The organism is Streptomyces sp. NA04227, from assembly GCF_013364195.1.
GTDB lineage: Bacteria > Actinomycetota > Actinomycetes > Streptomycetales > Streptomycetaceae > Streptomyces.
On record NZ_CP054918.1, the window covers coordinates 5,977,366 to 6,035,036 of the forward strand.

At 70.6% G+C, this 57,671-nt stretch carries 42 protein-coding genes and 1 pseudogene (2 of these 43 only partly in view); 20 read left to right on the plus strand and 23 right to left on the minus strand.

Features of this window, described 5'->3' with window-relative positions; translation table 11 throughout:
- Both HUT18_RS25520 and HUT18_RS25525 read left to right on the plus strand, forming a co-directional pair.
- Window positions 1-1,046 carry the 3' portion of a methylmalonyl-CoA mutase gene (locus HUT18_RS25520; protein WP_176102881.1) on the plus strand. The gene continues 655 nt to the left of window position 1, outside the view, so the window shows 1,046 of its 1,701 coding nt (coding positions 656-1,701); its start codon lies off the left edge, out of view; its stop codon occupies window positions 1,044-1,046.
- Window positions 1,013-1,303 (plus strand): FAD-dependent oxidoreductase, encoded by a 291-nt coding sequence (locus tag HUT18_RS25525; protein WP_217710520.1) that lies wholly within the window; start codon window positions 1,013-1,015, stop codon window positions 1,301-1,303. Before HUT18_RS25520 ends, HUT18_RS25525 begins: the two co-directional genes overlap by 34 nt.
- Window positions 1,304-1,420: 117 nt before the next feature.
- On the opposite strand, the gene HUT18_RS25530 is transcribed toward HUT18_RS25525, so the two are convergent.
- Window positions 1,421-2,080: a TetR/AcrR family transcriptional regulator gene (locus tag HUT18_RS25530; protein WP_176102882.1), complete on the minus strand. Its 660-nt coding sequence runs from the start codon at window positions 2,078-2,080 to the stop codon at window positions 1,421-1,423.
- 446 nt (window positions 2,081-2,526) lie between these two features.
- Between HUT18_RS25530 and HUT18_RS25535 the strand changes: the two genes are divergently transcribed.
- From HUT18_RS25535 to HUT18_RS25560, 6 genes are all read left to right on the plus strand, one after another.
- Window positions 2,527-3,498 (plus strand): tetratricopeptide repeat protein, encoded by a 972-nt coding sequence (locus HUT18_RS25535; protein WP_176102883.1) that lies wholly within the window; start codon window positions 2,527-2,529, stop codon window positions 3,496-3,498.
- Between the two features lie 637 nt (window positions 3,499-4,135).
- A complete protein-coding gene (locus tag HUT18_RS25540; RefSeq protein ID WP_176102884.1) occupies window positions 4,136-4,753 on the plus strand; it encodes a DUF6230 family protein in 618 nt (205 codons plus the stop codon).
- 127 nt (window positions 4,754-4,880) lie between these two features.
- Complete coding sequence (locus tag HUT18_RS25545; protein WP_176102885.1) at window positions 4,881-5,417, plus strand: DUF6114 domain-containing protein; 537 nt, start codon at window positions 4,881-4,883, stop codon at window positions 5,415-5,417.
- Window positions 5,418-5,508: 91 nt separating this feature from the next.
- Complete coding sequence (locus HUT18_RS25550) at window positions 5,509-6,852, plus strand: hypothetical protein (RefSeq protein ID WP_254878803.1); 1,344 nt, start codon at window positions 5,509-5,511, stop codon at window positions 6,850-6,852.
- A 150-nt stretch (window positions 6,853-7,002) separates the two neighbouring features.
- On the plus strand, window positions 7,003-7,965 hold the full coding sequence (gene pip / locus HUT18_RS25555) for a prolyl aminopeptidase (protein WP_176102887.1): 963 nt from the start codon (window positions 7,003-7,005) through the stop codon (window positions 7,963-7,965).
- Between the two features lie 411 nt (window positions 7,966-8,376).
- A complete protein-coding gene (locus tag HUT18_RS25560) occupies window positions 8,377-8,904 on the plus strand; it encodes a hypothetical protein (protein WP_176102888.1) in 528 nt (175 codons plus the stop codon).
- Window positions 8,905-9,076: 172 nt separating this feature from the next.
- Here the strand turns inward: HUT18_RS25560 and pyk are convergent, their stop codons facing one another.
- From pyk to pta, 3 genes are all read right to left on the minus strand, one after another.
- A complete protein-coding gene (pyk, locus tag HUT18_RS25565; protein ID WP_176102889.1) occupies window positions 9,077-10,507 on the minus strand; it encodes a pyruvate kinase in 1,431 nt (476 codons plus the stop codon).
- Between the two features lie 102 nt (window positions 10,508-10,609).
- Window positions 10,610-11,818, minus strand: a complete 1,209-nt coding sequence (locus tag HUT18_RS25570; RefSeq protein WP_176104801.1) for an acetate kinase — start codon at window positions 11,816-11,818, stop codon at window positions 10,610-10,612.
- A 62-nt stretch (window positions 11,819-11,880) separates the two neighbouring features.
- The gene (pta, locus tag HUT18_RS25575; protein ID WP_176102890.1) at window positions 11,881-14,004 is read right to left on the minus strand and encodes a phosphate acetyltransferase; all 2,124 of its coding nucleotides are present in this window, start codon (window positions 14,002-14,004) and stop codon (window positions 11,881-11,883) included.
- A 459-nt stretch (window positions 14,005-14,463) separates the two neighbouring features.
- Between pta and HUT18_RS25580 the strand changes: the two genes are divergently transcribed.
- Window positions 14,464-15,489 carry an ATP-dependent 6-phosphofructokinase gene (locus tag HUT18_RS25580; protein WP_176102891.1) on the plus strand — a complete coding sequence of 342 codons (1,026 nt, stop codon included), beginning with the start codon at window positions 14,464-14,466 and terminating at the stop codon, window positions 15,487-15,489.
- A 75-nt stretch (window positions 15,490-15,564) separates the two neighbouring features.
- Here the strand turns inward: HUT18_RS25580 and HUT18_RS25585 are convergent, their stop codons facing one another.
- On the minus strand, window positions 15,565-16,359 hold the full coding sequence (locus HUT18_RS25585) for an NIPSNAP family protein (RefSeq protein ID WP_176104802.1): 795 nt from the start codon (window positions 16,357-16,359) through the stop codon (window positions 15,565-15,567).
- 292 nt (window positions 16,360-16,651) lie between these two features.
- Here HUT18_RS25585 and HUT18_RS25590 point away from each other — a divergent pair, with 292 nt between their 5' ends.
- Window positions 16,652-17,683: a YafY family protein gene (locus HUT18_RS25590; RefSeq protein ID WP_176102892.1), complete on the plus strand. Its 1,032-nt coding sequence runs from the start codon at window positions 16,652-16,654 to the stop codon at window positions 17,681-17,683.
- Window positions 17,684-17,795: 112 nt separating this feature from the next.
- On the opposite strand, the gene HUT18_RS25595 is transcribed toward HUT18_RS25590, so the two are convergent.
- From HUT18_RS25595 to HUT18_RS25620, 6 genes are all read right to left on the minus strand, one after another.
- Window positions 17,796-18,392 (minus strand): hypothetical protein, encoded by a 597-nt coding sequence (locus tag HUT18_RS25595; RefSeq protein WP_176102893.1) that lies wholly within the window; start codon window positions 18,390-18,392, stop codon window positions 17,796-17,798.
- Window positions 18,389-19,069, minus strand: coding sequence for a hypothetical protein (locus HUT18_RS25600; RefSeq protein ID WP_176102894.1), 681 nt, complete (start codon window positions 19,067-19,069; stop codon window positions 18,389-18,391). The genes HUT18_RS25595 and HUT18_RS25600 overlap by 4 nt, the downstream gene beginning before the upstream one ends.
- On the minus strand, window positions 19,069-20,430 hold the full coding sequence (locus HUT18_RS25605; protein ID WP_176102895.1) for a hypothetical protein: 1,362 nt from the start codon (window positions 20,428-20,430) through the stop codon (window positions 19,069-19,071). The genes HUT18_RS25600 and HUT18_RS25605 overlap by 1 nt, the downstream gene beginning before the upstream one ends.
- Window positions 20,430-20,756 carry a hypothetical protein gene (locus tag HUT18_RS25610; protein ID WP_176102896.1) on the minus strand — a complete coding sequence of 109 codons (327 nt, stop codon included), beginning with the start codon at window positions 20,754-20,756 and terminating at the stop codon, window positions 20,430-20,432. The genes HUT18_RS25605 and HUT18_RS25610 overlap by 1 nt, the downstream gene beginning before the upstream one ends.
- A 156-nt stretch (window positions 20,757-20,912) precedes the next feature.
- Window positions 20,913-22,211 carry a hypothetical protein gene (locus HUT18_RS25615; protein ID WP_254878804.1) on the minus strand — a complete coding sequence of 433 codons (1,299 nt, stop codon included), beginning with the start codon at window positions 22,209-22,211 and terminating at the stop codon, window positions 20,913-20,915.
- An 836-nt stretch (window positions 22,212-23,047) separates the two neighbouring features.
- Window positions 23,048-23,485 carry a hypothetical protein gene (locus tag HUT18_RS25620; RefSeq protein ID WP_176102898.1) on the minus strand — a complete coding sequence of 146 codons (438 nt, stop codon included), beginning with the start codon at window positions 23,483-23,485 and terminating at the stop codon, window positions 23,048-23,050.
- Window positions 23,486-23,983: 498 nt separating this feature from the next.
- Here HUT18_RS25620 and HUT18_RS25625 point away from each other — a divergent pair, with 498 nt between their 5' ends.
- The 3 genes from HUT18_RS25625 (at window position 23,984) to HUT18_RS25635 (ending at window position 27,276) form a co-directional block, all read left to right on the plus strand.
- Window positions 23,984-24,535, plus strand: a complete 552-nt coding sequence (locus HUT18_RS25625; RefSeq protein ID WP_176102899.1) for a hypothetical protein — start codon at window positions 23,984-23,986, stop codon at window positions 24,533-24,535.
- Window positions 24,536-24,632: 97 nt separating this feature from the next.
- Window positions 24,633-25,547, plus strand: a complete 915-nt coding sequence (locus HUT18_RS25630) for a diiron oxygenase (RefSeq protein WP_176102900.1) — start codon at window positions 24,633-24,635, stop codon at window positions 25,545-25,547.
- 52 nt (window positions 25,548-25,599) lie between these two features.
- Window positions 25,600-27,276 carry an FAD-dependent oxidoreductase gene (locus tag HUT18_RS25635; RefSeq protein WP_176102901.1) on the plus strand — a complete coding sequence of 559 codons (1,677 nt, stop codon included), beginning with the start codon at window positions 25,600-25,602 and terminating at the stop codon, window positions 27,274-27,276.
- A 104-nt stretch (window positions 27,277-27,380) separates the two neighbouring features.
- Here HUT18_RS25635 and HUT18_RS25640 read toward each other — a convergent pair whose 3' ends face one another.
- The 5 genes from HUT18_RS25640 to HUT18_RS25660 form a co-directional block, all read right to left on the minus strand.
- A complete protein-coding gene (locus HUT18_RS25640) occupies window positions 27,381-28,205 on the minus strand; it encodes a carbohydrate ABC transporter permease (RefSeq protein WP_176104803.1) in 825 nt (274 codons plus the stop codon).
- A gap of 92 nt (window positions 28,206-28,297) precedes the next feature.
- Window positions 28,298-29,104, minus strand: a complete 807-nt coding sequence (locus tag HUT18_RS25645; protein WP_254879090.1) for a carbohydrate ABC transporter permease — start codon at window positions 29,102-29,104, stop codon at window positions 28,298-28,300.
- 162 nt (window positions 29,105-29,266) lie between these two features.
- Window positions 29,267-30,622, minus strand: coding sequence for an extracellular solute-binding protein (locus tag HUT18_RS25650; protein WP_176102903.1), 1,356 nt, complete (start codon window positions 30,620-30,622; stop codon window positions 29,267-29,269).
- Between the two features lie 170 nt (window positions 30,623-30,792).
- Entirely contained in the window at window positions 30,793-31,482 is a 690-nt protein-coding gene (locus HUT18_RS25655; protein WP_176102904.1) for a response regulator, read from the minus strand.
- Complete coding sequence (locus tag HUT18_RS25660; protein WP_176102905.1) at window positions 31,479-33,131, minus strand: sensor histidine kinase; 1,653 nt, start codon at window positions 33,129-33,131, stop codon at window positions 31,479-31,481. Before HUT18_RS25660 ends, HUT18_RS25655 begins: the two co-directional genes overlap by 4 nt.
- A gap of 283 nt (window positions 33,132-33,414) precedes the next feature.
- Between HUT18_RS25660 and HUT18_RS25665 the strand changes: the two genes are divergently transcribed.
- The 4 genes from HUT18_RS25665 (at window position 33,415) to HUT18_RS25680 (ending at window position 39,334) form a co-directional block, all read left to right on the plus strand.
- Window positions 33,415-34,839 carry a cation:dicarboxylase symporter family transporter gene (locus HUT18_RS25665; RefSeq protein ID WP_176102906.1) on the plus strand — a complete coding sequence of 475 codons (1,425 nt, stop codon included), beginning with the start codon at window positions 33,415-33,417 and terminating at the stop codon, window positions 34,837-34,839.
- 271 nt (window positions 34,840-35,110) lie between these two features.
- Window positions 35,111-35,851, plus strand: a complete 741-nt coding sequence (locus tag HUT18_RS25670) for a hypothetical protein (protein ID WP_176102907.1) — start codon at window positions 35,111-35,113, stop codon at window positions 35,849-35,851.
- A gap of 189 nt (window positions 35,852-36,040) precedes the next feature.
- Entirely contained in the window at window positions 36,041-36,826 is a 786-nt protein-coding gene (locus HUT18_RS25675; RefSeq protein ID WP_176102908.1) for a VOC family protein, read from the plus strand.
- Window positions 36,827-37,045: 219 nt separating this feature from the next.
- On the plus strand, window positions 37,046-39,334 hold the full coding sequence (locus HUT18_RS25680; protein ID WP_176102909.1) for a UvrD-helicase domain-containing protein: 2,289 nt from the start codon (window positions 37,046-37,048) through the stop codon (window positions 39,332-39,334).
- 43 nt (window positions 39,335-39,377) lie between these two features.
- On the opposite strand, the gene glgB is transcribed toward HUT18_RS25680, so the two are convergent.
- From glgB to HUT18_RS25700, 4 genes and pseudogenes are all read right to left on the minus strand, one after another.
- Window positions 39,378-41,963, minus strand: a complete 2,586-nt coding sequence (glgB, locus tag HUT18_RS25685; RefSeq protein ID WP_254878805.1) for a 1,4-alpha-glucan branching enzyme — start codon at window positions 41,961-41,963, stop codon at window positions 39,378-39,380.
- Window positions 41,960-43,465: a maltokinase gene (locus HUT18_RS33965; protein WP_254878806.1), complete on the minus strand. Its 1,506-nt coding sequence runs from the start codon at window positions 43,463-43,465 to the stop codon at window positions 41,960-41,962. The genes glgB and HUT18_RS33965 overlap by 4 nt, the downstream gene beginning before the upstream one ends.
- Window positions 43,466-43,686: 221 nt before the next feature.
- Window positions 43,687-45,411: a maltose alpha-D-glucosyltransferase gene (gene treS / locus HUT18_RS25695; protein WP_176102910.1), complete on the minus strand. Its 1,725-nt coding sequence runs from the start codon at window positions 45,409-45,411 to the stop codon at window positions 43,687-43,689.
- 104 nt (window positions 45,412-45,515) lie between these two features.
- Window positions 45,516-47,477, minus strand: a pseudogene (locus HUT18_RS25700) (alpha-1,4-glucan--maltose-1-phosphate maltosyltransferase); the annotation flags it as partial.
- Between the two features lie 655 nt (window positions 47,478-48,132).
- Here HUT18_RS25700 and glgP point away from each other — a divergent pair.
- Window positions 48,133-50,742 carry an alpha-glucan family phosphorylase gene (glgP, locus tag HUT18_RS25705; RefSeq protein ID WP_176102912.1) on the plus strand — a complete coding sequence of 870 codons (2,610 nt, stop codon included), beginning with the start codon at window positions 48,133-48,135 and terminating at the stop codon, window positions 50,740-50,742.
- 174 nt (window positions 50,743-50,916) lie between these two features.
- On the opposite strand, the gene HUT18_RS25710 is transcribed toward glgP, so the two are convergent.
- Both HUT18_RS25710 and HUT18_RS25715 read right to left on the minus strand, forming a co-directional pair.
- Complete coding sequence (locus tag HUT18_RS25710; RefSeq protein ID WP_176104804.1) at window positions 50,917-52,491, minus strand: M4 family metallopeptidase; 1,575 nt, start codon at window positions 52,489-52,491, stop codon at window positions 50,917-50,919.
- 320 nt (window positions 52,492-52,811) lie between these two features.
- A complete protein-coding gene (locus HUT18_RS25715; protein ID WP_254878807.1) occupies window positions 52,812-54,854 on the minus strand; it encodes a M4 family metallopeptidase in 2,043 nt (680 codons plus the stop codon).
- 696 nt (window positions 54,855-55,550) lie between these two features.
- On the opposite strand from HUT18_RS25715, the gene HUT18_RS25720 reads away from it, so the two are divergent.
- The gene (locus tag HUT18_RS25720) at window positions 55,551-56,012 is read left to right on the plus strand and encodes a VOC family protein (RefSeq protein WP_176102914.1); all 462 of its coding nucleotides are present in this window, start codon (window positions 55,551-55,553) and stop codon (window positions 56,010-56,012) included.
- Window positions 56,013-56,384: 372 nt separating this feature from the next.
- Here the strand turns inward: HUT18_RS25720 and HUT18_RS25725 are convergent, their stop codons facing one another.
- Window positions 56,385-57,356, minus strand: coding sequence for a GlxA family transcriptional regulator (locus HUT18_RS25725; RefSeq protein WP_176102915.1), 972 nt, complete (start codon window positions 57,354-57,356; stop codon window positions 56,385-56,387).
- 113 nt (window positions 57,357-57,469) lie between these two features.
- On the opposite strand from HUT18_RS25725, the gene HUT18_RS25730 reads away from it, so the two are divergent.
- A protein-coding gene (locus HUT18_RS25730; RefSeq protein WP_176102916.1) for a dienelactone hydrolase family protein crosses the window boundary here: on the plus strand, window positions 57,470-57,671 show its 5' portion. The gene runs 746 nt beyond the window's last position; the window shows 202 of its 948 coding nt (coding positions 1-202); its start codon is at window positions 57,470-57,472; the stop codon falls past the right edge of the window.

Here is a 57,671-nt window from a genome sequence, read left to right on the forward strand (position 1 = left end):
GCGCCGCGCGGATCCCCGCCTACAAGCCGCTGTCCGTCTCCGGCTACCACATCCGCGAGGCCGGTGCGACGGCCGCGCAGGAACTTGCGTACACCCTCGCCGACGGCTTCGGCTACGTGGAGCTCGGCCGCTCCCGGGGCCTGGACGTCGACGCCTTCGCACCCGGCCTGTCGTTCTTCTTCGACGCCCATCTGGACTTCTTCGAGGAGATCGCCAAGTTCCGCGCCGCGCGCCGCATTTGGGCCCGCCGGCTGAAGGAGGTCTACGGGGCACGGACCGACAAGGCCCAGTGGCTGCGCTTCCACACCCAGACCGCCGGTGTCTCGCTGACCGCGCAGCAGCCGTACAACAACGTCGTACGTACCGCCGTGGAGGCACTCGCGGCGGTCCTCGGCGGCACCAACTCGCTGCACACCAACGCCCTGGACGAGACCCTCGCGCTGCCGAGCGAACGGGCCGCCGAGATCGCCCTGCGCACCCAGCAGGTCCTCATGGAGGAGACCGGGGTGGCGAACGTGGCGGACCCGCTGGGCGGTTCCTGGTACGTGGAGCAGCTCACCGACCGTATCGAGGCCGACGCCGAGAGGATCTTCGAGCGGATCGAGGAACGGGGCCTGCGCGCCCATCCGGACGGCGTGCACCCGATCGGCCCGGTCACCTCCGGCATCCTGCGCGGCATCGAGGACGGCTGGTTCACCGACGAGATCGCCGAGTCCGCGTTCCGCTACCAACAGGCCCTGGAGAAAGGCGAGAAGCGGGTCGTGGGCGTCAACGTCGCCACCGGCTCGGTCACGGGTGACCTGGAGATCCTGCGCGTGGGCCACGAGGTCGAGCACGAGCAGGTGCGCCTGCTCGCCGACCGCAGGTCCGCCCGCGACGCCGCCGCGGTGCGCACCGCCCTCGACGCCCTGCGCACCGCCGCACGCGACGGCTCCGGCATGATCGAGCCCATGCTGGACGCGGTACGCGCCGAGGCCACGCTCGGCGAGATCTGCGGCGTCCTGCGCGAGGAGTGGGGCGTGTACACGGAGCCCGCGGGGTTCTGACCGGTCACGACTGGACCGCGGATCCGTACGCCCGCGGTACCTGGACCGCGGATCCGTACGCCCGCGGTACCTGGGCCGTGTTCCGCCCCGGTCAACTCGCGGCGTCCTGGGCCGACTTCCAGGTCCCGGAGGGCCGCGTGCACTTCGCCGGCGGCGACTTCGCGACCGGCTACCCGGGCACGATCGACGGCGCGATCGAGGGCGGCCTGACCGCGGCGCGCAAGGTGCTGGCGGCACTGGGTTCCGCCGTGCGGTGAGCGGGTGAGCGGTAGCGGGGCAGGGCGGGGCGAGTGGGATCGGTGGCGGTTAGAGCGGAATCAGGGCCGAGTTGGACTCCGTCTCCGTCTCTGTCTCTGCCTCCGTCTCGTCTCCGTTTACCTCTCGGGCCCGGCGTCCCGAGTGGCCGCACGCTCCTCGCCGAGGCCGACGAGGCCGCCCAGGAGCAGTTCGGTGAGCTGTCGCGCCCACTCCACGTCCACCGGCTCGGCGCTCACCAGTGAGCGGTGCACGACGGCTCCGGCCACCACGTCGAAGATGAGGCTCGCGGTCGCCTCGGCGGTCTCGGTGTCGTCCTCCACGGGCAGTTCGCCGCGCTCCTGGGCCTTGGCCCGCCCCTCCAGGACCAGACGCTTCTGCCGGTCGACGATCGAGACGCGGATGTGCTCGCGCAGCGGCTCGTCCCGGGTCGACTCGGCGATCACGGCCATCAGGGCGGTCCTGGTCTCGGGCCGGTTCAGGATCTCGGCGAACTGCAGCACCACGCCCTCGATGTCCCCGGCGAGGCTGCCCGAGTCGGGCAGTTCGAGTTCGTCGAAGAGCGCGGCCACGGTGTCCACGACCAGTGCGCTCTTGCTGGGCCAGCGCCGGTACAGCGTCGTCTTGGCCACGCCCGCGCGGGTGGCCACATCGCCCATGGTCAGCTTCGACCAGCCGAGTTCGACGAGGGCGACCCTGGCGGCGGCCAGGATCGCGGCGTCGGCCGCGGCGCTGCGCGGGCGTCCCGTACGGGTGGGACCTGACGTGCGGCTGTGCATGGGGGGACCATACCGGCCGGATCCAGACCTGCCGTGAGGGAGATCACCCGGATTCGGGGTACGCGCCGAGGCCCGGACAGTTACGCTACGACTCGTAGCGTTAGAAGGGTGAGGTCCTCCCTCCCGGACGGCGCCAGCGACAACCACACAGGCCCGGGTGGGGACCCGGCGCCAGGAACTCCGGCCCGCGCCGGACCGCCGAGAGGCCTCGCGAACCGGCGAGCTGCCCCGACAAGCGACACAGCGGGCCGCGCACGACGACGCATTGAAGAAGTGTCGAAGACGCCTTGACGGCGTACTGCGGGGCGTGACCCGTGCAGAGGGCGGGTCGGCGGGCGTGGACCCGACCGACCCCGACGCTCCGCATACGGCTGGAAACCCAGGGTTCGTACGGCCGAAATCCAGCGCTTTTCCTACGGCGCGCGCGGAGGGGGGAGGATGTACCCATGCAGCCACGCAACATGTCCATGAGTGGAGTCGTCGACCTCGCCGCGGTGAAGGCGGCCCAGGAGGCCAAGACCAAGGCCGAGCAGGCCCGCGCCGAGTCGGCACGACAGGGCGGCGGCGGTGCGGTGCCGCCCGCGAGCCTGGTCACCGACGTCAACGAGGCCGGATTCGAACGCGACGTACTGCAGCGCTCCACCGAGGTTCCCGTCGTCATCGACTTCTGGGCCGAGTGGTGTGAGCCCTGCAAGCAGCTCAGCCCGCTGCTCGAACGGCTCGCCGTCGAGTACAACGGCCGCTTCGTCCTCGCCAAGGTCGATGTCGACGCGAACCAGATGCTGATGCAGCAGTTCGGCGTCCAGGGCATCCCCGCCGTCTTCGCGGTGGTCGCGGGCCAGGCGCTGCCGCTGTTCCAGGGCGCCGCCCCGGAGGCGCAGATCCGCCAGACCCTCGACCAGCTCGTCCAGGTCGCCGAGGAGCGCTTCGGGCTCACCGGCCTCGTCGTCGACACCGACGCGGACGAGGCCGAGCGGGGCCCCGTCGAGGAGCCGGCCGGACCGTACGACGCCGCGCTCGGTGCGGCCGTACAGGCCCTGGACGCGGGCGACTTCGCGGGCGCGGTGCAGGCGTACAAGAGCGTCCTGGCCGAGGACCCGGGCAACACCGAGGCCAAGCTGGGTCTCGCGCAGGCCGAACTCCTCAGCCGCGTCCAGGGAGTTGACGCGCAGCAGGTGCGCCGGGCGGCCGCCGAGGACCCGGCCGACGTCCAGGCGCAGATCGCCGCAGCCGACCTCGATCTCGTCGGCGGTCATGTCGACGACGCCTTCGGCAGGCTCATCGAGACCGTCCGCAGGACCGCGGGCGAGGACCGGGATGCCGTACGCCTGAGGCTCCTTGAGCTTTTCGAGGTCGTCGGGGCGGATGATCCGCGTGTGATGTCGGCCCGCACCAAGCTGGCCCGGGTGCTGTTCTGACCGAACTGCCGCCCGACGGCTGACCAGTGGCTAAACACGGCCCCTTGTGGGGCGCACGTGAAGGTTTGTCGACGGAGAGTTACGGTGGCCGCGCTTTGCCAAAACTTGGCAATCGCGGCCGCTGTTACTTCTGGTAAACAATCCCGGGCGACAAGGTAGTTGATGTCCCATTTTGAGTTGATGTCAGCGACCGGTGGGTAACACCCTGCGTTGCGATCATGTGCCAAGGAGTCGCGCCCCGGTTATCCAGCCGTTACCAGTGGGTAACGAGACCCCTTGTGCCTGCGCCGAAGATGCACCACGATCGGCCAAGCTCGGTCCATTTCCACGATGCCCGCACGCCAGTTGGGAATCGAGGGTCACGATGGGTCCCCACCGAGTGGCCGGCGGCAGTGGCGTCGGTCAGGACAGGGGGGTCTCTGCCGTTCGGCAGGGCCTGTCCGAGAAAGGCCGCGCAGACACGTGGCCGGTGGTTGTCGCTCGGGGGTGATCGCCGTGGTTCGGAACGCTCCAGCGCCTCCGAAGCGGGCGCTCTCCTTCCCGAGGACGTAGCACTTCTCCCATCCCTGCCCGGCTTGAGCCGCCCTTCGGGGAGCAAGTCAGGGCCGGAGATGTACGTCCGAGAAGGAGGAAAGTCATGGAGTCCCTGGCTCGTGGCGGAACCAGATGGAAGCGGTTCGCCGTAGTCATGGTGCCGAGCGTCGCGGCGACCGCCGCGATAGGCGTCGCCCTCTCGCAGGGTGCGCTCGCGGCATCGTTCAGTGTGTCCGGTCAGCAGTTCAAGGTCACTGCTGACACGCTTGACGGCAAGGGCTTCGTTCAGTACGGAGCCCTGGACAGCGGTAAGTCGGGCAAGCACCCGGTCGCCGTTGTCGGTCTGGACTCGGCAGAGATCACCAACCTGTGCCAGTCCGTCGTCATCCCCGTCCCGGTGTTCGGCGACGTGTCGATGAAGCTGACCGCGGGCAAGCCCGGCGGTCCCAAGGTTGAGGCGAAGAAGCTTTACATCGACGCCGATGACCTGCAGACGAACGCCACGTTCAACAACATCGACATCGGCGTCGACGTCGACAGCACCACCAAGGGCCCGGGTCCGAGCAAGGGCGACAAGTACGTCCCCGGCTCGTTCGCGCAGCAGGCCGAATCGGTGCACTTCGAGGACGTCAAGCAGCGTGCGTGGGCGACCACCGCGGGCACCTTCAAGCTCTCCGGCCTTGGCATGAAGGTCCAGAAGGGCAAGCACGAGTGCTACTAGGCCTCACCGCCTAGCAGTGCTTGATGCGTCAACGGCCGGGCGCGGGGACGCGAGGGTTCTCCGAGCCGTCCCCGTGCCCGTCACCGCATCCATCTGAGTATCAGACGCCATACCCGAGGAGTACGACATGAGCGCCGAAGCGCAGGCAGGGTTGGGCGGGGGCAGCAGCAGGATCGGCGAATGGCGCCGGTCGTTCCGGAACTGGCGCGGACAGCGTCCGTTCTGGGCGGGCATTCTGACCATTCTCGGCGGCGTGCCCATCATGTACTTGCCGTACGCCAACCTCACGCTCGGCACCCTGACCATCCGCATGGCGACCACCGCCGGCGCCGGATCCCTGATCATCGGTGTGCTGCTCGTCGTGCTCGGTCTGACCATGTGGTTCCAGAAGCAGTCGCGCGTGTTCGCGGGTGTCGCGACGATCCTGCTCGCCCTGGTCTCGCTGGTCGTCTCCAACTTCGGTGGTCTCGTCATCGGCTTCCTGCTCTCCCTCGTGGGCGGCGCCCTCGGCATTTCCTGGGCGGAAGGCAAGCCGGTGAGTCGGGCCGCGGAGCGCACCGAGAAGGGTGCCGACGCGGCCACCGGGGACGGTTCGGGCGAGGCGAGTGACCTGTCAGGAACGAGCCCGACTAACGGGACGAACGGGAGGCACCGTGCCGGCTGACGAGGTGCGCGAGGACCCGGCGGGAGGGTCCCGTGCAAGATCAGGGCCGCGGCATGCAGCGCCCAAGAAGCCGCTCTTCACCAGGTTTCATGTGCCTGCGGGCAAGGCGATGGCCATCGCCGCGATGCCGACCGCCGTCCTCATGGGCATGGGTCTGACACCGACCCTCGCCCAGGCCAAGCCGCAGCCCAAGAACCCTTTCCAGGACGGTCCCTGCGTCACGCAGCCGGACGAGGCCGGCAAGGAAGCCGAGGACGAGAAGGCCAAGGACAGCAAGACCGAGGACGGCAAGGCCGAGGACGGGAAGCAGACCGGCGGCGAGACCGAGCCGGGTGACAAGCCCGGTACGGACGAGCCCGGTACGGACAAGCCCGCGGACGACGGCGCGGACTCCGGCGAGAACCCCCTCAAGCGTCTCCAGGAGGCGTACGACAAGGCCAAGTCGGAGGCCGAGACGGCTGCCGACAAGGCCAAGGAACTCGTCGAGAAGGCCAACGAGGCGGCCAAGGGTGAAGGCGGCGGCGACAGCGCCGAGCCGGAGCCGAGCCCCTCACCGTCCGAGTCCGAGGACGACTTCAACCCGCTCGACCCGCTGGGTCTCGGCAAGGCGCTGAAGGACCTCTTCACGCCCGACGAGCCCGCCGAGCAGGAGCCCGCTCCGTCCGAGCCGCCCGCCGGTGAGGAGCCCGACAGCGGTGACTCCGCGGCCGTCCAGGCCGCGAAGAAGGCCCTCGCGGACGCCAAGGCCAAGAAGGCCGACGCGACCGAGGCGAAGAAGGCGCTCGACGAGGCCAAGGCGAAGCTCGCCGAGGACGCGAAGGACGCCGCCGACAAGGCCGAGGACGCCGCGGACAAGGCGAAGGACGAGGCGACCGAGGCCGCGGACAAGGCGAAGGACGCCGCGAAGCCCGGTGCCGAGGACCCGATGGCCCCGGACGAGAACGGCAAGAAGCCGTTCCCGTGCCCGGTGGAGAAGAAGGTCGCGGGCAGCGACGAGCAGACGCCGGCCCAGCTGCCGAACCAGCCGTGGTTCCTGGAGGCCAGCTCGCTGACGTTGAAGGGTGCCGACTACAAGGGCATCGTCAACGTCACCACGGCCAACGGCGAGACCAAACAGGTCATGAAGTACATCATCAACGACGGTGTCGACATCGGTGATCTGCACCAGACCATCGACATCCCCGACGGCGGCAACGTGACGCACGTCGCCGCGGGCAAGGGCACCACCTCCACCATCCGTGGCGGTGCGGTGACGATGTACACGGAGAGGCTGTCCGGCAACCTCTTCGGACTGATCCCGATGACCTTCGACGCCGAGCACCCGCCGCCGCTCAACCTGCCCTTCCTCTACTTCACCAACGTGAAGGTGACCCAGGCAGGACAGTTCGGCGGCAACCTCACCGTCCCGGGACTGCACTCGTACATCACGAACTAGTCCCGCCAAGTACCCGTCCGGGAGCCGCAGTTGGGCCGTGGCCCGTACCCTTTCGAGGGTGCGGGCCACGGTCGCGTCCGGCGGACCGCGCGGCTGCGCCCCCGCCGCGAACGGTTTGACGCCGCCCACGCCGTCGGCTGGACTGCCCCGATGAGCTCCGACTTGCACCCGCCCCTGGAACCCTACGAGCACGGCCTGCTGCCCACCGGCGACGGCAACCTCCTCTACTGGGAGGCCTGCGGGAACCCGCACGGCAAGCCCGCCCTGGTGGTGCACGGCGGCCCGGGATCCGGCTGCAACACCACCGTGCGGCGGCTCTTCGACCCCGAGCGCTACCGGACGATCCTCTTCGACCAGCGCGGCAGCGGCCGCAGCCGCCCGCACGCGAGCGAGCCGGACACCTCCCTGGAGCACAACACCACCGGCCACCTGATCGCCGACATGGAACTCCTGCGCGTCCATCTCGGCATCGACAACTGGCTTCTGTACGGCGGGTCTTGGGGCTCCACCCTGATCCTCGCCTACGCACAGGCGCATCCCGAACGGGTCACCGAGATCATCCTGGACGCCGTGACCACCACCCGGCGCTCCGAGACCGACTGGCTCTACCGCGGCGTCGGACGCTTCTTCCCCCGCGAGTGGGAACGCTTCCTCGCCGGAGCCCCCGGCACGGCCCCCGACGGCGACCTCGTCGGTGCCTACGCCCGGCTGGTCAACGACCCCGACCCCGAGGTACGCCTCAAGGCCACCGCCGACTGGTGCGCCTGGGAGGACGCCGTACTCTCCGGCGAGACCGGCGGCGACTCCGCCCCGTTCGGCGACCGCCCGCCGGCCGCGAAACTCGCCCTGGTCCGCATCTGCTCCCACTACTTCGCCCACGGCGCCTGGCTGGAGGAGGGCCAACTCCTGCGCGAGGCCCACCGTTTGGCGGACATCCCGGGCGTACTCGTACACGGACGCCTGGATCTCAGCAGCCCGCTGGACACCGCCTGGGAGCTCCACAAGGCCTGGCCCGGCAGCGAGTTGCACGTGGTGGAGAACGGGGGGCATCTCGCTACGTCTGCGAGTAGGAAGCATGTCCTGGCGGCGCTGGAGCGGTTCGCGGGGCGGTGAGCCCACTGCGCCCCCCGGGGCCATGGCGCCAACTCCTGTGCAGGGGTGGCTCATTGAGGCCGAAGGGCAGTCGCGGGCGGGCCGTACCGCCGCCTTCTTCCGCCGCGCGAACTGGTACTGAGCGTGCCATCGTCGCTGTCGCTGTCGCTGTCGCTGTCCCTGTCGCAGGTGCTGGTGCAGATGGCGGCGGAACGGCACCTTCTCCGTACTTGATCGGTAACAAGCTCCCGGAGAACGTGAGTTGGCGCGATTCCCGTTGCAGACTGTGATTGCGATCGAGAAGCGAGAAGTGAGAAGCAATAGGCAAGAAGCAGTAAGCAATAAGCGAGAAGTGACAAGCGAGAGCGGCCTCGTGCCGCGTCAACGGGGGAACACCATGGATACCGATGTCTACTGCCCGGCGCGTCCGTCATGAGCGTCTATGAACACCTGATCCGCGCCGCGGGTGCCGCGGGCGCCGCAGGCGGTGCCGGTGGCCGGGGCGGCTCGGGCGGTCGCGGTGGGTCCGGTGGCCGAGGCGGCGGCTACGTCGGGGGTGGTCATCTGGGCGGCTCCTACGGTGGTTCGTACGACGGGGGAGGCTCCTACGGTGGCGGGGGCTCGTACGGGGGTGGCTCCTCGGACAACATGGAGACCTTGCTGTACGTGCTGCTGATCATGATCGTGGTCGGTTTCGCGGTAGGCGCCCTGGTGGCGTCCCAGAACCGGGCGCGCCAGGCGGCCTTGGCGCTGCACGTCCCGCCCCCGCTGCCCTTTCAGCCGCCCCCGCCACCGGCTCACGGGCCCCGGCCCGGCGCCGCCTCGTCCCCGCGCTCGCCGTTCGCCCCACCGGCACCGCCCCCGGCGTACGATCCCGCGTACCAGTCCTCCGGGCGTGCGCCCTCTGCTTCCCCCTATGGGCCGCCGCCACCGCCGCCGCCCGCCTTCCCGGCCTCGTAGCCGCCGCCGTAGGCGAGGACACCGGCCGCTCCCGGCGTGCTCACGCGAAACGGGCCGGTGTCGCACGGTCAACTCCCGTGCGGCACCGGCCCGTTCACGTCCGCGCCACCCCCGCGCGCGGCGGCAGCCCCAGGATGTCGTCAGGACAGCCCCTGGATATTGCCGGACCCCGTCAGGACTTCTTCTCGCCGCCCAAGTGGTGGACCAGAACCATGTTGGTGGTGCCGGGAACTCCGGGCGGGGAGCCCGCCGTCATGATCACGGTGTCGCCGTCGTTGAAGCGGTTGAGCTTGACCAGTTCGGCGTCGACCAACTGCACCATGGCGTCGGTGGTTTCGACGTGCGGTACGACGAACGACTCCACGCCCCAGCTGAGCGTGAGCTGGTTGCGGGTGCTCTCCTCGGTGGTGAAGGCGAGGATCGGCTGGGCGGCGCGGTAGCGGGACAGGCGGCGGGCCGTGTCGCCGGACTTGGTGAAGCCGACCAGGCCCCGGCCGCCGAGGAAGTCGGCGATCTCGCAGGCCGCGCGGGCGACCGAACCGCCTTGCGTACGCGGCTTCTTGCCGGGCACCAAGGGCTGGAGACCCTTGGAGAGGAGCTCCTCCTCGGCCGCCGCGACGATCTTCGACATCGTCTTGACGGTCTCGATCGGATAGGCGCCGACGCTGGACTCCGCGGAGAGCATGACCGCGTCCGCGCCGTCCAGGATGGCGTTGGCGACATCGCTCGCCTCGGCGCGCGTGGGACGGGAGTTGGTGATCATCGACTCCATCATCTGGGTCGCGACGATCACCGGCTTGGCGTTGCGGCGGCACAGTTCGACCAGGCGCTTCTGCACCATCGGGACCTTCTCCAGCGGGTACTCGACGGCCAGGTCGCCGCGCGCGACCATCACCCCGTCGAAGGCCCGCACCACGTCCTCCATGTTCGCCACCGCCTGGGGCTTCTCCACCTTGGCGATGACGGGGACGCGGTGGCCCTCCTCGTCCATGATCTTGTGGACGTCCTTGACGTCGTCCGCGTCGCGAACGAACGACAGCGCCACCAGGTCACAGCCCATCCGCAGGGCGAAGCGCAGATCCTCGATGTCCTTGCCGGACAGCGCGGGCACGTTCACCGCGGCGCCGGGCAGGTTGATGCCCTTGTGGTCGGAGATGACCCCGCCCTCGATGACGATCGTGGTCACCCGCGGGCCCTCGACACCGGTCACCTTGAGCTCGACGTTGCCGTCGTTGATCAGGACCGTGTCGCCCTTGGAGACGTCACCGGGCAGGCCCTTGTAGGTGGTGCCGCAGATCGACTTGTCGCCGGGCACGTCCTCGGTGGTGATGGTGAACTCGTCGCCGCGCTCCAGCTCGACGGGGCCCTCGGCGAAGGTCTCCAGGCGGATCTTGGGGCCCTGGAGGTCGGCGAGAACGCCCACCGCCCGGCCGGTGTCCGCGGCGGCCTCCCGCAGCCGGTGGTAGCGGGCCTCGTGGTCGGCGTGCGTGCCATGGCTCATGTTGAATCGGGCCACGTTCATACCGGCGTCCAGGAGCGTCCGAAGCTGCTCGTAGGTGTCGACGGCGGGGCCCAGCGTGCAGACGATTTTGGAACGGCGCATGGGGCGGATCCTATCGGTTTGTTTCTGATCGGAATATTGTCGAAGCGCCCGTCGGCCCTGTGGTGATCCGGGCGAGCGGGGCACCCCTGCCGCCCGCCCGTCTCACTTGGTGCCGACGAGTTCGTACGTCTGGCGTGCGATCTCCAGTTCTTCGTCGGTCGGCACCACGGCGACGGCCACCCGCGAGTCCGGGGGCGAGATCAGCCGCGGCCTGTCGGACCGTACGGAGTTCAGCTCGGCGTCGACCCGAAGGCCGAGACCGTCGAGCCCCGTGAGCGCAGCCTCGCGCACCGGGGCCGCGTTCTCACCGACACCCGCCGTGAAGGCCACCGCGTCCACCCGGCCGAGCACCGCGCAGTAGGCGCCGATGTACTTCTTCAGGCGGTGTACGTAGATGTCGAAGGCGAGCCGTGCCGCCTCGTCGTTCCGCTCGATGCGGCGCTGGATCTCGCGCATGTCGTTGTCGCCGCACAGCCCGACCAGGCCGCTCTTCTTGTTCAGGAGCCGGTCGACCTCGTCGGCGTCCATTCCGGCGACCCGCATCAGATGGAAGATCACCGCGGGGTCCAGGTCGCCCGAGCGCGTGCCCATCACCAGGCCTTCGAGCGGGGTGAGTCCCATCGAGGTGTCCACGCACCGGCCGCCGCGCACCGCCGAGGCGGAGGCGCCGTTGCCCAGGTGCAGCACGATCACGTTCGTCTCGGCCGGGTCCTTGCCGAGGAGCGCGGCGGTGGCCCGGGAGACGAAGGCGTGCGAGGTGCCGTGGAAGCCGTAGCGCCGGATGCGGTGGGCGTCGGCGGTTTCGCGGTCGATCGCGTACCGGGCCGCGTGTTCCGGCATGGTGGTGTGGAACGCGGTGTCGAAGACCGCGACCTGCGGCAGATCGGGGCGCAGCGACCGGGCGGTACGGATGCCGGTCAGGTTCGCCGGATTGTGCAGCGGGGCCAGCGGGACGAGCCGTTCGATCTCGGCGAGCACCTTCTCGTCGATCACCGTCGGCTCGGTGAACGTCAAACCGCCGTGCACCACCCGGTGGCCGATCGCGGCGAGTTCGGGGGAGTCGAGACCGAGCCCGTCGGCGGCCAGCTCCTCGGCGACGGCGCGCAGCGCCTCCTCGTGGTCGGCGACCCGGCCGCCGCGCTCGCGCCGTTCGCCGCCGTTCAGCGGAGTGTGCACCAGACGGGAGGTCTCCTCGCCGATGCGCTCGACGAGCCCGGTGGCCAGCCGCGCGTGCGCGCTCATGTCGAGCAGCTGGTACTTCACCGACGAGGAACCGGAGTTGAGGACGAGGACACGGGACGCGGCGGTCACGGGGGTACTGCCTTTCTCGACGGCGGCGACGGCGGCGACGGGCCCGTCCGCCGGGGCGGTGCTCACGCGTCCGCCGGGGTCTGAGCGTGCGGTGTCTGGGGCTGTGAGGTCCGAGCCTGCGGCGTCTGGGCCTGGATCGCCGTGATGGCGACCGTGTTGACGATGTCCTGCACCAGCGCGCCGCGCGACAGGTCGTTGACCGGCTTGCGCAGCCCCTGGAGGACCGGCCCCACCGCGATCGCACCGGCCGAACGCTGTACCGCCTTGTAGGTGTTGTTGCCGGTGTTGAGGTCCGGGAAGATCAGCACGCTGGCCCGCCCGGCGACCTCGGAGTCCGGCAGCTTGGTCGCCGCGACCGAGGGCTCCACCGCGGCGTCGTACTGGATCGGCCCCTCGATCAGCAGGTCGCCCGCGCGCTCGCGCACCAGCTCGGTCGCGGCCCGTACCTTGTCCACGTCCGCGCCCGTGCCCGAGGCGCCGGTCGAGTACGAGAGCATCGCGATCCTCGGCTCCACCGCGAATCGCCGTGCCGTACCGGCCGACTGCACGGCGATGTCCGCGAGTTGCTCGGCGCCCGGGTCCGGGTTGACCGCGCAGTCCCCGTACACGAGGACCTTGTCCGCCAGGCACATGAAGAACACCGAGGAGACGATGTCGGTGCCCGGCAGTGTCTTGATGATCTCGAAGGCGGGCCGGATCGTGGCCGCCGTCGAGTGCACCGAGCCGGAGACCATGCCGTCGGCGAGGCCGGACTCCACGAGCAGCGTCCCGAAGTAGTTGACGTCCACCACCACGTCGTAGGCCAGCTCGACCGTGACGCCCTTGTGGGCGCGAAGCTCGGCGTACTGCTCGGCGAAGCGCTCGCGCAGCGGCGAGGTCGCCGGGTCCACCAGCTCCGCGTCGGCGAGGTCGACCCCGAGGTCGGCGGCCTTCTTGCGGATCTGCTCCTCGGGGCCGAGCAGGGTCAGCGCGCACACCCGGCGCCGCAGCAGCACGTCCGCGGCCCGCAGCACCCGCTCCTCGGTGCCCTCCGGCAGGACGACCCGGCGTCGCGTGGCACGCGCCTGCTCCAGGAGCTGGTGCTCGAACATCATCGGCGTCAGCCGTCCGCTGCTCGGTGCCGAGATCCGGCCGAGCAGCGCCGAGGTGTCCACGTACCGCTCGAAGAGACCGAGCGCCGTCTCCGCCTTACGGGGCGTGGCGGCGCTCAACTTGCCTTCCAGGGCGAAGAGTTCGTTGGCGGTCGGGAAGCTCAGGCCCGGTACCGATATCACCGCGGTGCCCGGCGCGAGTCGCTCCGCGAGCCGCAGGATCTCCTCGCTCGGACGCTCCCCGAGGGTGAGCAGCACACCCGAGATCGCCGGGGTGCCCGCACTGTGCGCGGCGAACGCGCCCACCACCAGGTCGGCCCGGTCCCCGGGGGTGACGACCAGACAGCCCGGGGTCAGCGCGCTCAGGAAGTTCGGCAGCATCGCGCCGCCGAAGACGAAGTCGAGCGCGTCCCGGGACAGACCGGCGTCGTCGCCGAGCAGAACGGTGCCGCCGAGCGCGTGCGCGATCTGGCGTACGGTCGGCGCGGCGAGCGAGGGGTCGTCGGGCAGGACGTAACAGGGCACCGGCAGATGCCCGGCGAGCAGGCGCTCTATCTCGTCGCGCAGCGCGGGCTCGACCCGGTTCACCACCGTCGCCAGCACCTCGCAGCCGAGCCCCGCGTACGCGCGGTGGGCGTTGCGCGCCTCCGCCTCCACCGACTCGGCGCTCTGCCCGCGCCCGCCGACCACGGTGACGACCGAGGCGCCGAACTCGTTGGCCAGCCGCGCGTTGAGGGCCAGTTCGTCGGGCAGCTGGCTGTCCGCGAAGTCCGTGCCGAGGACCAGCACCATCTCGTACGCACCGGCCATCGCGTGGAAGCGTTCGACCAGCCGGGAGACCAGTTCGTCGGTGCCCCGCTCGGCTTGGAGCGTGGCGGCCTCGTGCTGGTCCATCCCGTACACGGAGGCCGCGTCCTGGGTGAGGCGGTAGCGGGCGCGCAGCAGCTCGAAGAGCCGGTCCGGGCCGTCGTGCACCAGCGGCCGGAACACCCCCACCCGGTCCACCTGCCGGGTCAGCAGCTCCATCACGCCCAGCTCGACGACCTGGCGGCCGTCTCCGCGGTCGGTCCCGGTCACGTACAAACTGCGCGTCACGCGGCGTTCCCCTTCATCGGCTGCTGCTCAGTCGGCTACTTCTCATCCGCTACTGCTCATCGGCTTCCGCCGGTCCTCGTGTCCGGCTTCCGCCCGTCCTCGTGCCTGCCCCGCCGAACCTCCGGCACACCGTCCCGACGCCGCTTCCGGGCGACCGACGCTTGCACATCTGCGCAGGTGGTGCGGCGGTTGAGCGGCCGGTCGCGTGCGGTGCGCCGGGGCGCCTCCGCGGCCCGCATGGACGTCGACGACGATACCGCCGGGCCCGGTTGCGGCGCCCGCCGGTGGGGCGCCCGCGCGCGGGGCGCCCGGTCCCGTGCGGAGCGGGCGCCGGTCGAGCGAGGCCTTACGCGCCCCCGAGGCCGCGTTGAACGACGGGATGCCCCACCTCTTGTTCAGCCGTGGAACAATCGAGGCCACCCCCAACCGGATCCGGCAGCGAGTGGGAGAGACGGCACGATGCGAATCGGCGTACTGACGGCGGGCGGCGACTGCCCCGGCCTGAACGCGGTGATCAGGTCCGTGGTGCACCGGGCGGTGACCCAGTACGGCGACGAGGTCATCGGCTTCGAGGACGGCTACGCGGGCCTGCTCGAAGGCCGCTACCGCCCGCTCGACCTCAACGGAGTGAGCGGCATCCTCGCCCGCGGCGGCACCGTCCTCGGCTCCTCCCGCCTGGAGCGGAACCGGCTGCAGGAGGCCTGCGAGAACGTCGCCGACATGGCCGTCGAGTTCGGTATCGACGCCCTGATCCCGATCGGCGGCGAGGGCACCCTGACGGCGGCCCGCATGCTCGGCGACAGCGGACTGCCCGTGGTCGGCGTCCCGAAGACGATCGACAACGACATCTCGGCCACCGACCGCACCTTCGGCTTCGACACGGCGGTCGGCGTCGCCACCGAGGCCATGGACCGCCTGAAGACCACGGCCGAGTCCCACCAGCGCGTCATGGTGGTCGAGGTGATGGGACGTCACGCGGGCTGGATCGCCCTGGAGTCCGGCATGGCCGGCGGCGCCCACGGCATCTGCCTGCCGGAGCGCCCCTTCCACCCCGCCGACCTGGTCGCGATGGTCGAGGAGCGCTTCGCACGCGGCAAGAAGTTCGCCGTGATCTGCGTGGCCGAGGGCGCCCACCCGGTGGAGGGCACCATGGACTACCTCAAGGGCGAGATCGACAAGTTCGGCCACGAACGCTTCCAGGGCATCGGCACCGCCCTCGCCCACGAACTCGAACACCGCCTGGGCAAGGAGGCCAAGCCCGTCATCCTCGGCCACGTCCAGCGCGGCGGCACCCCCACCGCGTACGACAGGGTCCTCGCCACCCGCTTCGGCTGGCACGCCGTGGAGGCCGCCCACCGCGGCGAGTTCGGCATGATGACGGCCCTGCGCGGCACCGACATCACGATGGTGCCGCTGGCGGAGGCGGTCACGGAGCTGAAGACGGTGCCGAAGGACCGGATGGACGAGGCGGAGTCGGTTTTCTGAGCCGGGTCGGGCCACGGGTTTCTGAGCCGGTCGAGACACGGCAACTTCTGCTCAGCACCTTCAGTTCGGCTCTGCTCAGCGGATGAGTGAACGGCCGGTGGGCGCCAGCCGCAAGGTCCGGGGCGCGGCGGTCTGTTCACGCTCGACGCCGGGCAGGATCTCGTCCCGTACGAGCGAATCGGCCTGAACTGCGGCGAGTTGGCGCCGATACGCCTCCTCGTCCGGGTACGAGCCGACGACCACGGCGACGTTCTCGCCGGTGCGGACCGGCAGCCTGGAGAAGGTGTTGGGTGCCGTCTCGGTAGTGAGAACGGCGAGTGGCCCGGGGCCTGTTCGGCGGAGTGCGGGGACGAGCCCGTCCCGGATCAGCGCGGGGCCGCCCTCGCGCCCGGGCGGGAAGGACCACACGGTTGCGGATACGAATCGGTCCGGTGCCGGGGCGCCCGGGCAGGGCCGCTCGGACGGGGAGACGGCGAAGGCGAGGGCACGGGTGAGGCCTGTCGTGTCCAACGGGGCGGCGGCGGGGCTGAGGCCGGTCGTGTCCGACAGGGCGCGCAGCAGAAGGACGTTGTCGGAGTCGAGCATGGTGTCGTTGGCCCGGGGGCCGTGCTCGGCCCAGACAGGGCCGCCGTAGAAAGCGGCCAGGGCGTCGTGCCGTACCGCCATGTCCCCAAAGCCGCGCAGCCAGACGAAGCGATCGGGATCATCGAGGTCCCGGAACTGGCCGAGGACGACCATCCCGACGTCCTCCTGGGTCTCGACGAACTCCCGGTCGAACAGCTCGATCAGCTCGTCGCGCCGGCCTGGGCGCAGGGTGTACTGGCGCAGTTCGATGACGGTGGGCGGTTCGATCACGGCAGGTGGCTCGATTACGGTGGGCGGCTCGCTCGCAGTGGGGCGGCCGACGGCGTCGGTGGGGTGCACGGGAGGCTCCTGTCCTGGTTCCTACGGGTTCTCGGTGGTGGTGGGAGGTTGGGGGTGGGGGGCTTGCGTTGCCGCTCGGGCGGCGCGGGCCGACAGTAGGCGAGCCGTGTGCCAGGTGCTGTCAGGGTTTGCCGCGGAGATCTGGGGAGTCCTCGGCGACTCCCTGGAGCCCTCGGCAACCACGGGGAGTCCTCGGCAACTCCGTGGGCGTGCCCAGGAGTTCGGGGAGAATGCGCTCATGTCCGCCGGTCGACTGCTGTCGATGCTGCTGTTGCTGCAATCCCGTGGCCGTGTGTCCGCGCGCGGGCTCGCGGAGGAGCTGGGCGTGTCCGTACGTACCGCCTACCGGGACCTCGCGCGGTTGCAGGCCGCCGGGGTGCCGGTCTACGCGGAGGCGGGACGGGGCGGCGGCTACCAACTGGTCGACGGCTACCGCACCCAGCTGACCGGAATGAGCGAGGGCGAGGCGCGGGCCCTGTTCCTCGCCGGACTGCCGGGCCCCGCCGCCGAGTTGGGGCTCGCACCGGAGGTGACGGCGGCCCGCCTGAAGCTCTTGGCCGCGCTGCCGACGGGACTGCGGGAGGAAGCGGTACGCACTACGGCGGTGTTCCACCTGGACGCGCCCGGCTGGTACCGCGAGCCCGAACAGGCCCCGTATCTCCCGCTGTTCGTCGACGCGGTGCTCAACCGGCAAGCGGTCGACACGCGTTACCGGCGCTGGCGAGCGCCACAGGAGGTGCGCCGCCTACTGCGTCCCTACGGCTTGGTGCTCAAGTCCGGTACCTGGTACGTCGTTGCCGCGTCCGCCACGACGTCCCGGATCGCGACCTACCGGGTGTCCCAGTTCCTGGAAGCCGAGCCGACCGACGAGCACTTCGACCGGCCCGGGGACTTCGACCTGAGCACCTACTGGGCGTCCTACCTCGACGACTTCGCATCCCGCCGCTACACCGGCACGGCCACCATCCGCCTCTCCCCACAAGGGCGTCGGCGCCTGCCGGACAACGTGCCCCCGGAGGTGGTGCGGGCCGTGGAGGCCACCGCGACCCCCGTCGGCGACGCGGGGTGGATCGAGGCGGTCGTCCCGACGGAGAGCACCCCGCACGCCTGTGGGGAGTGGCTGAGGCTCGGCGTCGACGTCGAAGTTGTGGCACCGGTTGAGCTGCGACGGGTGATGGCGGAGACGGTGGGGGCGCTGGCGGGGGTTTACGGCGGCGGGGGCAAGGGCGAGGTGGGCACGGAGGTCTCGCGCGACGAAAGTGTCGACTGAGACTGGGACGCTGTGGCGCAGGCCCATGCCTCGCAGTGGGGCGGGCGCGGCTGGCCCCTGGGATCGTCGCTGATCCCCAACGCCCCAGGCAGCCAGACCCAGTTGACCCTGGCTACTCCCAGTGCAGAGTCCCCGCCACAGTGTCGAACAGCTCCACCATCCGCGGCGCGATCGTCTCCAACGGCGTCGAGAACGTCAGCGTGAGCCACTTCTCGCTCGCGGGTACCGGGATGTTGTAGACCACCGTGGTCGTGGCGAGGGTGTTGCCCATCTGCCGGTCGGGGTCCGGGGCTTCGGTGCGTTGTTCGCGTACGGCGTCGCCCGAGCCGTCGAGTGGGGCGACGGTGGCCTCGCGGCCGATCTGGCGCAGCCGGGAGGCGAGGTCGTGCGGGGTACGGCAGTTGGGGTAGCCGTCCGCCACGAGGCTGACCAGGAGCGAGGAGGCGAGCGGCAGTCCGCCGACGGTGATGAGCGAGAGGTAGAGCTCCAGGCCCCCGGCACGGTGGGCGGCCTTGCACTGCTTCTGGAGGTCGCGCATCATGCGCTGCTTCAGGACGGGTGCGTTGTCGACGCCCGCGAACTGCTGGTCGGCCAGCGCGATGATGCTCCGGTCCCGCTGCTCGGGATCGAGGGGGAGCTGGAACCAGCCGTGCGGGACGAGGACGGTGTAGTCGGTGGGCGGGGTGTCCCAGTCGGTCTTCAGGGTCATCGGGCTTCACCACGCTTGCCCTCGGCGCCGGGGCCGAAGTCCTGCGTACCGGCGGCCGAATCCGGCACGATCCGCATGCCCTGGGCGAGGGCGTCCGCCATGGCGGCGAGTTCGTCGCCACGCTCGGGGTGCCGCCACCACACGTCCATGGTGATGATCTCCTCCTGGCCGGTCGGCCAGACCGCGTACCGGACGGCTTCGAGGATCCTGCTGCCGAAGCCGAGGAGGCGCTTCTCGGCCAGCAGCAGCCGTACGCGCAGGGCGGGGCCGGGGCCGAGGTCGAGTCGCTGGATCTCCGGCTCGGCCTTGGCCTTGGCGCCGTCCCAGCGCAGCAGTTGGGGAAGGAACGCCTCGCGGTCGGGGCGGGTGACCCCGTCCTCGCCCAGGGAGTGCACCGTCATCAGGGCGAGCAGGGTGCCGTCCTCGGTGAAGGAGGCACCGGCGTTGACGGCTCCGTCCTCGTGGACCTCCCGCGCGAGCCGGAGGAACTCGGCGTGCAGTTCCTCGCGTCCGACCGAGAGGTGCAGCGGGTTGAACCCCGCGACGTGCCGTGCCGCCAGCTGCTCGGCCTCTTCCCGGGTGCCTTCGTGCAACAGCAGGTCGAACCAGTCGCTGTCGTCCGCGAAGGCGACCGTGTAGTCGTCCTCGGGCGCGTCGGCCTCGTACTCGTGTGTCATCAGTGCACCTCGTCGATGAAGAGACCGGCCGCGGTGACCCCACTGCCCGCCACGCTGAGCCCGGTGGCCATCCGGGACGCCTGGTTGACGGCGAAGTGCTCGCTCATGCTCTTGCCCAAGTGCTTGATCTCCTTGAGGTCGGACGCGACCGAGGCATCGGCGAGCGACATGGACTTGAAGCTCCCCTTGACGAAGCTTCCGTCACCACGGTTCTTGAGCTCCCGGTACGCCTGACGATAACCGCCCTGGAATCCGTCCTTCCAGGTGGACTTCTTGAAGATCTCGGTCACCGGTTCCCGGATCGCCTTCGGGATGTCGCCCTTCTCCAGCTTGGGCCGCTTCCCGGAGTCGCGGTTGAACTTCTGCCGGTTCCGCTTGACCTGCTTGCCGGTCTGGTTACCGCTCTTGGCCTTCTTCATCCGCGTGAGTGTCCGCGCCACGTACTTCCCGCCGAGCTTGGCCATGACCTTGCCCGCACCCATCATCAGCAGGCCGACGGCGGACCAGGCGAGTTCGGTCCAGGAGGCGTCGCCCATCCCGACCTGAATCACCGTGCAGGCGATGTTGACGAGCGTGGCGACCATGGAGATCGCGCCGAGGAGACCGGCCAGGCCCTGGCCGATGATGGGGATCCAGCCCACGGCGAGGGCGGCGATCCCGGCCCACTTGGAGACGAGCTCCGTGACGCTGGAGATCTTGTCGACGACGTCCGCGAAGTTGTCCCAGAAGCCGTCCTTGAGGGCATCGCCGGAGATGACGTCGTCGATGGCGTCGCGTGCCTTCTTGGCCGCGGCGTCGCGGATGCTCTTGGCCTTCTCCAGCTTGTCGCGCGCCGAGCCCAGGGCCGCACCGGCGGCGCGCTCCTGGTCCTCCAGCTTCGTCTTGCTCTTGTCGTCGCCCTTGTCGCTCTTCTTGTCCTTGCCGGACTTGTCGAGGGCGTCCAGGCCCTTCTTGGCCGCGCTCTGGTCGCTCTCGGCCTGCTGCGCGTCCTGGCGGGCGATCTCGGCGATCTTCTGGGCGCGCTTGAGTTCGGTGACGTAAGTCCCGGGCGTCGCCGAGGCGTTGGACTCGTAGTCGGCGCCGTGGTCGGCTATCCGGTCACCGATGGCGTCCGCCGCCGTGTCGTACCGCTTGTGCGCGGCCTCCAGGCGGCCCCGGCACTTCTTGGCCTTCTCCCGGAACTCCTTGCCCGCGTTGCTGTCCCAGGACTCGACCTCGGCGGCGGCCTTGATGTGCCGTAGCTGCTTCTCCAGCTCGTCCGCGGTCTTGCGGAGCTTCTTGCCGAGCTCTTCCAGGCGTTCCGGGTTCCCGGGTATCGGATCGCTGTCCGCGAGCGGCTGCCAGTCGGCGGGGCGCCCCATCAGGACTTCCCCTTCTTCTTGTCGGCAGCCTTGCGGTCGGACTCCCGCAGGGCCTTGGCGAGTTCGCGGTCGACCTCGTCGTAGGTCTTCGCGGCGCCCTTCGCTATCTCGCCGAGCCGCTTGACCTCCTCGCCGAGTTCCTCCCGGTGGTGGTCCCAGTTGCCCGCGAAGTCGCCGAACTGCCAGGCGAGATCGTGTTCCCCGAAGTCGTCCTCGTACTGGCCCTTCAGTTTGTCCAGGCCGTCGAAGGCTGCCTTGATCTCGGTCAGGCCCTGCCCCATCGAACGGATGACCTCGAGGTCGTCGATCTTCGTGTACTCGCCCATGTCCGGCGATCCTTCCCCCGTACCGTGCCCCGCCGTTACGCGGCGGACCTGCCACGATGTCCCGCCGGGGCGCGGTGCTCCGCAGCCGGACGGGACATGGCAACACACCGTACTCCAGGTGTACTTGAGGAGAACCGGGGCGGGCGGCAGTGGTTTCTAGGGACGGTCCGCCCGCTTGCCCGCCAGGTCATACGGCCGAGGAAATCCCGGCGGCCCGTACTCCACGTACGCCGTCTCCGTGGTCGCCCCGTGCGCGGCCGCCGACTCGTTCAGTGCCCGTGCGCTGGTGTCGCCCCAACTGCCGGACGCCACACGTGCGTTGAGGGTTCTGACCGCTGTCAGTGCCTCGTCCTCGGTGAAGTTGCAGTGGCCCGCGCGTGCGATGTACGCCTGGCGCAGGTGCTCGGTGGTGCCTGCCCTGCGGACCGTTTCGCGGTAGGCGTGCTGGTTCTGGACGGGGACCAGGCCGTCGTGGACGTTGTGCACGTTGAGTTGGGGCTTGGTGAGGTTGCCGGAGAAGGAGGCGGTGCGGGCCATGAAGTCGATGGCGGGAGCGTCGGCCGGGATGCGGGGTGCGGCGTTCAGGGCCGCCAGCTCCCGGGTCAGGGACAGGCCCGCCGCCTTGTACAGGGCCTTGGCCTCGTCCTCGTACGGGGAGCGCGCCAGCATCGCGGCGTAGTCGACGCCGGTGTTCCACGACATCGAGCCGCCCGCGTGGGACTCGGCGTCCTGCCGCCACTGTGTGGTGGAGGAGAGCAGTGTCGCCGAGATGGCCGCGTACTGGTTGGCCTCCATGACCGCCCAGTCGTGTGGGCCGGGGCGTTGCTGGCTCGGCGAGTTGTACCCGGCGACGCCCGCGAGCGCGGCGGCCAGGGCGATCCGTGCCCGTCCGGCCGCCGTGTCCTGCGCCTGGCGCGTAGCCGACTTGAGTGCCGTGGCCGAGGCGTCGGCCTCCGCGCGGTCGGCGAAGCCGGTCAGCGGGGTGTCCGCGTCCGGTGTGAGCAGGGTGCGCAGGGCGAAGGCCAGGTCCAGTTGGTTGTTCCAGCGTGCGACGCCGCCCGCCTGGGTGCCGCAGAGCGAGAGCGAGCCGTCGATCGCCTCGCCGTGCGTCTCCGCCAGCTTGGTGGTGATCATGCCGCCCAGGGATTCGCCCCAGGCGAGGGACCGGCGTGCGGGGCCGAACAGCTCCTGGAAGATCCGCAGGGTCGCGAGCTGGTCGTCCACGGCGGTGTCGACCACCCAGCCCGGCGAGACGTACGAGGAGCCGATCAGCGCGTAGCCCTCGGCGAGGAGGCGGTCCTTGGTCCGGCCCCAACCGGGCGCGTTCCGGGCCGGGTTGGGCTGGTCGCCCGGCACCTCGACGACCAGGCCGTGGCTGAAGAGCAGCACGGTGCCGTTCCAGTCGGCGGGCACGTCCATCACGTACGTGGCGCCGTCCGGGAGGGTCCCGGTCACCTGCCGCGCCTGCGAACTCCCGCTCGGGGCATGGGAATTGGGGCTTGCGGCGGTGGCGGTCAGCGCGGCTACGACGGTGCTCGCGAGTGCTGCGGCGAGGAGGGTGCGGTGCCGGTGGCTGTGTCGGGGCCGTCTGGTCGGCGGTGTGCTTCTCGTTCTGGGCCGAGACCGCCGGCGACACCGCTTTCCGTTTCCTTCGGAACTCATCGGGGCCTCCGTATCAGGTGTGTATGGGCAGAGATCACCTCTGGTGAGGGGAGTGCGACTCCGGTCCTTATTGCGCTACCTGATCCATGAGGGCGCGTCCATGCTCTGAACGGACGGCGCGTCAGGAACCGGACAGAGGGCGGCAGAGCGAGACGGTTCGGCGCTCCGGGGCCGCTGATTTCCGTAACCTCTTGAACACGGGAAATCCGGTGCGGTGGCGCATGGATCTCCACCGCGGGGCCCACGGGGAAATGGCCGGTAAGAGTGGCTTCAAGTGGTGGGTGGGAAGGGGTTGTTGGGGTTGGCGGAGTTCTTGATTGCGCCGGTGGGGGCGGTGTTTTCGGGGGCGGGGTGGTGTCGTTCGGTCAACGATCCGTAGGGGTACGGGAGTTGCTCCGGGACCGAAATTCGCTTGTTCCGCGAGGGCGTAGCGGGCGCAGAGGGCGAATTACCGGTCGTTTTGCGCGGTGGCGCGCGTAGGCCGTGCCGCCGGGACGTAAAATACGGGTGCGCGGCCGGAGCCAGCTCCAATGGCTCCGGCCGCGCTTTCCCTGGGGTGTGTCACCGGCTGGTGGGGGTGGCGGCGCCCCGTTTCAGCCGTCGAATCGGCTGTCGAGTCAGCCGTGCGTTCAGCCGTCGAAACGCTTGAGGCCCACCTGCTTTCCGTACTGCTGGTCGAGCCAGATCCGCTGGTTGTCCGAACTGCCCACCAGGCGGGGGTTGTCGAACCGGTGCGGGGTCTGGCTGCCCGGGTTGACGGTGACGATGACGCGCTCCAGGCACCAGGCCGGGTCGCTGCCCGCCGGCTCGAACCGGAGGTAGGCGGGGTAGCGGTCCAGGTCGTCGGTGTCCAGTTGCGGGCTGCGCGGGTCGTTGTAGGCGGGGTCCTTGACGTTGGCTCCGTCGCCGAGGGTGTAGGTGAAGACCTTCCCCTGCTCGAAGTCGTCCTCGGTCGAGTCCAGGTGGAACTCCCGGCCCGCGATGCCGAGATAGACCCAGCCATTGGTGCCCGCGTTCGCGACGTCCGCGGTGTAGACGTACGCGTCGATCTTGGTGATGGCGGCCATGCAGTGTGCTCCTTTCCGCTCCGGAGCCGCTCGATACGGCTCTCTTTCCGTGTTCGTCAGGGTTATCCCTCGGGGCTCACCCGTCGAACCGCCGCCCGAGGACAAGGGCCGAAAGGAATCCAGCGCTTTTCATATGAGCACGAAACAACGGGGAGTTGCGCCCCGGAGCGGAATGAGGGGATCGCGGGCCGTGTGCGCCGGAGTTCCCTCTTGTCCCGCACCCCCTCGCTGGTCACGGGTGATTTTCGGGGTGCGGTCCGGCGGCGCGGGAATGTCCCCTGCGCGGTGGGCGGGCACATGAATTCCGCGCCCCCGGACCCTTTCCCGGATGAAGTTTTCGGGGCACTGTTCGTACTGTCGGACGGACGCCAATGGCCGAGCGCGGGTGAACAGCGGACTTATTTCGCGGATTCCTGTTTGCGCCCGGCGTGTGAAACACGGGTCAAGGTGTCGCTCCGGGCGCTATTTTGAGCCCAACCGGGCCATGAGGAGGGTGCGTTGACGAGGATCGCGGCGCGGCTGCTGAGTCTGGCGGCCGGAGGTGTGCTGTTCCTGGGATCCGTGGGGTGCGCGGGGGCCGACGGTGCGGGTGACGACCGCGGCTCCACGAGCGCCGAGGCGCCACCGAGCGGCTCCGCCAAGCCCACGGGCCAGCAGGAAGAGCAGGAAGAGAAGGAAGGGAAGGGCGAGCAGGGGGTGATCGCGGGCGCTGTCAGTCTCGACGTCAGTGGTGGCTTCGCCGGAGTACGGCGCGGCATCACCGTCACGCCGGACGGTGAGGTGCGGGTCAGGTCCCGCGAGGGCGAACGCACGGCGAGAGCGCTGGACGGAACCGAACAGCGCACGCTGGCCGCCCTGCTCGCCGAGGTCGACTTCGGCGAGGTCCCCGCGCGCAGCATCTCGGAACAGCTCAGGGACGGCTTCCAGTACCGGCTCCGGTACGAGGGGCACTCCGTACTGACGGACCGGACCACCAGCCTCGGCCCGGTCGACCGGGTCATCGACCACCTGGAGAAGTGCCTGCGCGGTCGTGGCCGGGAGGCCTCGTAGGACCCGCCAGCAATGTGACGCGCGCCACAGGCATACCCATTACCTCAGGTAACTGTAACTGCTTAGTATCAGGTAAACCGAGGAAGGGAGTGCCGTCATGGCTAGCAGCATCGCCAAGCCCGAGACGCCGGCCCAGGCCAGCAGCCGAGAGGTCACCGGGCGTCTGCTTGACTCCGCCGAGCAGCTCTCCTACGACCCCGTGACCGAGGTCGACTGGAAGACGCCGCTCGACAAGGACTTCCACGGCGCCAGCCCGGAGTGGAGCACGCTCTACGGCACGGACTACTGGAACGAGCTGACCGAGGCGCAGCGCAAGGAGCTGACCCGGCAGGAGGCCGCCTCGGTCGCCAGTACCGGTATCTGGTTCGAGATGATCCTGCAGCAGATGGTGCTGCGCGACATCTACTCGATGGACCCGACCGACCCCAAGTTCCAGTGGGCGCTGACCGAGATAGCCGACGAGTGCCGCCACTCGATCATGTTCGCCCGCGGCGCCGAGAAGCTCCAGGCCCCGCCGTACAAGCCGAACCGCCTGGTCATGGAACTCGGCCGGGCTTTCAAGACCATCGCGTTCGGTGAGGCCGCCTACGCCGCGATCCTGGTCGCCGAGGAAGTCCTCGACGTCATGCAGCGCGACTGGATGCGCGACGAGCGCGTGGTGCCCTTCGTGCGCACCATCAACAACATCCATGTGGTCGAGGAATCCCGGCACATGAAGTTCGCCCGGGACGAGACCGTGCGCCGGATGCGCGGGACCGGCTTCGTGCGCCGCCAGATCCAGGCCTTCGTCATCTCGGTCGCCGCGTACCTGATCGTCACCAGCATGGTGAACAAGAAGGTCTACAAGAACGCCGGGCTCGACCAGGAGCGCGCGCTCACCGAGGCGCGGGCCAACGAGCACCACAAGTCGATGATGCGTTCCAGCTGCGCCGGGCTCATGGAGTTCCTGACCTCGGCCCGCCTGCTCACCAAGCCCGCGCTCCTGTTCTACAAGCGCGCCAACCTCATCTGAGCCGTGCGGCCTTGACGATCCGAGCCGACCTGAGCCGAACAGAGCCGAGTACATGACCTACGCGATCACCCAGACCTGTTGCAGCGACGCCACCTGTGTCGCCGTCTGCCCGGTCAACTGCATCCACCCGACGCCCGAGGAGCGGGCGTTCGGCAGCACCGAGATGCTCTACATCGACCCGAAGTCGTGCATCGACTGCGGTGCCTGCGCGGACGCCTGCCCGGTGGACGCCGTCTTCCCGGTGGAGTCCCTGCTCCCGTCGCAGAAGGAGTACGCCCGGATCAACGCGGCGTACTACGACGACGTCGCCCGCGAGCGCGAGACCTCGCCGGTCGACGACCACGGGCCCAACTTCCATGCCTGGGGCGCGCCTTCGTTCGACCGCGTGCTGCCGCCCGACTTCCGCAAGCTGCGGGTCGCGGTGGTGGGCACCGGGCCGGCCGGTATGTACGCCGCCGAGGACCTGCTGCTGCACACCAGTGCCGAGGTGACCCTGATCGACCGGCTGCCGGTGGCGGGCGGGCTCCTGCGGTACGGCGTGGCGCCGGACCACCCGGACACCAAGAAGGTCGGGGAGACCTTCTCCCGCTTCCACGGGCACCCGCGGGTGCGGATGCACCTGGGCATCGAGGTGGGCAAGGAGATCAGCGCCCAGGAACTGGCCGCGCACCACGACGCGGTGATCTACGCGGTGGGCGCCTCCACCGACCGCAGGCTCGGCATACCGGGCGAGGACCTGCCCGGCAGCATCTCGGCGACCTCCTTCGTCGCCTGGTACAACGCCCACCCGGAGGTCGCGCCGGACGCCATCGACCTGTCCGCGGAGAGGGTCGTGGTGGTCGGCAACGGCAATGTGGCCCTGGACGTCGCCCGGATCCTGGTCGCGGACCCGGCGGACCTGGCCGGGACGGACATCGCCGACCACGCCCTGGCCGCACTGCGTACCAGCAAGGTCCGCGAGGTGGTCGTCCTCGGCCGCCGCGGGCCCGAGGACGCGGCGTACACCCGGTCCGAACTGCTCGCGCTCAAGCACCTGAAGGACGTCGACCTGGTCGTGGACGACCACGATCCGCGGATCGCGGCCGCGATCGACGCGGCGGAGTCGAAGTCCAAGGCGGCCGTGCTGCGCGGCGTCACCCGCGAGGCGCTCGACCACTCGGGGGCGCCCGCGCCGGGCAAGCGGATCGTCTTCCGCTTCCACTCCACCTCCGTGGAGGTGCTCGGCGGCGACGGCGGGGGCGTCCGCGCGGTACGGGTCACCGGCGGCGACGGCGAGGACGGACTCGACATCCCGGTGGGCCTGATGCTGCGGGCGATCGGTTACCGGGGTGTGCCGGTGGCCGGGCTGCCCTTCGACGAGGCCGCAGGCGTCGTGCCCAACGAGGCGGGGCGGGTGGCCGGTTCGACGGGTACGTACGTGGTCGGCTGGATCAAGCGTGGTCCCTCCGGCGGCATCGGGGCCAACCGGTCCTGTGCCGATGAGACGGTCGGCTCGCTGCTCGCCGACGCCATCGAGGGACGGCTGACCGCCCCGGCCGAGGGGCCGAAGTCCTTCCAGCGGCTCGCGCGCAGCCGTAACCGCAAGGTGGTCGACGCGCGCGGTCTGGCGGCGATCAACCGGACCGAGATCGGCAACGGGCAGCGTGCGGGCCGCCCGAGGGCCAAGCTCGCCACGGTCGGGGAACTTCTCGACGCGGCGCGCAGCCGTCGGCGGTGGCTCGTCGGCTGACCGGGGCCCTCGCGCGGAGGCCGGGTTCGGACACAGTGTGTGGTGTCCGGGCCCGGCCTCTTTGCGTGCTCCTCAAGTCCGGGGCCGTACAAGGCCGTTGGCGGTCATCCCTTGACCGCCGCGCCCAGCGCGAAGCCGCCGCCGAGCCTGCGTGCGATCAGTACGTACAGCAGGATCACCGGCGTCGAGTACAGGATCGAGAAGGCCGCCAACTGGCCGTAGACCACCGTCCCGTAGTTCCCGAAGAAGCTGAAGACCGAGACCGAGGCGGGGAGTTGGTCGGGGGAGAGCAGCAGCATGAAGGGGACGAAGAAGTTGCCCCACATCATGACGAAGCAGTAGACGGTGACCACGGTCAGGCCCGGGCCCATCAGGGGCAGTACGACCCGTACCAGTGACTGGAAGGCGGAGGCCCCGTCGGTCCAGGCGGCCTCCTCCAGGACCACCGGGACGCCGTCCATGAAGTTCTTCATCAGCCAGATGGCGAACGGGAGTTGGGAGGCGGCGAGGAACAGCGCGGTGCCGTACATGGTGTCGACCAGGTTGATCCGCACGAAGAGTCCGTACACCGGGACCATGATCGCGGTGATCGGCAGGCTGGTGCTGAACAGGACGGTCAGCAGGTACGGGCGGGTCAGGCGGGAGCGCAGCCGGGACAGGGGGTAGGCGGCGAGCGCGGCGCAGGCCACGGTGATCAGCGTGGCGCCGCCGCACAGCAGCAGGCTGTTGCGCATCGGGGTGAAGGTGATCTCCTCGGTCCACACCGCCGAGAAGTTGTCGCCGGTGGGCGAGTCGGGCGCCCGTACCCGCAAGGTCGCGGCGCTGTCCACGGAGGCGAGCAGCAGCCAAAGCAGCGGCAGCGCGAAGGCGGCGGCCAGCGCGAGCAGGGCGGCGTTCGCGGCGAGGCGCTGGCGGGTGCCCCGGCGCAGCCGGGCGCGGGACGGACGGCTCCGGGACCCGGGCAGCGGCGGTCGCGGCCCGGGCTCCTTCGGCGGTGCGTCGGTCTGGGTCCGGGCCACGCTCACACCTCATCCCTGACGAGCCGCAGATACACGGCCGAGAACAGCGCGCCGACCAGCAGAAGCAGCAGCGCCACCGCCGTGCCGTAGCCGATCAGGCTCTTGGTGAAGGCCTGGTCGTACATGAAGACCGGCAGGGTGGTGGAGCGGTCGCCGGGGCCGCCGCGGGTCATCGCCCAGATGAGGCCGAACACCGAGAGCGTCTGCAGGGTGTTGAGCATCAGATTGGTGGCGATGGAGCGGCGGATCAGCGGCAGCGTGACGTGCACCAGACGGCGCCAGCCGCGGGCGCCGTCCACCTCCGCGGCCTCGTTGATCTCCTGCGGGATCTCGGCGAGCGCCGCCGAGTAGACGAGCATCGAGAAGGCCGTGCCGCGCCAGACGTTGGCGAACGACACCGCCAGGATCGGCAGGGTGAACAGCCAGTTCTGGTCGGGCAGTCGAAGGAAGTCCAGGACGGCGTTGAGGGTGCCCTCGCGGCGGAAGAAGGCGTACAGGAGGAAGGCGGCCACGATCTCGGGCAGCACCCAGGCCGCGATGACCACCGCCCCGGTCACGGTCCGCACCGGACGGGAGGCCCGGCGCATCAGGCCCGCGAGCGCGAGGCCGAGGGTGTTCTGTCCGACCAGCGAGGACAGGAAGGTGAACACCAGTGTCAGCCACACCGCGTTGCGGAACTTCTCGTCGCCGAACGCGCGGCGGAAGTTGTCGAAGCCGACGAAGTTGGTCCGGTCGGAACCCGTCAACTGCATGTCGGTGAAGGAGATCCACACGCAGTACGCGATCGGACCGGCCAGGAACAGCAGCATCAAAACGGTCGCGGGGGCGAGCGGAAGCCAGCGCAGGAAGGCGAGCCGGCGGCGGGGGCGGGCGGGCCTCGGACTCTTCCCGAGGGCGCTCCCGCCGGAGTGACCCGGCTCGCCCGCCCCTGTCGTGTCCGTCTCGGCGGTGGTGGCCATCGTCGGCCCCCGCTACCTGTTCACCACCGCGCCGGAGACGATGTCCTTCAGGCGTGAGTCGTACTCCTTCGCCGCCTCCTTCGGGCTCGCGTCACCCGTGGTCACCGCCTCCATCGCCTCGCCCACCGCCGTGGACACCTGGGGATAGACCGGCAGCGCGGGCCGGTAGTGGGTGTGCTCCACGAGGGAAGTGAAGAAGGCGATCCCGGGCATCGACTTCAGGTACGCGGGGTCGCTCGCCACGTCCTCACGGACCGCGATCTGCGCGTCGGCGACGGCCCAGCGCACCGCGTTCTTCTTCTGCTGCATCGTCTTGATGAACTCGAAGGCGAGTTCCGGGTTGGCCGCCTTCTGCGGCACCGACCACGCCCAGCCGCCCGACATCGAGACCGTGCCGGGGGCCTTGCCGTGCTGGGTGGGCATCGGGGTCTGCCCCAACTCCCTCGACCACTCGGGCCATTCACGCCCGCCGCCCTTGGTCCAGTGCTGGCCGAGCCAGGAACCGTCCAGGGCGATGGCGAGCTTGCCTTCGGGCAGCCACTCGGTGCCCACGCTGGTGGGGACGTTCGCGTCCAGCGCGTCCGAGACCTCGGGGCCGAGCTTCTCGCCGTAGACGGTGCGCAGGAAGTCGAGCGAGTCCTCGAAGCCCTTGCCGCCCGCGACCCACTTATGGGCACCCGGGTCGTACAGCGGGTCCTCGCCGGTGCCGTAGAGCAGCATCTCGAAGCCCTGCATCACGGCCGCCTCACCGGGGGCCTTGCCGGTGTAGACGTTCAGCGGGACGACGCCGGGGACCTTCTTCTTGACGGTGCGGGCGGCGTCCAGGACCTCGTTCCAGTTCTTCGGTTTCCAGTTCTCGGGGAGCCCCGCCTTCTTGAAGACGCTCTTGTTGAACCACAGGGCGCGGGTGTCGGTGCCGACCGGCACTCCGTACGTCTTGCCGTCCTCCGCCTTCGCCGCGGCCTTGGCGGTGTCGGCGAACTTGTTCCAGTCGTCCCACTGCGCCAACTGCTCGTCCAGCGGCCGCAGATAGCCCGCCTTGATGTCGGCGTTGATCCGGAAGGTGTCCTCGAAGACGAGGTCGGGTGCGGTGCGCGGGGAGCGCATCATCTGCTGCGCCTTGGTGGCGTAGTCGTTGTCGGGCGCCTGGATCGGCACCAACTCGACCTTCTTGCCCGGGTGTTCCTTCTCGAACTGCTTCTTCATGTCCGCCAGATAGCGGTCCTTGTACCGGGTCTTGTTGTCGGTGCTGCGGTTGTAGGCGACCCGGACGGTGTCCGGATCGCTGCCCGAACCGCCGCCGCAGGCGCTCAGTGTGGCGGCGGTGAGGAGCAGAGTGCCGAGGAGTACGGGGGCGGTGGGGCGCACGGCGCGACCTCCCAAGTGACCGACAGTGGCCGGTGCGGTGCGCCACGTGAGGTGGCGCGCTCTGACCGGTGAACCTAAGGGCCACGTCGTACGGGGTCAATGGTCGTGCAGAGGTGTGCGGGGGGCGCCCGACAACGTTGTTGCCGTCCCGGATGCGATGTAACGCCCCGTCACGACCCCTTGGTCCACTGGTACTTCAGCTCGGGGCGGCCCACCTGGCCGTACTGCGGGCAGCGTTCGGCGCGGCCCGCGGTCACCAGGTGTTCCAGATACCGGCGCGCGGTGATCCGCGAGATCCCGGCCGCGGCGGCCGTCTCGGTGGCCGTCACCCCTTCGCCGGACTCGCGCAGGATCCGGGTGACCCGCTCCAGGGTCGGCGCGCTCAGGCCCTTCGGCAGCTGGGCCGGGCCGGGGGCGCGCAGCGCGGCGAGGGTACGGTCGACCTCGTCCTGGCCGCTCGCCTCGCCCGCCGCGGTGCGGAACTGGGCGTAGCGCTCCAGGCGTTCGCGCAGTGTGGCGAAGGTGAACGGCTTGAGCACGTACTGCACCACGCCCAGCGAGACGCCCTCCCGCACCACCGTCAGATCGCGCGCCGAGGTCACCGCGATCACATCCGCCCGGTGCCCGGCCGCCCGTAGCGCGCGCAGCAGCTGGAGCCCGTGCCCGTCGGGCAGATGCAGATCGAGCAGGACCAGATCGGCCCCGGTCCGCTCCAGGGCGCGCCGCGCCTCGGCCGCCGTGTACGCCGTGCCCACCACGGTGAACCCGGGCACCCGCTGGGTGTACAGGACGTGCGCGTCGGCCGCGACCGGGTCGTCCTCGACGACCAGGACCCGTACCGGCGAACGGGCCGCGCTCATCGGCGCACCGCCCCGGCGTCCGCCGCGCCCGCCGGGGACAGCGGCAGCCGTACGGTGAACTCGGCGCCGCCGTCGGCCGATTCGGCCAGCTCCAGGGTGCCGTTGTTGCGGTGCAGGGCCTGCTGGACCAGGGCGAGACCGAGCCCCCGGCCACCGGGCCCGGCGGGTTTGGTCGACCAGCCGCGCCGGAACAGCGCGCTGCGGTGCGCGGGTTCCACCCCGGGGCCGCTGTCCGCGACCCGCAGCAGCAGTGCCCCCTCGTCGGTACGGGCGGTGACCGTGACCCGGCCGAGCGGGGAGCCCTGCGCCGCGTCCAGGGCGTTGTCGAGCAAGTTGCCGAGGACGGTGACCAGGTCGCGGGCGGGCAGCGCGGCCGGGAGCAGCCCGTCGTCGAGACGGCTGTCGGGGGAGATGCGCAGCTCGACGCCGCGCTCGTTGGCCTGCGCTGCCTTGCCGAGAAGCAGCGCGGCGAGCACCGGCTCGGCGACCGCCGCCACCACCTGGTCGGTCAGCGCCTGGGCGAGTTCGAGTTCGGCGGTGGCGAAGTCCACGGCGTCCTGGGCGCGGCCCAGTTCGATCAGGGAGACCACCGTGTGCAGCCGGTTCGCGGCCTCGTGCGCCTGTGAGCGCAGCGCCTGGGTGAAGCCGCGCTCGGAGTCCAACTCGCCCATCAGCGACTGGAGTTCGGTGTGGTCGCGCAGGGTCACCACGGTGCCGCGCTGCTCCCCGCCGAGTACCGGCGAGGTGTTCACGACCAGTACCCGGTCCTCGGTCAGATGCAGCTCGTCGACGCGCGGCTCGGAGGCGAGCAGCGCCCCGGTGAGCCGGGTCGGCAGCCCCAGTTCGGCCACCGGGGTGCCCACGGCGGTCGCCTCCAGGCCGAGCAGCTCCCGCGCGCCGTCGTTGATCAGGGCGATCCTGCGCCGTCCGTCCAGCATCAGCAGGCCTTCCCGTACCGCGTGCAGGGTCGCCTGATGGTAGTCGTGCATCCGGCTCAGCTCGGCCGCGTTCATGCCGTGCGTATGGCGGCGCAGCCGGGCGTTGATCCAGTACGTGCCGAGGCCGCCGATCACCAGCGCGCCCGCCGCGACGAGCAGCACCAGCGCGACCTGCCCGCGCACCTGGGCGCTGATCGACTCGACCGTGATGCCCGCGCTGACCAGGCCCACGATCTCCTCGCCGTCCCGGATCGGGGTGACCACCCGCACCGAGGGCCCCAGGGTGCCGGTGTACGTCTCGGGGAACGTCTCGCCCTTCAGCGCCGGGCCGATGTGACCGAGGAAACGCTCGCCTATGCGCCGCTCGTCGGGGTGCGTCCAGCGGATCCCGCGGGTGTCCATGATCGTCACGAAGTCGACCGCGGTGTGCCTGCGCACCTGCTCCGCGTACGGCTGGAGCGCCGCCGAGGGGTTCTCCGTACGGGCCGCCTCGCGCACCGACGGCGAGTCGGCCACCGCGCGGGCCGCGGCCGTGGCCTGGCGGCGGGCCGCCTGCTCCGCCTGCCTGCTGTCGCTGAGGTACGCGAACAGCGCGCAGCCCGCGACCACCAGGGCCACGAGCACGACCTGCATCGCGAAGAGCTGGCCCGCCAGGGAACGCGAGCGCAGGAGGCGGAACGGCGAGGACGGCGAGAAATCAGCCATGCGCATCAGTGTGCGCCGGGTGCCTGCGTGAACGTAATGAACACAAGGGTGACCCAGCTCACGGGGGCCAGGCATAGTCACCGCAGTCGCCGGGCGTGACCGGACCGAGCCGCGTTCCGTACCGCCCCTGCCGGGGCGTCACCCCGCGTACCGCACTCGTGACGGGGTACACGCGGCCCGTACACCGCTCGTACGGAGATGTCCGGTACCTCGGACGGACAACGCACCGCCCGCACCGCTCGCGCGACCCCGCCCCGAAGCCGACCCACGCCGATCAAGGAGGCACCTCATGGCCGAGCCGCACACGGCCCCGACGAAGGTCGCACCCGGCGCCAAGCGCGCCCGTACCCACTACCTGTACCTGGCCGTGATCGTCGCCGTGGTGGCGGGCATCGCGGTCGGCTTCCTCGCGCCGGACACCGCGGTCGAGCTGAAGCCCATCGGCACCGGCTTCGTGAACCTGATCAAGATGATGATCTCCCCGATCATCTTCTGCACGATCGTGCTCGGTGTGGGCTCCGTACGGAAGGCCGCCAAGGTCGGCGCCGTCGGCGGACTGGCCCTGCTCTACTTCATGGCGATGTCGACGGTCGCCCTGGCCATCGGCCTGATCGTCGGCAACATCCTGGAGCCCGGCAGCGGCCTGCACGTCACCGAGGCGGTACGCGGCGCGGGCGAGGCCCAGGCCGAGGGCGCCAGCGAGTCGACCACCGAGTTCCTGCTCGGCATCATCCCGACCACGCTGGTCTCGGCGCTCACCGAGGGCGAGGTGCTCCAGACCCTGCTCGTGGCCCTGCTCGTCGGCTTCGGACTCCAGGCGCTCGGCGACGCGGGACGGCCGGTCCTCACCGGCATCGAGCACATCCAGCGGCTCGTCTTCCGGGTCCTGTCGATGGTCATGTGGGCGGCGCCGATCGGTGCCTTCGGCGCGATCGCGGCCGTCGTCGGCGAGACCGGCATCGACGCCCTCAAGTCGCTCGCGGTGATCATGGTCGGCTTCTACATCACCTGCGTCCTGTTCGTGGTGGTGATCCTCGGCACGCTCCTCAAGCTGTTCACCGGCGTCAACATCTTCCGGCTGCTCGGCTACCTCGGCCGCGAGTTCCTGCTGATCCTGTCGACCTCCTCCTCGGAGTCCGCGCTGCCGCAGCTCATCGCGAAGATGGAACACCTCGGCGTCAGCAAGCCGGTGGTGGGCATCACGGTGCCGACGGGCTACTCGTTCAACCTCGACGGCACGGCGATCTACCTCACGATGGCCTCGCTGTTCGTCGCCAACGCCATGGACGACCCGCTGACCGCGGGCGAGCAGATCTCCCTGCTCCTGTTCATGATCATCGCCTCCAAGGGTGCGGCGGGCGTCACCGGCGCCGGTCTGGCCACGCTCGCGGGCGGCCTCCAGTCGCACCGGCCCGAACTCCTCGACGGCGTCGGCCTGATCGTCGGCATCGACCGCTTCATGAGCGAGGCCCGCGCCCTCACCAACTTCGCGGGCAACGCGGTCGCCACGCTGCTCGTCGGCACCTGGACCGGCGAGGTCGACAAGGAGCGCGTGAGGTACGTGCTCGCGGGCCACGCGCCCTTCGACTACGCCAGGCTCGACCGGGCCGAGGACGGGTCGCACGCGGGCGGCCCGTCCGGCGGTGAGCCCGAGGACGCCCCGCTGCCGGGCGCTCGTGGCGGGGAGCAGGAGCCGGCCGGGAAGGTCCTGTAGCGGCCATGCGGTCGGCGGCGGCGACCGCGCTGCCAACACCGGGGCGGGCCAGGGGAGTTGCAAGTGCTCCCCGGCCCGCCCCGAGTGCGTGCGCGGGCCATCGAGTTCGGTGCTCTGACCTGGGGCGGGAGCGCCAATGTCCGCGTTCCGCAACAGCCGTAACAGCTCCGCACGGAGCTCAACCGTCCGGCGGGCACCGGCATCTCACCAGCCGAACCAAGCCGGTTCCTGGTCACGCCCGCCCACGGGCATGGGGGAAGAGAGAGTCACCATGAGCACGCTGCACGACAAGCGATCCCGCCGTACGCGCGCGGTCCGCCGCACCACCCGGGCCGCCGCGGGGCTGCTCGCCGTGTCCGCGATCGCGCTCGGCGCCACCGCCTGCGACGGCGACGACGCCGACTCCGGGAAGAAGCCCACCCCCGCCCAGTCCTCGGCCGCGTCCGACGGCGACAAGGGGGACGGCAAGCCGAGCCCCGACGCCTCGGAGCCCGCGGGCGGCGACAGCGGTTCGGACGACGGCGACAAGGGCACCGACAAGGACAAGCCGAGCCCGGCCCCCGAGCCGAGCAAGACCGAGGACGGCGAGAGCCCGGACCAGGCCGGGTACACCTGCGAGAAGCTGCCGCACGAGAGCAAGATCCCGACGATGGAGCGGGCGGTCCTCGGCTTCCTGCAGAACTACAAGGACGCGAAGCTCGACGGCAGCAGCGGTGCCGGCCGCAGCGCGGACCAGGTCCGCGAGGACCACATCATGCCCGACTACCTGAAGAAGCTCGAGGACTGGGAGAAGAGCAACCACGCGGACGGCGTCTTCCGCGCGCAGAACGTCCCGAACTGCTGGGACACCGAGGTCCTGGAGGAACTCCCGGACAGCGGCGGCAAGAAGGGCCAGGTGCAGGCCACCTTCAAGTACGGCAACGACGGCAAGCAGAAGACCGTCGTGGTCTACGAGATCTCGTACTGGGAGAAGGGCGACGGCCACGCCATCTCGGACATCACCGAGAAGTAGGCCCTGGTGAGCCGACCCGCCGGGGTCGGCTGACGCCCTCGGGCAGCGCGGTGGGCCGGACGGAACCTCTTCCGTCCGGCCCACCGCCGTTTCGTCGTGGTCGGGTCGGTGCTCCTCGGAACGGCGGCGCGAGGCGGTCCGTGCCACAGTGGCAAGTGGGGGCGAGGAACGCATGCCCGGAGGTGGCACATGCCCGAGATCACAGAGCCCTACCTCCCCGGTACCCCCTGCTGGGTCGATCTGATGGCCGACGACCAGCGCGCCGCGATCGACTTCTACGGCGAACTGTTCGGCTGGAGCGGCGAGTTGGGCCCCGAGGAGTTCAAGGGCTACGCCGTGATGGAGAAGGACGGCCGAGCGGTCTGCGGGATCGGGCCGAAGATGAGCCCCGAGGGCGCGCCCGAACCGCCGCACGTCTGGACGACCTATCTGGCCACCGAGGACTCGGACGAGTCGCTGCGTCGTGCCCGTAGTGCCGGGGGCACGGTATTGGTCGAGAGCATGGATGTCGGAAATCGCGGCAGGATGGCCGTTCTGGCCGATTCGGTCGGCGCGATTTTCGGCCTCTGGCAGGCCGGTGAATTCGCGGGAGCGGCACTGGTGAACGAACCGGGATCATTGCTGTGGAACAGCTGCGAGACCCGCGATCCGAAGACCGCCGGGGAATTCTACGAGCAGGTCTTCGGCCTGGAGAGCCGGAGGATTCCGGGCTCCGAGGGCGCCCTCGCCCTGGTGCCGAGCGGCACCGACCGGCCCGTCGGCAGTATCGACGACCTGGGCGAGCACGCTCCGCATGTGCCGCCGTTCTGGATGACCACCTTCGCCTGTGACGATGTCGAAGCCCTGGTCACGGCCGCGAGCCGGCGGGGCGGCGAGGTCCTCGGCCCGCCCGAGGACACGCCCTACGGCCGGGCGGCGGGGCTGCACGATCCCTGGGGCGGCATGTTCGGCGTCATGCAGGTCGCGGAGGGCTGAGCGCTCACGCGCCGGCGCCATCGGACCGGGGACCGCGGCCGGACCGCGCGCACAAAAAGAAATCCCCCGGCGAATTGACAGCCGGGGGATTTCTCTGCGTACATTGAGTCTTTCGCGAACGTGCGGCTCTCATCTGGGCGGCATATTCGGGAAGTTGACTGCGGTCAGTATATGTGGGCGGGAGTGAATGTGTCAAACAGAGAATGTCCGGATGTCGAATTGCGGCAGGAACAGCAATTCGTCGACCGGCTCTATGCGCGGGTGGACGCCCTGCGCGGCGAGGCGGAGCGGTCCGTGGACGGTGCTCTGACCGATGTCGGCAAGGGGCTTCAGGCCCGGCTGGAACGCGACGTTCTGGTGGCCGAGCGCTCCGGGCTGCTCGCGGCGCTGAACGCGGTGGACGGTTCCCTGTGCTTCGGCCGGGTCGACCTGGCCGCGGGGGAGGACGGCAGCACCCCGGGGCCGAGCCACCACATCGGCCGGATCGGAATCCGGGAGGACGACGAGGAGCACACCCCGATCCTCATCGACTGGCGCGCCCCGGTCGCCCGCCCCTTCTACCTGGCCACCGGGCACACCCCGATGGGGCTGCGCCGCAGGCGTCATCTGACCACCGAGGGCCGTACCGTCACCGCCCTGCACGACGAGATCCTCGACCTCGGGGACCACACCCGCACCGGCCACGAGGACCCCACCGGCGACGCGGTCCTGCTCGCCGCCCTCGACTCGGCGCGCACCGGACGGATGGGCGACATCGTGCGCACCATCCAGGCCGACCAGGACCGCATCATCCGCGCCCCGCACCGCGGTGTGCTGGTGGTGGAGGGCGGCCCCGGTACCGGCAAGACGGCGGTCGCGCTGCACCGGGCCGCGTATCTCCTGTACGAGCACCGGGAGTTGCTGGCCCGCCGTGCCGTGCTGATCGTCGGACCCAACCCCGCCTTCCTCGGCTACATCGGCGAGGTGCTGCCCTCGCTCGGTGAGACGGGAGTGCTGCTCGCCAGCCTCGGCGAACTGTTCCCGGGGCTGCGCGCGCGGGGCACCGAGAGCCCGTACACCGCCGCCGTGAAGGGCCGCACCGAGATGGCCGAGGCCCTGGCCCTCGCGGTGCGCGACCGGCAGCACATCCCCGAGCCGGGGCAGCCGCTGGTGATCGCCCATGAGGACGGCGACCTGATCCTGGACTGGGAGACCGCCTACGAGGCACGGCAGGCGGCCCGCGACACCCTGCTCCCGCACAACCTCGCCCGCCCGCACTTCGCCTTCCGGATCATCGACTCACTGACCGACCAACTCGTCGAACGCATCGGCGCCGACCCCTACGGCGGCCCGAACTTCCTCGGCCTGGACGACCGCGCCCAGCTCGGCAAGGGCATCGCGGCCAGCGCCGAAGTCCACGCCGCCATCGACGAGTTGTGGCCCGAGCTGTCCCCGCGGCAGTTCGTGTCCGACTTCCTCGCCGACCCCGTGTACCTCCCCGAGCAGGACACCGAGGCGCTGCGCCGCGCACCCGGCTCGCCCTGGACACCGGCCGACGTACCGCTGCTCGACGAGGCCGCGGAACTGCTCGGGCACGACGACAGCGCCGCCCTCGCTGCCGCCGAGGCGGAGCGCCAGGAACGGATCGCCTACGCGCAGGGCGTCCTCGAACTCTCGCGCGGCTCGGAGAGCTACGAGTTCGAGGACGAGGAGTCCGAGCTGCTGTCCGCGCACGACATCATCGACGCCGAGCGGATGGCCGAGCGCCACGAGGAGGACGACCACCGCAGCGCGGCCGAACGCGCCGCCGCCGACCGGACCTGGGCCTTCGGGCACATCATCGTCGACGAGGCGCAGGACCTGTCGCCGATGGCGTGGAGGTTGCTCATGCGGCGCTGCCCGACCCGGTCCATGACCCTGGTCGGCGATCCGGCACAGACCGCCGAGACGACCGGGGCGGGTGCGGCGCCCCCGCGGGGCGCGGCCGCCGAGGGGGCACGTACCTGGCAGGAGATCCTGGAGCCGTACGTGGGCGACCGCTGGGAGCACACCCGGCTCGGCGTCAACTACCGCACGCCCGCCGAGATCATGGCACTCGCGGCCGCCGTACTGCGGGCCGAGCACCCCGCCTTCGAACCGCCGGTCTCGGTCCGCGCGACCGGCACCCGGCCCTGGGCGAAGGCGAGTTCGGACCTCGCGGCCACCGTGGCCGAGGCGGCGGCCGGGGAGATTCCCGAGGAGGGCCGCCTCGCGGTGATCGCCCCGCGCGCCCTGCACGAGGAGATCGCCGCCCGGCTGCCGGACGTACGCGCGGGCGAGGAGCCCGACCTCACCCGGCATCTGGTGCTGCTCGACCCGCGCCAGGCCAAGGGCCTCGAATTCGACCGGGTGATCGTGGTCGAGCCGGGGACCCTGCCGACCAGCGATCTGTACGTGGCGCTGACCCGGGCCACCCAGTCGCTCGGTCTGGTCCACAGCGGGGAGTTGCCCGAGCCGCTGCGCGCCGCGCTGGCCGAGGTACCGGTGTGAGGGACGGTGGGCCCGCCGGGAGCGGGCCCACCGGTTTTGGTGTTCAGGCGGGGCGCAGCCAGACCGTCGCGAGCGGCGGCAGGGTGAGCCGGATGCTCGCCGGACGGCCGTGCGCGCCCAGCGGTTCGGGCCGCAGCGGGCCGGTGCCGGTGGCGACGCCGCTGCCGCCGAAGCGTTCCTCGTCGGTGTTGAGGATCTCGCGCCAGGCCCCGACCTCCTCGGGGACGCCGAGCGGGTACGCGTGCCGCACCACCGGTGAGAAGTTGGAGACCGAGAGCAGGGGCGACCCGGCGGCGTCGTAGCGGAAGTGGGCGAAGACGTTGTCCTCGGCCGCGTCGCCGGTCACCCAGGAGAAGCCGGACGGTTCGGTGTCGCGCTGCCACAGCGAAGGCTCGCGCCGGTAAAGGGAGTTGAGCTCGCGCACCAGGTCGCGCATGCCGCGGTGGTCGGGCTCGGCGCCGTAGGCCGGGTCGAGCAGCCACCAGTCCGGGCCGTGCCCCTCGGACCACTCCGCGCCCTGTCCGAACTCCTGCCCCATGAACAGGAGTTGCTTGCCCGGGTGGGACCACATGAAGCCCAGATAGGCGCGGGCGTTCGCGCGCTGCTGCCACCAGTCGCCGGGCATCTTTGAGACCAGGGCGCCCTTGCCGTGCACCACTTCGTCGTGCGAGATCGGCAGGACGTAGTTCTCGCTGTACGCGTACACCATCGAGAAGGTCATCTCGTTGTGGTGGAACCTGCGGTGCACCGGCTCGTGCGCGACATAGCCGAGCGAGTCGTGCATCCAGCCCATGTTCCACTTCAGTCCGAAGCCGAGCCCGCCGAAGCCGCCCGGGCCGGTGTGGTGGGTGGCCCGGGTGACGCCGTCCCAGGCGGTGGACTCCTCGGCGATGGTGATCACCCCGGGCACCCTGCGGTACACGGTGGCGTTCATCTCCTGGAGGAAGGCGACCGCGTCCAGGTTCTCCCGGCCGCCGTGCTCGTTGGGCGCCCACTCGCCGGGCTCGCGCGAGTAGTCGAGGTAGAGCATCGAGGCGACCGCGTCCACCCGCAGCCCGTCGATGTGGAACTCCTGGCACCAGTAAACGGCGTTGGCCACAAGGAAGTTGCGCACCTCCTTGCGGCCGTAGTCGAACTCCAGGGTGCCCCAGTCGGGGTGCGCGGCCCGGCGCGGGTCCGCGTGCTCGTACAGCGGGCGGCCGTCGAACTCGGCCAGCGCCCAGTCGTCGCGCGGGAAGTGCGCGGGCACCCAGTCCATGAGGACCCCGATGCCCGCCCGGTGCAGGGCGTCGATCAGGTACTTGAAGTCGTCGGGCGTGCCCATGCGTGAGGTCGGCGCGTAGAACCCGGTCACCTGGTAGCCCCAGGAGCCGCCGAAGGGATGCTCGGCCACCGGCATGAACTCGACGTGCGTGAAGCCCAGTTCGCGTACGTACTTGGGCAGTTGCGCGGCGAGCTGACGGTACGTCAGACCTGGCCGCCAGGAGGCGAGATGGACCTCGTACACGGAGAACGGCGCCTCGTGCACGGGGAGTTTGCCGCGTCGACCGAGCCAGTCCTCGTCGTGCCACTCGTGGTGCGAGCTGTGCACGACCGAGGCGGTGGCGGGCGGGACCTCGGCGCGGCGGGCCATCGGGTCGGCGCGCAGGGTCTTGGAACCGTCGGGCCGGGTGATCTCGAACTTGTACAGCTCGCCCTCGCCGACGGCGGGCAGGAACAGCTCCCACACCCCGCTGGAGCCGAGCGAACGCATCGGCGCGGCCGTGCCGTCCCAGTAGTTGAAGGAGCCGCAGACCCGTACCCCGCGTGCGTTCGGCGCCCACACGGTGAACCGGGTCCCGGTCACCCGCTCGTGCACCATCGGCTCGGCACCGAGCGCCTTCCACAGTTCCTCGTGGCGGCCCTCGCCGATCAGATGCAGGTCGAACTCGCCCAGGGCGGGCAGGAATCCGTACGGGTCCTGGATCTCGTGCCCGGTGCCGTCGTAGTCGACGAGCAGCCGGTACTCGGGCACCGAACGCAGCGGCAGCACCCCGGAAAAAAACCCCTCGCCGTCGTGGTGGAGTTCGCCCCGCATGCCCTCGACGAGCACCGTGACGGAGGTGGCGTACGGCCGCAGCGCGCGGAAGACCACGCCGTCGGCGACGGGGTGCGCGCCGAGCACCGCGTGCGGGTCGTGGTGGGTGCCGTCGAGCAGCCGCCGCCGGTCCTCGCCGGAGAGGGCAGCCGGGCCGGGCTCGGGGGCGGGCGGGAGATCGGGGGTGGTGGCGGCCGCGGTGCCGGACCTGTCGGTGCCGATGGCCGGGGCGGTGGCGGTGATCGCGTCGGTGCCGGGGGCCGATCCCGAGGTGCGGGCGCTGGCGCGGCGCGTACCGGCGACTGGTCGTGCGGTGCCCAACTCCTGTCGGGTGCCCCGGAGTTCCGGTGGCGCGGCGCGCGTCGGTGCCGGGGCCGGTGCCGCGCGGTCGGTGTCCGTACGCGTGACCGCAGCGGTGCCGGGGCCCAGGTCGGCGAAGTCGAGTGTGCCGAGTCTGCGGACCGGCGGGGGAGTGGCCGGTAGTGGCGAGGGTGTGTCCTGCGGCAGGGGGCGGTGGTCGGCGGAGCGGTCGGGGAACGGGCTGGGGGTCACGGGGTTGCCTCCTCGGGGGCGGGCAGGTCGGCGGCTTGCTCGCCTGCGGCTGCGAGGCGGCGGACGGCGGCCAGGGGTACGGAGACCCAGTCGGGCCTGTTGCGGGATTCGTAGACGACCTCGTAGACCGCCTTGTCGGTCTCGTAGGCGCGCAGCAGTACGGCGTCGGCACGCGGATCGCGGCCACAGACCTCGGCGTACCCGGCGCAGTACGCGGCCCGGCAGTCGGTCGCCCAGTCGGGGGACCAGGGCCGGTTGGTGCGGGCCGCGTAGTCGAAGGACCGGAGTATCCCGGCGACGTCGCGCAACGGGGGCTGGGGCAGGCGGCGTTCGGCCAGCGGGCGGGCGGGTTCGCCCTCGAAGTCGATCACCGCCCACTCGCCGGAGGGCAGGCGCAGACACTGCCCGAGGTGCAGATCGCCGTGCACCCGCTGCACCGTTCCGTGCACCCGGTGCGGATCGAGTGCGGTCAGGGAGGTGAACGCGCGGCGCAGCCGGGGTGCGAACTCCCGTAGTTCGGGGACCACTTGGGCCGAGGCTTCCAGGCGGTCGGTCATGGCGCGGGCCAGTACCGCGAGCTGCGGGCGGCCGAGGGCGACGGTCGGCAGGGACCGGCCGAGCGAGGCGTGCACCGCGGCGGTGGCCCGGCCGAGCGCGTACGCCTCCTCGGTGAACGGGCGCCGCGCGGCGAGCGAGTCGAGTGCCAGCCGCCAGCCGTCCTCGGCGCCGCTGAGGTACGGGGTGAGCACCCCGAGGACCGAGGTGTCGGCGGCGCGGCCGTGGCCGTGGCCCGCCGTCGCGTCGGCGAGGAACCAGGCGGCCGGGGCGGGGACCTGGCGGCAGCCGTCCCGGGCGAGCACCAGCGGCAGTTCCAGGTCCGGGTTGACGCCCGGGACCACTCTGCGCAGCAGCTTGAGGATGAACGTATCTCCATAGACCAGCGAGGAGTTGGACTGCTCGGCGCCGAGTACGCGCGAGGGCAGACCGGCCGGGATCGTCACGTCCCGATCGTGCTCGAAGCGCAGGTGGCCGATCCGGGCCCGGGTGCGCAGCGCCTCCAGGAGCACCCGCGCGAGCCGCGGATCGTGCAGCGCCTCGTACACGCTCTGGCCGCGCAGCGGACCCCGGGTGGCGCGGCCGATGAGGGCGGGGGCGAGGTGGCGGGGGAGCACCCGGTGCGTACCGAGCAGGAGTTGGTAGCAGTCCGCCGTGGGCGGGGCGGCCGGTTCGGTGGAGCCCGGGGGCTGTTCGACGCGGACCAGGAGATGGATCAGGCGCTGCGCGGCCGAGGGCGGCAGCAGGTCGGTGGCCGTGACCAGGGCGAAGCCGGTGAGGGGGCGGCCCTTTCCGGCGAACCATCGCTGGCGGGGCAGCCACTCGTGCAGCAGCGGGGCGAGCGATTCGATGAGGCCGTGGCCATGGCCGTTGCCCTGGGTGTCGCTGTGGTCGCGGCCCGGGTGCCGGAGGGGGGCGGTTCCCGTACGGGCAACGGCTTCCGGCATGGCTCGCGTCCTTTCCGGGGCGCGCATGGGCGAGGAACGAATGCGGCCCGATCCGATGAAATCCTCATCAGTCTCTCGAAAGAGTGTGATGAGCACATGTCGACGCGGTGGGAGTACCCCCGGACGGAGTCCGGGGTCACACCGGCCCGCGCCGCGCCGCCCGCGCCGGACGCCGGCCCGCGCGGGCTCACCTCCCCGCGCGGGCCGCTCCGCCCGACTCGCTACGCCGTCGTCACCGGCTCGCGCCGCAGCCGGAACCAGTAGAAGCCGTGGCCCGCCAGCGTCAGCAGATACGGCAGTTCACCGATGGCGGGGAAGCGCACCCCGCCGATCAGTTCGACCGGGTGCCGCCCGTTGAACTCGCGCAGGTCCAGCTCGGTGGGCTGCGGGAAGCGCGAGAAGTTGTTCACGCACAGCACCAGGTCGTCGTCGTCCGCGGCCGAAGGCGCCTCGCGCAGAAAGGCCAGAACTGCCGGGTTGGAGGAGGGCAGTTCGGTGTACGTGCCGAGGCCGAAGGCCGGGTTCTGCTTGCGGATCTCGATCATCCGGCGCGTCCAGTGCAGCAGCGAGGACGGCGAGGACATCGAGGCCTCGACATTGGTGACCTGGTAGCCGTAGACCGGGTCCATGATCGTCGGCAGGAAGAGCCGCCCGGGATCGCTGGAGGAGAAGCCCGCGTTGCGGTCCGGCGTCCACTGCATCGGGGTGCGCACCGCGTCCCGGTCGCCGAGCCAGATGTTGTCGCCCATCCCGATCTCGTCGCCGTAGTAGAGGATCGGCGAGCCGGGCAGCGAGAGCAGCAGCGCGGTGAACAGTTCGATCTGGTTGCGGTCGTTGTCGAGCAGCGGGGCGAGCCGCCTGCGGATGCCGATGTTGGCGCGCATCCGCGGGTCCTTGGCGTACTCCGCGTACATGTAGTCGCGCTCCTCGTCGGTGACCATCTCCAGGGTCAGCTCGTCGTGGTTGCGCAGGAAGATGCCCCACTGGCAGCCGGACGGGATCGCCGGGGTCTTGGCCAGGATCTCCGAGACCGGGTAGCGCGACTCGCGCCGTACGGCCATGAAGATCCGCGGCATCACCGGGAAGTGGAACGCCATGTGGCACTCGTCGCCGCCCTTGGCGTAGTCGCCGAAGTAGTCGACGACGTCCTCGGGCCACTGGTTGGCCTCGGCGAGCAGCACCGTGTCCGGGTAGTGCTGGTCGATTTCGGCGCGTACCCGGCGCAGCATCTCGTGGGTGGCGGGCAGGTTCTCGCAGTTGGTGCCCTCCTCGGCGTACAGGTAGGGCACCGCGTCCAGGCGGAAGCCGTCGATGCCGAGGTCGAGCCAGAACTTCAGGGCGGCCAGGATCTCCTCCTGCACGGCCGGGTTCTCGTAGTTGAGGTCGGGCTGGTGCGAGAAGAAGCGGTGCCAGTAGTACTGCTTGCGGACCGGGTCGAAGGTCCAGTTGGAGGCCTCGGTGTCGACGAAGATGATCCGCGCGTCCGCGTACTGCTTGTCGTCGTCGGCCCAGACGTAGTAGTCGCCGTAAGGCCCGTCCGGATCCTTGCGGGACTCCTGGAACCAGTGGTGCTGGTCGCTGGTGTGGTTCATGACGAAGTCGATGATCACGCGCATGCCCCGCTGGTGGGCACCGTCGACGAACTCCACGAAGTCGGCGAGGTCGCCGAACTCGGGCAGTACCGAAGTGTAGTCGGCGACGTCGTAACCCCCGTCGCGCAGCGGCGACTTGAAGAACGGCGGCAGCCACAGGCAGTCGACGCCGAGCCACTGGAGGTAGTCCAGTTTGGAGGTGATGCCCTTGAGGTCGCCGATGCCGTCACCGTTGCTGTCCTGGAAGGAACGGACCAGGACCTCGTAGAAGACGGCGCGTTTGAACCAGTCCGGGTCCCGGTCCCGGTCCGGGGTGTCCTCGAACTTGTCCGGTACGGGCTCGTTGACGATCATGATGCGGCTGATCCTCCTGACCTGGTCGGTGCGGACCGTCGGCAGCCCTCGCCCCGCTCCGCGTGCCCGGCGGGCGGCGCGTCGGCGTGGGCGGGCTGGCGGTCCGCGGTGCGGCGGACGAGAACGTGCGCGGGCCGCGTACCGGGATCGAGCCGTACGTAGTTGGACCGCCCCCACCGGTAGGTCTCACCGGTGAGTTCGTCGCGCACGAGCAGCGGTTCGTGCCAGTCGAGGCCGAGCCGCGGCAGGTCCAGGTCGACGGTGGCCTCCTGGACGTGGTGGGGATCGAGGTTGACCACCACGAGCACGGTGTTGGTGCCGCTCCGCTTGGAGTACGCGAGCACGGCCTCCTTGTCCGTCTCGTGGAAGTGCAGGTCGCGCAGCTGCTGAAGGGCCGGGTTCAGTCGCCGGATCCGGTTCAGGGCGGTGATCAGCGGGGCGATGCTGCGGCCCTCGCGTTCGGCCGACTCCCAGTCGCGCGGCCGGAGTTGGTACTTCTCCGAGTCCAGGTACTCCTCGCTGCCCGGCCCGGCCGGCGTCGCCTCGCACAGCTCGTAGCCGCTGTACACACCCCAGCTCGGGGAGAGCGTCGCGGCGAGCACGGCGCGCGTCTCGAAGGCGGAACGGCCGCCGTTTTGCAGGTACGCGGGCAGGATGTCGGGGGTGTTCACGAAGAAGTTGGGCCGCATGTACGAGGCGGTCTCACCGGACAGCTCGGTGAGGTAATCGGTCAGCTCCCGCTTGGAGTTGCGCCAGGTGAAGTACGTGTACGACTGCTGGAAGCCGACCGCGGCGAGGGTGCGCATCATCGCGGGCCGGGTGAAGGCCTCGGCCAGGAAGATCACGTCCGGGTCGCGGCCGTTGACCTCCGCGATCACCCGCTCCCAGAACACCACCGGCTTGGTGTGCGGATTGTCGACCCTGAAGACGCGCACCCCGTGGTCCATCCAGAAGCGCAGCACCCGCACCGTCTCGCGGACCAGGCCCGCCATGTCCTTGTCGAAGGCGATCGGGTAGATGTCCTGGTACTTCTTCGGCGGGTTCTCGGCGTACGCGATCGTTCCGTCCGGCCGGTGGTGGAACCACTGAGGGTGCTCGGTGACCCAGGGGTGGTCCGGCGAGCACTGGAGCGCGAAGTCCAGGGCCACCTCCAGACGCAGATCGGTGGCCCGCCGCACGAAGTCGTCGAAGTCCGCCAGGGTGCCGAGGTCCGGGTGCACCGCGTCGTGGCCGCCGTCGGCCGAGCCGATCGCCCAGGGCACCCCGACGTCCTCGGGGCCCGCCGACAGGGAGTTGCCCGGGCCCTTGCGGAAGGTGGTGCCGATCGGGTGCACCGGCGGCAGGTACACCACGTCGAAGCCCATCGCCGCGATCGCCGGGAGCCGCTCGGCGGCGGTGCGGAAGGTGCCGCTCACCGGGGGCCTGCCCGGCTCGAGAACGGCCCCCTCCGAGCGCGGGAAGAACTCGTACCAGGAACCGAACAGCGCCCGCCTGCGCTCGACGAGCAGCGGATGTTCGCCCGAGGAGGTGACCAGCTCGCGCAGCGGATACCGGGCCAGCACCCGGTCCACCTCGGGGGTCAGGGCCGCGGCCAGCCGGGCGGAGGCCGGGCGGCCGCGGTCGCGCAGGGCGTCGGCCGCGCCGAGTACCGCATCGCGCTGACCGTCCGTCTTCGGCACGCCCTCGGCGGCGCGTTCGTGCAGCAGGGCGCCCTCCTCCAGGACCAGCTCGGTGTCCGTCCCCGCCGGGATCTTGACCTGCGCGTGAGCGCGCCAGGTGGTCACCGGATCGCTCCACGCCTCGATCTCGTACGTCCAGCGGCCCTCCTCGGCCGGGGCGACCAGGGCGCCCCACCGGTCGGTGCCGGGCGCGAGTTCGCGCAGGGGGGTCCACGGTCCGCCGCGGCCGTCCGGGTCGCGCAGGACCACGTTGGCGGCGACCGCGTCGTGACCCTCCCGGAAGACGGTCGCGCTGATCTCGAAGACCTCGCCGGCGACGCACTTGGCCGGACTGGTGCCGCAGGCGACCAGAGGGCGGACGTCGAGGACGGGGATGCGGCCGATCATGTGATCACCTGAGGTTGTGCGGGGCGGGCGGTTGACGGGGGAGGGCTTGCGCCCTTTGTAGCCCTGACAGGGAGCTCTCACGAGTTGCGGCCCTCACCACTCCAGTGCGCGTTCACTCCTACGGAGCCGCCCGCGTCACGCCCGGACGGGTGACGGACCGGCGCGGGCGTTGACGCCCGTTGGTGCTGTCGGGGGTGCTCGACGGGTGCTCGTTGACCGGGGTCGTGAGGTGCTCGGGGGTGTTCCTGGCGTCGCGGGTACGGACCTCGTGCGCGACCCGGGGTGTCGTCCCCGGCCCGGCCCTCGGCCCGTACCGCAGGAGCCTTCCCCCCGCTTTTCTCGCGGCAATCCGCCGCCCCGCCCGCTACTCGCGCGTACCGGGCGCACGCCCCGCCCGCCGGCCGCTGGTGCCTGACTGGAGGATCTTCCGCGCGCCCTGTCCGCGCCCTGTGCGTCCGCGCCGTGCGCGTGGACCGGTCCGCCGGGCACGCGTGACGCTTCCGCCCGGCGTCCGTCCCGCGTCGGTCCGGGCGTCCGTCCCGCGTCGGTCCGGGCGTCCGTCCCGCCTCGGTCCGGCGTCCGTCCCGCTTCCGCCCCGCGACGCACCGGCCACGGGTTCCCCGGCGCCGTCCGCTTCGGGCGCGAAGGTGGGCTCGTGAAGGCAATCCGTAGGTTCACCGTCCGTCCCGTCCTGCCCGAGCCGCTGGCCCCGCTCAGCGAACTCGCCCGCAACCTGCGCTGGTCCTGGCACCCGGGAACACGCGCCCTGTTCCGCTCCGTCGACCCGGAGACCTGGGAGGCCGTCGCGGGCGACCCGGTGCGCCTGCTCGGCGGGGTCCCGCCCGCGCGGCTCGCCGAACTCGCCGCCGACCCCGGATTCCTCAGCGCCCTGCGCACCGAGCACGACGGGCTGCGGGACTACGTCGAGGGCCCGCGCTGGTACCAGGGCCAGAGCGGCGAACTGCCCGTCGCCGTCGCGTACTTCTCGCCCGAGTTCGGCATCACCGCGGCCCTGCCGCAGTACTCGGGCGGGCTCGGCATCCTCGCGGGCGACCACCTCAAGGCCGCCAGCGACCTCGGTGTCCCGCTGATCGGCGTCGGGCTGCTCTACCGGCACGGCTACTTCCGCCAGTCGCTCTCCCGCGAGGGCTGGCAGCAGGAGCACTATCCGGTACTCGACCCGCACGAACTCCCGCTGACCCTGCTGCGCGAGCACGACGGCGGCCCGTCACTGATCGGGCTCGCCCTGCCCGGCGGGCGGGTGCTGCGGGCCCGGGTCTGGCAGGCCCAGGTGGGCAGGGTGCCACTGCTGCTGCTCGACTCCTCGGTCGAGGACAACGACCGCGCCGGACGCGATGTCACCGACCGGCTCTACGGCGGCGGCAGCGAGCACCGGCTGCTCCAGGAGATGCTGCTCGGCATCGGCGGGGTGCGCGCCGTGCGCCGCTACTGCCGCCTCACCGGCCACCCGGAGCCCGAGGTCTTCCACACCAACGAGGGCCACGCGGGCTTCCTCGGCGTCGAGCGCATCCACGAACTCGTCGCCCGGGACATGGACTTCGGCGCCGCCCTCGAACGCGTCGCCGCCGGGACGGTGTTCACCACCCACACCCCGGTCCCGGCCGGGATCGACCGCTTCGACCGGCACCTGGTCGCCCGTCACTTCGGGGCGGACGGCGAGGTACCGGGCCTGGACGTGGACCGGATCCTCGACCTCGGCTCCGAGCGCGGGCAGGGCGGCGACCCGCAGGTCTTCAACATGGCCGTGATGGGACTGCGGCTCGCCCGCCGCGCCAACGGTGTCTCGCTGCTGCACGGCGGCGTCAGCCGGGAGATGTTCGCGGGGCTGTGGCCCGGCTTCGACGTGGGCGAGGTGCCGATCACCTCCCTCACCAACGGCGTCCACGCACCGACCTGGGTCGCCCCCGAGGTCCGCGCCCTCGGCGCCCGGCAGATCGGCGAGGAACGCGCCGAGGAGGCACTGACCGTCGGCGGCACCGCACCCTGGGACACGGTCGCCGACCGGGACATCTTCGAGCTGCGCCGGGTCCTGCGCGGCCAGCTCGTCGGCGAGGTACGGCGGCGGCTGTACGACTCCTGGCGCCAGCGCGGTGCCGGAGCGGCCGAACTCGGCTGGATCGACAGGGCACTCGACCCCGACGTCCTCACCATCGGCTTCGCCCGACGGGTCCCCTCGTACAAGCGGCTCACCCTCATGCTGCGCGACCGCGACCGGCTGCGGGAGCTGCTGCTGCACCCCGAACGCCCGGTGCAGATCGTGGTCGCGGGCAAGGCGCACCCGGCCGACGACGGCGGCAAGCGCCTGGTCCAGGAACTCGTCCGCTTCACCGACGAACCTCGGGTACGCGAACACATCGTCTTCCTGCCCGACTACGGGATGGGCCTGGCCGAGAAGCTCTACCCCGGCTGCGACGTCTGGCTGAACAACCCGCTGCGCCCGCTGGAGGCCTGCGGCACCTCCGGGATGAAGGCGGCGCTCAACGGCTGCCTCAACCTCTCGGTCCTGGACGGCTGGTGGGACGAGTGGTACGAGCCGGACTTCGGCTGGGCCATTCCCACCGCCGACGGCGCCACCACCGACGAGGAGCGCCGCGACGACCTGGAGGCGCAGGCGCTGTACGAGCTCCTGGAACAGCGCGTCGCCCCCCGCTTCTACGAGCGCGGCGAGGACCAACTGCCCACCCGCTGGATCGAGATGGTCCGCCGTACGCTCACCCGCCTCGGTCCCAAGCTGCTCGCCGGACGCATGGTGCGCGAGTACGTGGAGCTGCTCTACGCGCCCGCGGCCCGCGCCCAGCGCCTGATGGACGAGCCCGCCGCCCGCGAACTCGCCTGGTACAAGGGCCGGTTGCGGGCGGCCTGGCCGCAGGTGGCGGTCGAGCACGTGGAGGCCTCCACCGGTGCGGCCACCGCCGAACTGGGCACCGAGGTGAGCCTGCGGGTGGGCGTACGTCTCGGTGAACTCACCCCCGACGACGTGGAGGTACAGGCGGTCACCGGCCGTGTGGACTCCGCCGACCGCATCTCCGGGGCCGCCACCACCGCACTCAAACCGGCCAAGGGCCCCGACCTGGACGGGCGTTGGGTGTACGAGGGCCCGCTCACCCTGGACCGCACCGGGCCGTTCGGCTACACGGTCCGCGTCCTGCCCGCGCACCGGCTGCTCGGCTCACCTGCCGAAATGGGGCTGGTGGCCTGGCCGTTGGAGGGTGCGGGGGAGTCGTCAGGGGTGCTGATGCGCTGAGCGGGGCGCGGCGGGAGCCGCCAACACGTGTGCTGTGGTGCCGAGTTGCGAGCCGCGCGACGCACCTGGCCGGAAAATGGTGCGGGCGACGCCCGGGGACCTGTTTCGTCCCCGGGCGTCGCCCGGTCATACGAGGGTGCGGCCCCAACCGGCCTGCACCCAGAGGGTGTTACCTCACTTCACGTCCACACCGGTCCAGGCGGCCTCGACGCCCTTGACCTCGGCGCCGTCGGCACCGTAGAGGTCGGTGGCGGCCTTGACCGTGGCCTCGCGGGCGCCCTTGTAGTCGGTGGTGGAGGTCATGTACTCGGTGAGGGCCTTGAACCAGATCTTCTCGGCCTTGTCGCGGCCGATGCCCTCGACCTTCTCGCCGTTCTTGGTGGGCGAGTTGTACTTCACACCGTCGATCTCCTTCTCACCGCTGCCCTCGGACAGCAGGTAGAAGAAGTGGTTGGCGATACCCGAGGAGTGGTGCACGTCCTCGTTGCCCGCCTCGGCGGTCCAGTAGTCCAGGGACTTGCCGTCCTTGCTGGGCTCGTCCATGTAACGGAGCGGCGTGCCGTCACCGTTGATGTCGATCATCTCGCCGACCATGTAGTCGCCCTTGTCCTTCTCGTTCTTGGCGCCGAACTCGACGGCAGCCGCGAAGATGTCGGACGTGGCCTCGTTCAGGCCGCCGGACTCACCGCTGTACTCCAGGTTGGCGGTGGCCGAGGTGACACCGTGCGTCATCTCGTGGGCGGCCACGTCGATCGAGGTGAGCGGCTTCTTGTTGCCCTCACCGTCGCCGTAGGTCATGCAGAAGCAGCTGTCGTCCCAGAAGGCGTTGACGTAGTTGTCGCCGTAGTGGACGCGGGTGGTCGCACCCTTGCCGTCGCCCTTGATGCCCTCGCGGCCGTGGACGGTCTTGTAGTAGTCCCAGGTCAGCTGGGCGCCGAACGCGGCGTCGACGGCGGCGGTGTTCGGGTCGTCGGCGGCGCCGTTGCCCCACTTGTCGTCGTCGTCGGAGGCGAGCTTGCCTTCGCCGCCCTCCTGGTTCTCCAGGGTGAAGGTGGAGTGGCCGCCGCGGCTGTCGTCGGTCAGGACGAAGCCGTTGTCGCCCTTCTTGGAGCCGACCTCGACGCTGCCGGAGTACTGGCCCTCACCGGTGCCGGTGTGGATGTCGTTCCACGAGAACAGCTTCTTGCCGGAGGCGGCGTCGGTGATGACGTGCACGCGGGTCGGCGTGCCGTCCTTCGCGGTGCCCTCGGTGATCTTCTCGAAGGCGAGCTTCGGGGTGCCGGAGGCGGCCCAGACGACCTTGCGGGCGTCCTTGGGAGCCTTGGCGGCCGACAGCGCCTTGCTGGAGACGGCGATCCGCTTCTCGGTCGCCTTGGTCACGCTCTTGGTCTTGCCCGACTTGGCCTTGTGCACGACCAGGTCGCCGCCGAGGACCGGCATGCCGGCGAAGGTGCGCTCGTAGCGGGTGTGGACGGTGCCGTCGGCGTCCTTGATGACGTCCTTGACGAGAAGCTTCTCCTGCGAACCCAGGTTCAGCTCCTGCGCGGTGGCCGCGCTGGACTCCTGCGCCGACTTGATCATCGCGGTACGGGCCGACTGCGCCAGCGCGATCGGGTACGCCGAGGTGGCCTTGTCCTGAGCCGGGGCCGGGGAGGCCGAGGCGCCGCCCGCGAGGCTGGTGGCGAGCAGGGCCGAACCGGCGGCGAGCGCCGTGCCGATGGCGATCGCGGAACGCTTGTGGTTGGCGATGTAGCCCTTGCGGTGGGTGTTGTGGGGGGTCACGCAATGCTCCTTCGTGGGGGTTCGGACAGCGTGGGGCTGCCCGAAAGGTGCGGTGCGGGTGTTTCTTGCGAGGAGACAGTGCCAGATGCGATGCGGACATGTCACTCATCGGCTCAACTCTTGACCAGAACTTGTCCGTTGCGTAGCGGCGTACGCCCGGTAATCGAACGGAAAGCGTGCGCAAACGGAAAAAAGGGGCGCCGCCCCGGTCAACGACCGGAGCGGCGCCCTGAGTTCATCCCGACCCGTACACCTTTCGGCCACGGGGTCGGACTACCTCAACTCGCTTACGGGAAGGTCACCTTGAAGCTGTTGATCCGACCCGTGTCCTGCGCGGCGACGTCCTGGACCTTGAGCTTCCAGGTGCCGTTGGCGTCCTCGGTGGAGGCGTTGACCGTGTAGGTCTCCTGCACGTTGTCCGCCGAGTCGTTGCCGCTGGAGTTCTTCAGGCGGTAGGCGGTGCCGTCCGGCGCCACCAGGTCGACGACCAGGTCACCGCGCCAGGTGTGCGAGATGTCCACGCCGACCTGGAGGTTGGTGGGCGCCTTGCCGGTGATGCCGGTGACGCTGACCGAGGAGGTCACGGCCGCACCGTTGTCCGGGATGGACACCGGGTTGGTGTTCTCGAAGGTCTTGCCGCCCGGCGTGCCCCCACGGCTGCCGACCGCCACGCCCGCCCAGGCGTCCTGAACGGCCTTGTACTCGGTGCTCGTGGTGCCGTACAGCTCACCGGCCACCGCGAGGGTGCCGGTACGGGCGCCCGCGTAGTTGGTGGTGGAGGTGAACTTCGTGGTGAGCGCCTTGTACCAGATCAGCGCGGCCTTCTCCCGGCCGATGCCGGTGACCGGAAGGCCGTCGGCGGTCGGGGAGTCGTAGCTGACACCGTTGACGACCTTCTGGCCGCTGCCCTCGGAGAGCAGGTAGAACCAGTGGTTCGCCGGGCCCGAGGAGTAGTGGACGTCGACGTTGCCGATGCCCGAGTACCACGAGTCCTTGGACGAGCCGTCCCTGCTCGGCTTGTCCATGTACCGCAGCGGGGTGCCGTTGCCGCGGATGTCGATCTTCTCGCCGACCAGGTAGTCGCCGACGTCCTGCGGGTTGTTCGCGTTGAACTCCACCGCGGCCGCGAAGATGTCCGAGGTGGCCTCGTTGAGGCCGCCGGACTCGCCGCTGTAGACCAGGCCCGCGGTGTTGGAGGTGACGCCGTGCGTCATCTCGTGGGCGGCCACGTCGATCGAGGTGAGCGGCTTGGCGTTGCCCTCACCGTCGCCGTAGGTCATGCAGAAGCAGCTGTCCGACCAGAAGGCGTTGACGTAGTTGTTGCCGTAGTGCACACGCGTGTACGCGCCGACACCGTCACCGCGGATGCCGCTGCGGCCGTGCACGTTCTTGTAGTAGTCCCAGGTGAGCTGGGCGCCGTAGGCGGCGTCCGCGCCCGCGGTCTCCAGGTTGCTCGGCGAGCCGTTGCCCCAGACGTCGTCCGAACCGGAGAACAGCGTGCCGGTGCCGGAGGTGCCGCGGTTGAGGTTGTACGTCTTGTGGCCGCCGCGGGCGCCGTCGGTCAGGTTGTACGAGGAGCCCGACTGCGTCGAGCCGACCGTCACCTGGCCGCTGTACTGGGTGTTGCCGGTGCCGGTCTCGATGGCCTGCCACTCGTAGAGCTTCTTGCCGGTGGCGGCGTCGGTCACGACGTGCAGCTCGTTGGGGGTGCCGTCGTGCTGGAGGCCGCCGACGACGGTCTCGTAGGCCAGGGTCGGCTTGCCCTGGGCCATCCACACGACCTTGCGCGGCTCGCGCTTGGCGTCGGCCTTCTTCGAGCCCTCTTCCTTGGCGAGGCTCAGGGCCTGCTTCTCGGCGGTCGCCGGGGCGACCTTCGCCTCGGTCGCGATGCCCTTGAGCTGCGACTTGGAGGCACGCGTCACGCCCTCGGTGGCGCCCGACTTCGCGGTCTCGACGACCATGTCGCCGCCGAGCACCGGCATGCCGGCGTAGGTGCGCTCGTAGCGCGTGTGAAGCGTGCCGTCGCGGTCCTTGACCACGTCACGGACGACCAGCTTCTCCTTCGCGCCGAGGCCGAGCCGCTTGGCGGCGTCGCCGGTGTGCGCGGAGGCCTCGCGGATCAGCTCGGCCCGCTGGGCGGGGGACAGGTTCGCGGCGAGCGAGCCCTTGTCCGCCCCGGCGGTGGCCGACTTGGCCGAGGACGCGTCCTCGGCGGTGGCCGCGCCCGACTGCACCGCTACGGAGAGCAGCGCCGCCACGGCGACGAGGGCTCCGGCGGCTGCCTTGCGCTGAGTGTGGGAGGTGCGTCTGTGGGGAGTGTTTTTCAACACCGACTCCTTCTGCGTGGCCGCGATCGGCGACCGGGAGAGCCCGGAGGTTGGGTTGCCGCCCGGGTATGAACTTCGGTGGAACTGACGCAGAACAAGCACCACTTGAGGCCCGTGCGGGAAGCACACAAGTGGGACCGTCAGGTGACCGGATGGTGAATGCCCGGACGACTGTGCGGCGGTCGAGGGAAGAGTGACAGGACGCGGCCGGTCCTGTCAGGAGCCCGTCAAGAGGTTGGCCGGAATGAGTTCGTTGCCCGGAGGGTCGCGTTCGGAAAGCGGACGACGGGTGGGGCGGCTGAGTCCGGTGAGGCGTGGTGTGGGCCGTTAACTCCCTTGTGGTGCTGGGTTTTTGTTGCTGCCGGGGTGTCCGATGTCGTCGTTGATCCACTGGGGTGCGCGCGTCGGGCGGTTCGATTGCTACGAATGTTTTCAGCCATCGCGCGCGAAATTTTTCGCCGGTGCGGCATGCCGGGAGTGGGTGTGCGGGGTGTGGGAGGTGTGGCGGTGGCGTGCTCGGAATGGCACATTCCGGTTGTGCCGCTCAGTGCAATTGCAAGCATTGCTCCGGGGTGGGGTCTGGGTGCGGCGCGGGTGGAAGCGGTCGGGCGGTGGGTGGCGATGCTCGGGCGGTGAGGTCGCTCCTGTGGCCGCCGTCGTTCTCCGGCCGTGTCGGCGCCGCGGCCTAGGATCCGCGCCATGAACGTGCAACTTCAGTGTGTGGTGCTCGACTGCCCCGACCCGGCCCTGCTCGCCCGTTTCTACGGGGAGTTGCTCGGCGGCGAGGTCGACCGGCCCGACCGTCGCTGGTCCCTGGACGCGGACTGGTCCACGGTGCATCCGCCCTCCGGGCCGGTGCTCGCCTTCCAGCGGGTGCCCGACCACCGCCCGCCCTCCTGGCCCGACCCGGCGCGACCCCAGCAGTTCCATCTCGACTTCGGCGTACCGGACCCGGCCGCGGCGGGCCGGCGGGTCCTGGCCCTCGGTGCCCGCCTGCTCAGCGCGGACGAGGAGGAGCGTGGGTGGGCCGTGTACGCGGACCCGGCCGGGCATCCGTTCTGCCTGGTGCGCGAGGGGGTGGGCGGTGCAGAGGGGGCGGGCGGAGCCGAAGGTGCCGCGGTCGGCGAGGGAGCGAACGCCGGGACTGCGCAAGGGGGTTGAGGTGCCCGGCGTGTGTGGATCTGGTGGGTTCATGGTCGGTCCGTCGTCCTGAGGTGCCGGGCGGGGTAGGGATCCTCGGTCGACGCTTTCAGGGCCGGTCCGTGTCGAGAGGCCGCGGGTCGTGCGCGAATGCAACGTGCAACCCGTTTGCCGTCGGGCACGTGGAGGCACGGACTCGTACGCGAATCGCCCCGCCGCGGCCCCGCTCGCCGTAGTGGCGCTCGATGTCCGAGAGGCCGGGATGTGGGTGCGCGCTATCACCAACCGGTATCACCTGCGGGGCGTTCGGAGGGGCGCCACAGGCTCGTACCGCCGGTCCGCGGGAGGCCCGTGCTGTGTTCAGGCCGCCGCTCTGAGGTGCGTGCGCCGTGTTCAGGCGGAGCCGCGCCGGAAGGCCGCGCGGTAGTCCCCGGGGCGTCGTCCGGTGTGCCGGGCGAAGAGTGCGGCGAAGGTTCCGGGGTCGCGGTAGCCGACCGTGGCGGAGATCGCGGCGACCGTGCTATCCGTGGTCTCCAGAAGGTGGCGGGCGCGGCGGACGCGCGCCGACTGGAGGTAGGCGAGCGGGCTCTGGCCGGTCTCTTCCGCGAAGCGCCTCAGCAGGGTGCGCGTGCTGACCCGACAGGAATCGGCCAGTGCCGCGAGGTCGTACCGGGCGTCGAGGCTCTGGTCGAGACGGCGCATCACCCTGCGGGAGAACGTGTTCCCGGGCTGCGGCAGCAGTCGTGCGTCCACGTAAGGGGTCTGGGACGCGCGCGCGTCGTCGACGAGCGCCACCCGCGCCGTGGTCCGTGCCACCTCCGCGCCGCTGTGCTCGCGGATCAGTTCCAGCGCGAAGTCGTACATGGCGCTGAACGCCGCCGTCGTGGTCACTCCCCGGTCGGTGACGACCAGGTGTTCCGGACGGATCTCGGCGTCCGGGCAGCGCCGGGCCAGCGCGTCCGCGAAGAGCCATGCGGTGGTGGCGCGGCGCCCGTCGAGCAGCCTCGCCTCGGCGAGCAGGAACGCACCGACACAGATCGAGACGACGGCACGGCCCGCGGCGGCGTGCGCGCGGATCGCCCCGGTCTCGGCTGCGAGCGGCGCGAGCCGCGCGTCCAGGTCCAGGTCCGGCGTGAGCTCGAACCCCGGCACCACGAGGACGTCCGCCTCGCGCAGCGCCGAGACGTGCACCACCGTGCCCCCCGAGGCGACGACGCGACGGCGCGGCGAGATGACCGACACCTCGTACCCGGCGTGGCCCGGCCCCGCGATGTGTGTGGCCATCGTCAACAGGTCGGGTACACCGAAGACTTCGGACGCGAAACAGCCCGGATAGGCGAGCACTCCGACGCGCAGCGCACTCATGCCCGTTTCCCCCTCCCGCACCTCGGTCGCCTTCACGACCGTGGCGAGATTACCCCTGAGCATGGCGATCCGGCCCATCGCCCGGAACGGGCCGGATCGCGCACGCTCTCGGCATGAGCGATGTCAACGAACGTCCGGGCGATGGCCGCGGACGGCGGAGTGGTGCCCACGAACGTCGGGGCGACGGCCACGGACGGCAGAGTGGTGCCCGCGCACGTCGGAGTGGTGCCCCCGCACGTCACAGCAGTGCCGCCGACAGCCGTCCCGACGACCCGATCACGGACTTCTCCCACCGGTCCGTGGCGGTGGACGGCG

What these genes read in the sequence shown, in the direction of transcription:
- HUT18_RS25530 (WP_176102882.1), bottom strand. Translation starts at nt 2,080, where the DNA reads ATGCACAGCCGCACGTCAGGTCCCACCCGTACGGGACGCCCGCGCAGC.
- HUT18_RS25535 (WP_176102883.1), top strand. Translation starts at nt 2,527, where the DNA reads ATGCAGCCACGCAACATGTCCATGAGTGGAGTCGTCGACCTCGCCGCG.
- HUT18_RS25540 (WP_176102884.1), top strand. Translation starts at nt 4,136, where the DNA reads ATGGAGTCCCTGGCTCGTGGCGGAACCAGATGGAAGCGGTTCGCCGTA.
- HUT18_RS25545 (WP_176102885.1), top strand. Translation starts at nt 4,881, where the DNA reads ATGAGCGCCGAAGCGCAGGCAGGGTTGGGCGGGGGCAGCAGCAGGATC.
- pip (WP_176102887.1), top strand. Translation starts at nt 7,003, where the DNA reads ATGAGCTCCGACTTGCACCCGCCCCTGGAACCCTACGAGCACGGCCTG.
- HUT18_RS25560 (WP_176102888.1), top strand. Translation starts at nt 8,377, where the DNA reads ATGAGCGTCTATGAACACCTGATCCGCGCCGCGGGTGCCGCGGGCGCC.
- pyk (WP_176102889.1), bottom strand. Translation starts at nt 10,507, where the DNA reads ATGCGCCGTTCCAAAATCGTCTGCACGCTGGGCCCCGCCGTCGACACC.
- HUT18_RS25580 (WP_176102891.1), top strand. Translation starts at nt 14,464, where the DNA reads ATGCGAATCGGCGTACTGACGGCGGGCGGCGACTGCCCCGGCCTGAAC.
- HUT18_RS25590 (WP_176102892.1), top strand. Translation starts at nt 16,652, where the DNA reads ATGTCCGCCGGTCGACTGCTGTCGATGCTGCTGTTGCTGCAATCCCGT.
- HUT18_RS25595 (WP_176102893.1), bottom strand. Translation starts at nt 18,392, where the DNA reads ATGACCCTGAAGACCGACTGGGACACCCCGCCCACCGACTACACCGTC.
- HUT18_RS25600 (WP_176102894.1), bottom strand. Translation starts at nt 19,069, where the DNA reads ATGACACACGAGTACGAGGCCGACGCGCCCGAGGACGACTACACGGTC.
- HUT18_RS25605 (WP_176102895.1), bottom strand. Translation starts at nt 20,430, where the DNA reads ATGGGGCGCCCCGCCGACTGGCAGCCGCTCGCGGACAGCGATCCGATA.
- HUT18_RS25610 (WP_176102896.1), bottom strand. Translation starts at nt 20,756, where the DNA reads ATGGGCGAGTACACGAAGATCGACGACCTCGAGGTCATCCGTTCGATG.
- HUT18_RS25620 (WP_176102898.1), bottom strand. Translation starts at nt 23,485, where the DNA reads ATGGCCGCCATCACCAAGATCGACGCGTACGTCTACACCGCGGACGTC.
- HUT18_RS25630 (WP_176102900.1), top strand. Translation starts at nt 24,633, where the DNA reads ATGGCTAGCAGCATCGCCAAGCCCGAGACGCCGGCCCAGGCCAGCAGC.
- HUT18_RS25635 (WP_176102901.1), top strand. Translation starts at nt 25,600, where the DNA reads ATGACCTACGCGATCACCCAGACCTGTTGCAGCGACGCCACCTGTGTC.
- HUT18_RS25645 (WP_254879090.1), bottom strand. Translation starts at nt 29,104, where the DNA reads ATGCTGCTGTTCCTGGCCGGTCCGATCGCGTACTGCGTGTGGATCTCC.
- HUT18_RS25655 (WP_176102904.1), bottom strand. Translation starts at nt 31,482, where the DNA reads ATGAGCGCGGCCCGTTCGCCGGTACGGGTCCTGGTCGTCGAGGACGAC.
- HUT18_RS25660 (WP_176102905.1), bottom strand. Translation starts at nt 33,131, where the DNA reads ATGCGCATGGCTGATTTCTCGCCGTCCTCGCCGTTCCGCCTCCTGCGC.
- HUT18_RS25665 (WP_176102906.1), top strand. Translation starts at nt 33,415, where the DNA reads ATGGCCGAGCCGCACACGGCCCCGACGAAGGTCGCACCCGGCGCCAAG.
- HUT18_RS25670 (WP_176102907.1), top strand. Translation starts at nt 35,111, where the DNA reads ATGAGCACGCTGCACGACAAGCGATCCCGCCGTACGCGCGCGGTCCGC.
- HUT18_RS25675 (WP_176102908.1), top strand. Translation starts at nt 36,041, where the DNA reads ATGCCCGAGATCACAGAGCCCTACCTCCCCGGTACCCCCTGCTGGGTC.
- HUT18_RS33965 (WP_254878806.1), bottom strand. Translation starts at nt 43,465, where the DNA reads ATGCCGGAAGCCGTTGCCCGTACGGGAACCGCCCCCCTCCGGCACCCG.
- treS (WP_176102910.1), bottom strand. Translation starts at nt 45,411, where the DNA reads ATGATCGTCAACGAGCCCGTACCGGACAAGTTCGAGGACACCCCGGAC.
- HUT18_RS25720 (WP_176102914.1), top strand. Translation starts at nt 55,551, where the DNA reads ATGAACGTGCAACTTCAGTGTGTGGTGCTCGACTGCCCCGACCCGGCC.
- HUT18_RS25725 (WP_176102915.1), bottom strand. Translation starts at nt 57,356, where the DNA reads ATGAGTGCGCTGCGCGTCGGAGTGCTCGCCTATCCGGGCTGTTTCGCG.